This window comes from Streptomyces sp. NPDC090442 (assembly GCF_044769405.1).
GTDB lineage: Bacteria > Actinomycetota > Actinomycetes > Streptomycetales > Streptomycetaceae > Streptomyces.
The window spans coordinates 1-45166 of the sequence record NZ_JBIVXW010000078.1; the positions used below are offsets into that span (position 1 = coordinate 1).

General features: G+C 72.8%; 44 protein-coding genes, 1 tRNA gene, 1 pseudogene and 1 riboswitch. Of the genes and pseudogenes, 22 read left to right on the top strand and 24 right to left on the bottom strand.

Going from position 1 to position 45166, the window contains the following annotated elements; genetic code table 11:
* Positions 1-117: 117 nt before the first annotated feature.
* From ACIQU6_RS36725 to ACIQU6_RS36735, 3 genes are all read right to left on the bottom strand, one after another.
* Positions 118-855 carry an NDP-sugar synthase gene (locus ACIQU6_RS36725; RefSeq protein WP_403486075.1) on the bottom strand — a complete coding sequence of 246 codons (738 nt, stop codon included), beginning with the start codon at positions 853-855 and terminating at the stop codon, positions 118-120.
* Positions 856-885: 30 nt separating this feature from the next.
* Positions 886-1302, bottom strand: a complete 417-nt coding sequence (locus tag ACIQU6_RS36730) for a hypothetical protein (RefSeq protein WP_403486076.1) — start codon at positions 1300-1302, stop codon at positions 886-888.
* Positions 1303-1629: 327 nt separating this feature from the next.
* Positions 1630-2760, bottom strand: coding sequence for an ABC transporter ATP-binding protein (locus ACIQU6_RS36735; protein WP_403486077.1), 1131 nt, complete (start codon positions 2758-2760; stop codon positions 1630-1632).
* Between the two features lie 268 nt (positions 2761-3028).
* Here ACIQU6_RS36735 and ACIQU6_RS36740 point away from each other — a divergent pair.
* From ACIQU6_RS36740 to ACIQU6_RS36750, 3 genes are all read left to right on the top strand, one after another.
* A tRNA-Thr gene (locus ACIQU6_RS36740) sits at positions 3029-3102 on the top strand.
* Positions 3103-3356: 254 nt separating this feature from the next.
* On the top strand, positions 3357-3560 hold the full coding sequence (locus ACIQU6_RS36745) for a hypothetical protein (RefSeq protein WP_403486078.1): 204 nt from the start codon (positions 3357-3359) through the stop codon (positions 3558-3560).
* 125 nt (positions 3561-3685) lie between these two features.
* Positions 3686-4807 carry an aminopeptidase P family protein gene (locus tag ACIQU6_RS36750; RefSeq protein ID WP_403486079.1) on the top strand — a complete coding sequence of 374 codons (1122 nt, stop codon included), beginning with the start codon at positions 3686-3688 and terminating at the stop codon, positions 4805-4807.
* Between the two features lie 388 nt (positions 4808-5195).
* On the opposite strand, the gene ACIQU6_RS36755 is transcribed toward ACIQU6_RS36750, so the two are convergent.
* Entirely contained in the window at positions 5196-6194 is a 999-nt protein-coding gene (locus tag ACIQU6_RS36755) for a zinc-binding dehydrogenase (protein WP_403486080.1), read from the bottom strand.
* Positions 6195-6390: 196 nt separating this feature from the next.
* On the bottom strand, positions 6391-7569 hold the full coding sequence (locus ACIQU6_RS36760; protein WP_403486081.1) for an FAD-dependent oxidoreductase: 1179 nt from the start codon (positions 7567-7569) through the stop codon (positions 6391-6393).
* Between the two features lie 316 nt (positions 7570-7885).
* Here ACIQU6_RS36760 and ACIQU6_RS36765 point away from each other — a divergent pair, with 316 nt between their 5' ends.
* Positions 7886-8530: a pentapeptide repeat-containing protein gene (locus tag ACIQU6_RS36765; RefSeq protein WP_403486113.1), complete on the top strand. Its 645-nt coding sequence runs from the start codon at positions 7886-7888 to the stop codon at positions 8528-8530.
* Between the two features lie 9 nt (positions 8531-8539).
* Here ACIQU6_RS36765 and ACIQU6_RS36770 read toward each other — a convergent pair whose 3' ends face one another.
* The gene (locus ACIQU6_RS36770) at positions 8540-9037 is read right to left on the bottom strand and encodes a hypothetical protein (RefSeq protein ID WP_403486082.1); all 498 of its coding nucleotides are present in this window, start codon (positions 9035-9037) and stop codon (positions 8540-8542) included.
* Between the two features lie 124 nt (positions 9038-9161).
* Between ACIQU6_RS36770 and ACIQU6_RS36775 the strand changes: the two genes are divergently transcribed.
* Entirely contained in the window at positions 9162-10484 is a 1323-nt protein-coding gene (locus ACIQU6_RS36775; protein ID WP_403486083.1) for an SGNH/GDSL hydrolase family protein, read from the top strand.
* Between the two features lie 113 nt (positions 10485-10597).
* On the opposite strand, the gene map is transcribed toward ACIQU6_RS36775, so the two are convergent.
* Positions 10598-11365 (bottom strand): type I methionyl aminopeptidase, encoded by a 768-nt coding sequence (gene map / locus ACIQU6_RS36780; RefSeq protein WP_403486084.1) that lies wholly within the window; start codon positions 11363-11365, stop codon positions 10598-10600.
* A 106-nt stretch (positions 11366-11471) separates the two neighbouring features.
* Here map and ACIQU6_RS36785 point away from each other — a divergent pair, with 106 nt between their 5' ends.
* Positions 11472-11759, top strand: a complete 288-nt coding sequence (locus ACIQU6_RS36785; RefSeq protein WP_403486085.1) for a helix-turn-helix domain-containing protein — start codon at positions 11472-11474, stop codon at positions 11757-11759.
* A gap of 175 nt (positions 11760-11934) precedes the next feature.
* Here ACIQU6_RS36785 and ACIQU6_RS36790 read toward each other — a convergent pair whose 3' ends face one another.
* A complete protein-coding gene (locus ACIQU6_RS36790; RefSeq protein WP_274913990.1) occupies positions 11935-12510 on the bottom strand; it encodes a TerD family protein in 576 nt (191 codons plus the stop codon).
* A gap of 278 nt (positions 12511-12788) precedes the next feature.
* Here ACIQU6_RS36790 and arfB point away from each other — a divergent pair, with 278 nt between their 5' ends.
* Positions 12789-13217 carry an alternative ribosome rescue aminoacyl-tRNA hydrolase ArfB gene (arfB, locus tag ACIQU6_RS36795; RefSeq protein ID WP_274919063.1) on the top strand — a complete coding sequence of 143 codons (429 nt, stop codon included), beginning with the start codon at positions 12789-12791 and terminating at the stop codon, positions 13215-13217.
* Positions 13218-13275: 58 nt separating this feature from the next.
* Here the strand turns inward: arfB and ACIQU6_RS36800 are convergent, their stop codons facing one another.
* Positions 13276-13884 (bottom strand): flavin reductase family protein, encoded by a 609-nt coding sequence (locus ACIQU6_RS36800; protein WP_403486086.1) that lies wholly within the window; start codon positions 13882-13884, stop codon positions 13276-13278.
* Positions 13885-14242: 358 nt separating this feature from the next.
* Between ACIQU6_RS36800 and cdgB the strand changes: the two genes are divergently transcribed.
* Entirely contained in the window at positions 14243-15931 is a 1689-nt protein-coding gene (gene cdgB, locus ACIQU6_RS36805; RefSeq protein ID WP_403486087.1) for a diguanylate cyclase CdgB, read from the top strand.
* 252 nt (positions 15932-16183) lie between these two features.
* Complete coding sequence (locus tag ACIQU6_RS36810) at positions 16184-17095, top strand: carbohydrate-binding protein (protein ID WP_403486088.1); 912 nt, start codon at positions 16184-16186, stop codon at positions 17093-17095.
* Positions 17096-17124: 29 nt separating this feature from the next.
* Here ACIQU6_RS36810 and ACIQU6_RS36815 read toward each other — a convergent pair whose 3' ends face one another.
* The 3 genes from ACIQU6_RS36815 to ACIQU6_RS36825 form a co-directional block, all read right to left on the bottom strand.
* Positions 17125-18054: a 1-phosphofructokinase family hexose kinase gene (locus tag ACIQU6_RS36815; RefSeq protein ID WP_403486089.1), complete on the bottom strand. Its 930-nt coding sequence runs from the start codon at positions 18052-18054 to the stop codon at positions 17125-17127.
* A gap of 207 nt (positions 18055-18261) precedes the next feature.
* Positions 18262-19506 (bottom strand): N-acetylglucosamine-6-phosphate deacetylase, encoded by a 1245-nt coding sequence (gene nagA, locus ACIQU6_RS36820; RefSeq protein ID WP_403486090.1) that lies wholly within the window; start codon positions 19504-19506, stop codon positions 18262-18264.
* Positions 19506-20438: an ROK family protein gene (locus ACIQU6_RS36825; protein ID WP_403486091.1), complete on the bottom strand. Its 933-nt coding sequence runs from the start codon at positions 20436-20438 to the stop codon at positions 19506-19508. The genes nagA and ACIQU6_RS36825 overlap by 1 nt, the downstream gene beginning before the upstream one ends.
* A gap of 307 nt (positions 20439-20745) precedes the next feature.
* On the opposite strand from ACIQU6_RS36825, the gene ACIQU6_RS36830 reads away from it, so the two are divergent.
* From ACIQU6_RS36830 to otsB, 3 genes are all read left to right on the top strand, one after another.
* The gene (locus ACIQU6_RS36830) at positions 20746-22014 is read left to right on the top strand and encodes an extracellular solute-binding protein (protein WP_403486092.1); all 1269 of its coding nucleotides are present in this window, start codon (positions 20746-20748) and stop codon (positions 22012-22014) included.
* Positions 22015-22121: 107 nt separating this feature from the next.
* Positions 22122-22376: a DUF3263 domain-containing protein gene (locus ACIQU6_RS36835; RefSeq protein WP_403486093.1), complete on the top strand. Its 255-nt coding sequence runs from the start codon at positions 22122-22124 to the stop codon at positions 22374-22376.
* A gap of 99 nt (positions 22377-22475) precedes the next feature.
* Entirely contained in the window at positions 22476-23444 is a 969-nt protein-coding gene (gene otsB, locus ACIQU6_RS36840) for a trehalose-phosphatase (RefSeq protein WP_403486094.1), read from the top strand.
* Here otsB and ACIQU6_RS36845 read toward each other — a convergent pair.
* The 4 genes from ACIQU6_RS36845 to ACIQU6_RS36860 form a co-directional block, all read right to left on the bottom strand.
* A complete protein-coding gene (locus ACIQU6_RS36845; protein ID WP_403486095.1) occupies positions 23434-24114 on the bottom strand; it encodes a hypothetical protein in 681 nt (226 codons plus the stop codon). The genes otsB and ACIQU6_RS36845 overlap by 11 nt on opposite strands.
* An 84-nt stretch (positions 24115-24198) precedes the next feature.
* Positions 24199-25197, bottom strand: coding sequence for a cytochrome c oxidase assembly protein (locus ACIQU6_RS36850; protein WP_403486114.1), 999 nt, complete (start codon positions 25195-25197; stop codon positions 24199-24201).
* Between the two features lie 151 nt (positions 25198-25348).
* The gene (locus tag ACIQU6_RS36855; protein WP_403486096.1) at positions 25349-26854 is read right to left on the bottom strand and encodes a trehalose-6-phosphate synthase; all 1506 of its coding nucleotides are present in this window, start codon (positions 26852-26854) and stop codon (positions 25349-25351) included.
* Positions 26855-26903: 49 nt separating this feature from the next.
* Entirely contained in the window at positions 26904-27863 is a 960-nt protein-coding gene (locus ACIQU6_RS36860; RefSeq protein ID WP_403486097.1) for a glucosyl-3-phosphoglycerate synthase, read from the bottom strand.
* 175 nt (positions 27864-28038) lie between these two features.
* Positions 28039-28194, top strand: a riboswitch (SAM riboswitch).
* A 17-nt stretch (positions 28195-28211) separates the two neighbouring features.
* On the opposite strand from ACIQU6_RS36860, the gene thrC reads away from it, so the two are divergent.
* The 5 genes from thrC (at position 28212) to ACIQU6_RS36885 (ending at position 34077) form a co-directional block, all read left to right on the top strand.
* Positions 28212-29489, top strand: coding sequence for a threonine synthase (gene thrC / locus ACIQU6_RS36865; protein WP_403486098.1), 1278 nt, complete (start codon positions 28212-28214; stop codon positions 29487-29489).
* A 53-nt stretch (positions 29490-29542) separates the two neighbouring features.
* Positions 29543-29821, top strand: coding sequence for a MoaD/ThiS family protein (locus ACIQU6_RS36870; RefSeq protein ID WP_403486099.1), 279 nt, complete (start codon positions 29543-29545; stop codon positions 29819-29821).
* A 463-nt stretch (positions 29822-30284) separates the two neighbouring features.
* Positions 30285-30488: a cold-shock protein gene (locus tag ACIQU6_RS36875; protein WP_004986573.1), complete on the top strand. Its 204-nt coding sequence runs from the start codon at positions 30285-30287 to the stop codon at positions 30486-30488.
* A 456-nt stretch (positions 30489-30944) separates the two neighbouring features.
* A complete protein-coding gene (groL, locus tag ACIQU6_RS36880) occupies positions 30945-32570 on the top strand; it encodes a chaperonin GroEL (protein WP_274913949.1) in 1626 nt (541 codons plus the stop codon).
* A 331-nt stretch (positions 32571-32901) separates the two neighbouring features.
* On the top strand, positions 32902-34077 hold the full coding sequence (locus ACIQU6_RS36885; protein ID WP_403486100.1) for a DUF998 domain-containing protein: 1176 nt from the start codon (positions 32902-32904) through the stop codon (positions 34075-34077).
* Positions 34078-34217: 140 nt separating this feature from the next.
* On the opposite strand, the gene ACIQU6_RS36890 is transcribed toward ACIQU6_RS36885, so the two are convergent.
* The 3 genes from ACIQU6_RS36890 to ACIQU6_RS36900 form a co-directional block, all read right to left on the bottom strand.
* Positions 34218-35819 (bottom strand): PTS transporter subunit EIIC, encoded by a 1602-nt coding sequence (locus ACIQU6_RS36890; RefSeq protein ID WP_403486101.1) that lies wholly within the window; start codon positions 35817-35819, stop codon positions 34218-34220.
* A gap of 67 nt (positions 35820-35886) precedes the next feature.
* Entirely contained in the window at positions 35887-36852 is a 966-nt protein-coding gene (gene murQ, locus ACIQU6_RS36895; protein WP_403486102.1) for an N-acetylmuramic acid 6-phosphate etherase, read from the bottom strand.
* A 45-nt stretch (positions 36853-36897) separates the two neighbouring features.
* A complete protein-coding gene (locus ACIQU6_RS36900; RefSeq protein WP_403486103.1) occupies positions 36898-37851 on the bottom strand; it encodes a MurR/RpiR family transcriptional regulator in 954 nt (317 codons plus the stop codon).
* Between the two features lie 132 nt (positions 37852-37983).
* On the opposite strand from ACIQU6_RS36900, the gene ACIQU6_RS36905 reads away from it, so the two are divergent.
* From ACIQU6_RS36905 to ACIQU6_RS36915, 3 genes are all read left to right on the top strand, one after another.
* Positions 37984-38346: a hypothetical protein gene (locus ACIQU6_RS36905; protein ID WP_403486104.1), complete on the top strand. Its 363-nt coding sequence runs from the start codon at positions 37984-37986 to the stop codon at positions 38344-38346.
* 1 nt (position 38347) lies between these two features.
* Positions 38348-38617, top strand: coding sequence for a DUF4031 domain-containing protein (locus ACIQU6_RS36910; protein ID WP_403486105.1), 270 nt, complete (start codon positions 38348-38350; stop codon positions 38615-38617).
* 233 nt (positions 38618-38850) lie between these two features.
* Positions 38851-39141 (top strand): hypothetical protein, encoded by a 291-nt coding sequence (locus tag ACIQU6_RS36915; protein ID WP_403486106.1) that lies wholly within the window; start codon positions 38851-38853, stop codon positions 39139-39141.
* A 51-nt stretch (positions 39142-39192) separates the two neighbouring features.
* Here the strand turns inward: ACIQU6_RS36915 and ACIQU6_RS36920 are convergent, their stop codons facing one another.
* The 5 genes from ACIQU6_RS36920 to ACIQU6_RS36940 all read right to left on the bottom strand — a co-directional run bounded on the left by ACIQU6_RS36920 (position 39193) and on the right by ACIQU6_RS36940 (position 43433).
* Positions 39193-40548: a Cmx/CmrA family chloramphenicol efflux MFS transporter gene (locus ACIQU6_RS36920; protein WP_403486107.1), complete on the bottom strand. Its 1356-nt coding sequence runs from the start codon at positions 40546-40548 to the stop codon at positions 39193-39195.
* A gap of 88 nt (positions 40549-40636) precedes the next feature.
* Positions 40637-41317 carry a hypothetical protein gene (locus ACIQU6_RS36925; protein WP_403486108.1) on the bottom strand — a complete coding sequence of 227 codons (681 nt, stop codon included), beginning with the start codon at positions 41315-41317 and terminating at the stop codon, positions 40637-40639.
* An 18-nt stretch (positions 41318-41335) separates the two neighbouring features.
* On the bottom strand, positions 41336-42196 hold the full coding sequence (locus ACIQU6_RS36930) for a transporter substrate-binding domain-containing protein (RefSeq protein ID WP_403486109.1): 861 nt from the start codon (positions 42194-42196) through the stop codon (positions 41336-41338).
* Positions 42197-42225: 29 nt separating this feature from the next.
* Complete coding sequence (locus ACIQU6_RS36935) at positions 42226-42969, bottom strand: hypothetical protein (protein WP_403486110.1); 744 nt, start codon at positions 42967-42969, stop codon at positions 42226-42228.
* Complete coding sequence (locus ACIQU6_RS36940; protein ID WP_403486111.1) at positions 42966-43433, bottom strand: hypothetical protein; 468 nt, start codon at positions 43431-43433, stop codon at positions 42966-42968. The genes ACIQU6_RS36935 and ACIQU6_RS36940 overlap by 4 nt, the downstream gene beginning before the upstream one ends.
* A 302-nt stretch (positions 43434-43735) precedes the next feature.
* Between ACIQU6_RS36940 and ACIQU6_RS36945 the strand changes: the two genes are divergently transcribed.
* Both ACIQU6_RS36945 and ACIQU6_RS36950 read left to right on the top strand, forming a co-directional pair.
* The gene (locus tag ACIQU6_RS36945) at positions 43736-44458 is read left to right on the top strand and encodes a copper homeostasis protein CutC (protein ID WP_403486112.1); all 723 of its coding nucleotides are present in this window, start codon (positions 43736-43738) and stop codon (positions 44456-44458) included.
* A gap of 259 nt (positions 44459-44717) precedes the next feature.
* Positions 44718-45166: pseudogene (locus tag ACIQU6_RS36950) on the top strand (hypothetical protein); the annotation flags it as partial.

Here is a 45166-nt window from a genome sequence, read left to right on the forward strand (position 1 = left end):
CATAGCTCCGCTATGAAGACATCCCGGCGCCTTGCGATCGCACGCACCAGACGCCGCTCCTTCCTCCACGGAGATCCGTCAGAAGCGCCCTAGGCGCGAGGGAGTGGGCGGGCCCGCTCAACGGCCCTGCGACGGCAGCTCGTTCAGCTCCCTGGCGGCCTCGGCCAGGTCCTTGGTGGTGTCGATGGCGCGCCAGTAGGCCCCTTGGGGGAGCGGATAGCCGGCCAGTCGGCGTTCCCGGGCGAGGCGTGGGAAGGTGGTGCGCTCGTGGTCGCCCCGGGCGGGCAGCAGCGCGGCGAAGGCCGCGGAGAAGACGTAGACGCCCGCGTTGATCAGGTGCGGGGAGGGCGGCGCCTCGATGAAGTCCAGGACGTGCCCGAAGGCGTCCGTCTCGACGGCGCCCCAGGGGATGCGCGGGCGGGCCAGCGCCAGAGTGGCCACGGCGTCCCGCTCGTGGTGGAAGGCGGCCATCTCGCGGAGCGCGAAGCGGGTCCAGACGTCGCCGTTGGTGGCGTACCAGGGCTCGTCCGGGCGGGGCAGGGAGCCGGCGGCGAACTTCAGGCCGCCGCCGCGACCCAGCGGCTCGGTCTCGACGACGGTCGTGACGCGCAGGGGGAGTTGGGCCCGCGCCAGCCACTCCTGGAGGACCTCGGCGAGGTGCCCACAGGAGACGACGGCGTCGGTGACGCCCTCCGTGGCGAGCCAGTTGAGCTGATGGCCGATGATCGGGGTCCCGGTACCGGGAATCTCGACCATCGGCTTGGGTCGGTCATCGGTGTACGGGCGGAGACGCGAGCCCTGGCCGCCGGCCAGGACCACGGCCTGCGTGGGGTACGGATGCGGTGCTCCGGTCATGGTTCGCACCTTATGGGGTGCGAGCGACGGTCACTGGGCGGCGGCCACGCCGGAGGCGAAGGAGGTGTCGCAGACCGGGCGGGAGAACGCCTGGGCGCGGTGTGCGGCACCGTACTTGGCGACCGCGGCGCGGCCGAGGGCGCGGGCGATGGAGGCGCAGTGCTTGGCCAGCGAGGGCCGGGCGTTGGTGGCCTCCTGGAGGTGCGTCAGGGCGACGCCGGGGTCCTCCTCCTGGAGTTCGACGAGGAGGCGGTCCCGGAGGACGTCCTGGGCGGCGCGGGGGCCGGCCTTGGTGGAGACCTTCCCGGAGGACGCGGCGAGTACCTGCGACTCGGAGGTCTTCGAGGCCCAGGGGACGCGGGTGACCGCGAGGGTCCCGGAGAGCACGAGGACGACGGGCAGGACGAGGGCGAGAGTTCGGCCGATACGGCGGGCTGCGGAGTTCACGTCGTGATGGTAGCGAGGAGTGATGATTTGGCGACATTTGGTCATCACATCGGGGGATGGATTGGGTTGTCGGTGCGGTCGTCGGGTTGACGCATTGATACGAAAACCCGTTTGGATGGCGGGAGATGAGGGCGGATCCGGGGGTGCGTTCGCCGCCCTGCGGGGCCCTGGGCACGGGCCCGTTGCCGTCCCGGACGCGCCGCGGCGGCGGAGCGGGGAACCGCAATACCCCACCCCGCCGCCGCGGTAAACCCTTCCGGGCGGGCGCAACGGCCCCCGCCCACCCGGTGTTTGAGGCCGATCGGCCCTTCCACCGGGGGCAACCCCTCAGTCGGTCAGCCGCTTGCCCGTCGAGGTGGAGAAGACGTGCGTCTCGCCCGGCTGCGGGACGACGTGCAGCTGGGTGCCCTTGGCCGGCACCTGGCGGCCGTTGACCCGTACGACGAGGTCCTTGACCGCCCCGCCGACCTCGGCCGTCCCGTAGACGTAGCCGTCCGCGCCCAACTCCTCGACGACGTTGACCGTTACCGCCAGGCCGGCCGGGGCGTCCGCGGCCTCCTTGGACAGCGAGGCTGCGGCCGCGGCGTTCTGCTCGACGATCTCGAAGTGCTCGGGCCGGATGCCGACCGTCACCGTCGTGTCGCCCTCGGCGCCGGCCAGTGCCTCCCGGCTGACCGGCACCACGCTGTTGCCGAACTTCACGCCGCCGTCGGTGATCGGCACCTCGACGAGGTTCATCGCCGGCGAGCCGATGAAGCCCGCGACGAAGAGGTTGGCCGGCCGGTCGTACATCTTCCGCGGCGAGTCGACCTGTTGGAGCAGCCCGTCCTTGAGGACCGCGACCCGGTCGCCCATGGTCATCGCCTCGACCTGGTCGTGGGTGACGTAGACCGTGGTGATCCCGAGGCGGCGCTGGAGGCCCGCGATCTGCGTACGGGTCTGCACCCGCAGCTTGGCGTCCAGGTTGGACAGCGGCTCGTCCATCAGGAACACCTGCGGCTCCCGTACGATCGCCCGCCCCATCGCGACCCGCTGCCGCTGCCCGCCCGACAGCGCCTTCGGCTTGCGCCCCAGGAACTCCGTCAGGTCCAGGATCCTCGCCGCGTCCTCGACCTTCTGCCGGATCTCGGCCTTCGGCACCCCGGCGATCTTGAGCGCGAAGCCCATGTTGTCGGCGACCGTCATGTGCGGGTAGAGCGCGTAGTTCTGGAACACCATGGCGATGTCCCGGTCCTTGGGCGGGAGGTGGGTGACGTCCCGGTCCCCGATGCGGATGGCGCCCTCGTTGACGTCCTCCAGCCCCGCGAGCATCCGCAACGAGGTGGACTTGCCGCATCCGGAGGGGCCGACGAGGACGAGGAACTCGCCGTCCTCGATGGTGATGTCGAGCTTGTCGACGGCGGGCTTGTCGGAACCCGGGTAGATCCGGGTCGCCTGGTCGTAGGTGACCGTAGCCATGGTGTGTCCCTTCACCGGCAGGAACGTGCCGGACGATCCGAGTAAAGGAGTGCCGGCCCACCGCCCCGGAGGCCCACCACCCGAAGTGGTGTAGTCCACAGCGACGAACCGTCCGCGACGCTACCCGGACCGGCGGCCGGTGTCAGTAGGCGGACGAGGACGAATTGGGGCGGTGGGCCGCGCACGGGCGCGCTGCGGGCGGGCGGCGGAGCAATGGGTGAAGAGGGCAACCGGCACCGGGCGCGCCTAGGTACACTTCTTCCGGTACGCCTCCTTAGCTCAGCTGGTCAGAGCACCGCTCTTGTAAAGCGAAGGTCGTCGGTTCGAATCCGACAGGGGGCTCTGGGAAGTCCAGGTCAGTTAGTCCCTGACCTGGGCTTTTTCTTTGTTTGGAGGGGGTGAGGGGGAGGTGGGTGATCCGTTGGTCGGATGGCGTGTCCGTTGCGTGCGCGGTTGTGGGGGTGTGGGGGCGGGGTGCGTTCGGGCGGTGTGGTGGGGGGTGACGTTTCTCGGGGTGGGGTGGGTCGTTGGGGGAGGTGAGGTGCGTCGAGGCATTTGGGCCTTGGCGGGAGGAAGGGAAGGTAACTGTGCGTCGAGTGAGTGTCGTTCTGGCCGTGGCTGCTGCGATGGGTGGGGTGATGGTGGGGGCGGTCGGCGCCCATGCCGCGGACAAGCCGCCGTACCGGTACGCCGACTGTGTGAAGACGGCGGAGAAGCAGAACCACGAAACGTCGCACCACGCGCGGTGGCACTGCAACGTCCTGGTGCAGAAGGGGTGGGTCAAGAAGCCGGGGGCCTGAGGGACGGGGCGCGTGTGGTGGGGTGCTGGTGTTGGCGCCCCACGTGCGTGTCGGTAGGGGTGAAGTGGGGTGTGGGGGAAGGGTTTTGAGGGGTGGTGGGGGCGTGTGCGGCGTAGATTCGCGGCATGGTGAATTCGGGGTCTGTGACGCGGGACGGGTATGAGCGGCGGATGGCGCGGGCGGGGCGGGCCGCGGTGGACGCCGGGCTGGCGGGGCTGATCGTCACGCCGGGGCCGGACCTGGTGTGGCTGTGCGGGTACCAACCGACGGCCGTCACCGAGCGGTTGACGGCGTTGGTGATCGAGCCGGGGCGGGCGGGGCGGCTGCTGGTGCCCGTTTTGGAGCGGCCGGACGCGGAGCGGGCCGCGGGGGCCGGGGCGCTGGAGGTGGTGGGGTGGACCGACGGGGCGGACCCCTACGCCGAACTGGGCAAGTGGCTTGTCCCGCAGGGGCGTTACGGGGTGTCGGACGGGATGTGGGCGCTGCACCTGCTCGGGTTGCAGCGGTCGGCGCCGGCGGGTGGTTACGCGGCGCTGACGGAGGCGCTGCCGATGCTGCGGGCGGTGAAGGACGCGTACGAGGTGGAGCGGCTGGCGGCGGCGGGGGCGGCCGCGGACGCGACGTACCAGGACATCCTGGGGGTGCAGTTCGCCGGGCGGCGGGAGTGCGACATCGCGGCGGATCTGGCGCGGCTGTTGACCGAGCACGGGCACAGTCAGGTGGACTTCACGGTCGTCGGGTCCGGGCCCAACGGGGCCAATCCGCACCATGAGGCGGGCGAGCGGGTCATCCAGGACGGCGACATGGTGGTGCTCGACTTCGGCGGGCTGAAGGACGGGTACGGGTCGGACACCACGCGGACCGTGCACGTCGGGCAGCCGGGCGCGGAGGAGCGGACGGTGCACGAGATCGTGCGGGAGGCGCAGCAGGCGGCGTTCGAGGCGGTGCGGCCGGGCGTCGCGTGCCAGGAGATCGACCGGGTGGCGCGGCGGGTGATCAAGGCTGCGGGGTACGGCGAGTACTTCATCCACCGGACGGGGCACGGGATCGGGGTCACCACGCACGAGCCGCCGTACATGGTGGAGGGCGAGCATCTGCCGCTGGTGCCGGGGATGTGTTTCTCGATCGAGCCGGGGATCTATCTGCCGGGGCGGTTCGGGGTGCGGATCGAGGACATCGTGGTGTGCACGGAGGCCGGGGCGCGGCGACTGAACGTGACGGGGCGGGAGTTGGCGGTGGTGGGGTAGGGCCCGGTCTTCTGGGCTGTCCTCCGCGCTGTCCTCCACACGGTCCTCGGCGTGCTGGGGGCTTCGTCCTGGAAGGGGCCTTGGTCCTGGTAAGGACCTTCGTCCTGGGTGGGGCGGGACGTTGGTCGGGGACGGGAGGAGGGGAGGGCCGTTCTTTTTGCCGGGGCGGGGTGGGGGGATTGTGGCCGTTGGGGTGATGTGGGCGGGTGGGGTGGTTCGTAGCGTGGGGGTGTCGCGGGGGTGGAGGGGCAGGGGGAGAGGTGGGGAGGGGCGGGTGAGGCCCGTGGCGGACGCCGGGGGTGAGGCCCGCCCCTGGGCGAGGGGGCCCGCCCCTGGGGCGCGTGTGTCCGCCACCGGGGCGGGCCAAGTCGCCCAGGAGCGCGGCGGGTTACGGCTCCAGGACGACCTTGCCCATGGTGCCGCGGGACTCCAGGGCGCGGTGGGCGGCCGCGGCCTCGGCGAGGGGGAAGCGGTGGACGGTGGGGAGGAGGCGGCCGGCGGCGGCCTCGGCGAGGGCGGCGGTCTCCAGGGTGCGGAGCGGGTTGATGCCGCCCACCCGGGCCAGCATCGGCGGGCCGAGGACGGTCTCCGAGGTGAGGCCGCGCTCGGCGAGTTCGGCGTCCGGGAGCGTCAGTGGGGCGCCGGAGGACCAGCCGAAGACCAGGTGGCGGCCGCCGCGGGCGAGGAGGTCCACGGCCGCGCGGGCCGGGGCGCCGCCGACCGAGTCGAAGACGACGGTGGCCCCGGGGGCGCCGCGCTCGTCGAGGAAACTGCGGGCGAGGATCGGCCAGTTGGCGTCGGTGTAGTCGAGGGCGAGGTCGGCGCCGAGCCCGCGGGCGTGCGCGACCTTGGCCGGGCCGCCGGCCAGTCCGACGACCGTGGCGCCGACGTGCCGGGCGTACTGGACGAGCAGCGAGCCGATGCCGCCGGCGGCCGCCGGGACGATCGCGATGTCGTCGGCGGTGAGGGCGGCGCAGAGCAGGACGCCCATGGTGGTGCGGCCGGTGCCGATCATGGCGACGGCCTGGGCCGGGTCCAGGCCGTCGGGAAGGGGGTGCAGCCGGTCGGCGTCGGTGACGGCCAGTTCGGCGTAGCCGCCGGGGACCATGCCGAGGTGGGCGACGACGGGCCGGCCGAGCCAACCGGGGTCGGTGCCCGCGCCGAGGGCGTCGACGGTGCCGGCGACCTCCCGGCCCGGCACGGTCGGCAGTTCGGGCAGTGGCGCGGGGCCGCCCTCCTGGCCCGCGCGCAGGGCGGTGTCCAGGAGGTGGACGCCCGCGGCGGCCACGGCGATCCGGACCTCGCCCGGGCCCGGCTCGGGGTCGTCGAGGGTCTCGTGGACGAGGTTTTCCGCGGGGCCGAAGGCGTGCAGCTGTATGGCGCGCATGGTGGCGTCGTCTCCTGTGGGGAGGCGGGGCGGTCGCCTATGGGGGCGACCGGCCCGCCCGGTGGCGGTGGTCAACTGAGCTGCCGCCACTGTGGTACCTCAAGTCGAGTTGAGGTCAAGGCGATGAGGGTGGCGTTGGGGGTGGGGCGGCTCCTGTGGTGTGTGGGGGTGATGGGGTGGGTGCGGCTTATACGGGTCAACGGGTGTGGCCCAGGGGTGCGTTGGGGGTGTGGTGGGTGCCGGTGTTGAGGGCGAGGGAGACGGCCTCCAGGGCGCTGGTGAAGGAGACCTCGGCCAGTACGCCGGGGGCCGCCACCTGGTCGCCGGCGAGGTAGACGCCGTTGCCGCGGGCGATGGCCGGGCGGTCGCGCCAGGACGTCCCGGGGAGGTCGAGCGCGCCCGAACGGCCGGTGGCCACGGAGGCGCGGCGCCAGGTGACGCGGTCGCGCCAGTGTGGGAAGCCGGCGTCGAGGAGGCGTTCGGCGCGGGCCTCGCCGTCGGCTCGGGTCTCGTCCGGGGCGATGCCGATCTGCCCCTGGAGGAGCTGCTCGCCGGGCGGGGCGAGGCCCGGGTCCGGGCCGGTGAACCGCTCGATCCAGCCGGGGAAGTCGAGCCCGGAGAGCGCGAAGGGATCGCCGCGCCGGGTCCGGAGGGCGAGGTCCAACAGGACCGTACGGGCGCCGGTCCAGTGGAGCCGGTCGTCGCCCAGGAGGGTGCGGGCGGATTCCAGGTGGGTGGCGACGATCACCGGGGTGTTCTCCGGGAGGGCGTCGACGCGGGCCCCGGTCTCGACGCGGACGCCCAGGTCGCGGGCGCGGTTCGCCATCCGGTCGATGAGCCGGCCCCAGCCGCCGGCGACGTAGTGGGCCTCCGGCGGCAGGTTGGTGGTGCGGCGCAGCCGTTCGTGGACGAAGGCGGCGGAGAGGGCGCCGGGGTCGTGGTGGAAGGTGGCGACGCCGACGTAGTGGGCCGCGGCGCGGACGGTGGCCTCGTCGGCACGGGTGCGCCCCCAGGTGAGGAAGTCCTGCTCGACGGGGGCGTCGCGGTGCCTGCGCAGCCCCAACATGCCGAGCGGGGGCACCCGGTGCAGGGTGCCGCGGTGGAGGAAGCGCAGCCGGGCGGCGTCCTGGAGGGGCAGTCGGGCGAGCGGCTTGAGCAGGCCGCGCTGCCGGAGCCAGGACCACTGCGGGCCGCGGTCGTAGAGGGCGTGCGGGCCGTCGTTGGTGCGGTAGGGGCCGTCGGCGGTGCGGGCGCGGCCGCCGAGTGTGCGGTGGGCTTCGTAGAGGGTGACGGCGGCGCCGGCCTCGGCGGCGGAGAGGGCCGCGGTGAGGCCGGCGAAGCCGCCTCCGATGACGGTGAGCGGGCGGCGGGTCATGGAGCTCCTTCGTCGTGGACGGGCTGCGGGTGGGGCGTCGGCTGGTCGTCGGCGGTGGCGTCCGTCGGTGGGCGGGCGCTCGTGAACGGGGACGGATGGCGGCGTCGGAGATGTGACATGCGGGCGTGGCGAAGGGTGTTTTCGCAGGTCAGCGGCGATTGTCAGTGGGATGCCCCAGCATGGGATGTGGGCGTGGGACCGGCCGCGCGGTGCGGGGTCGGGTCCGGTCCGCGGCAAGGCAGGGGTACGGACGCGCCCGGGCAGGTCCGGGAGCGGAGGGAGGCGGCGAGTCGTGGCAGGGCGTGGGCAGGAGACGGTGCGGGCGGTGCGGCGGCCGGAGGTGCGGCTGCCGGAGCTGCGGGCCTATGACGGTGGGGAGTTGGAGACCGAGGGGGACTACGACGGGCTGGAGTTCACCGAGGTGGACTGCGCGGGGCAGTCGGCGCGCGGGGCCCGGTTCCTGGACTGCGCGCTGCGGCGGTGCGCGCTGGACGAGACGGTGCTGAGCCGGGCGCGGATCTTCGACAGCGTGCTGAGCGGGGTGCGCGGGGTCGGCACGGACCTGTCGCAGGCGACGCTGCGCGACGTGGAGGTGACGGACGCCCGGCTCGGCGGGATACAGCTCCACGGCGCGGTGTTGGAGCGGGTGGTGGTGCGCGGCGGGAAGATCGACTTCGCCAATCTGCGCAAGGCCAGACTGCGGGACGTCGCGTTCGAGGGGTGCGTGCTGGTCGAGGCGGACTTCGCGGGCGCGGAGCTGGAGCGGGTGTCGTTCGACGACTGCACGCTGGCGCGGGTGGACTTCTCCGCGGTCCGGATGAAGGACGTCGATCTGCGCGGGGCGGCCGGGCTGGACATCGCGCGCGGGGTGGACTGCCTGGGCGGCGCGGTGATCAGTTCGGTCCAACTGATGGATCTGGCACCGGCGTTCGCGGCCCAGGTGGGCGTGCGGGTGGAGTGAGGGGGCGGGTCAGATGCGGGGGAAGCGGGCCTGGAGTGCCCAGAGGGTGGCGTTGTCGGCGAGACCGTCGTGCATATCGGTGAGGTCCGCGATCAGGTCGTGCAGGAAGTCGCGGGCCTCGCGGCGCAGCGCGGCGTGGTTGAAGGTGAGGGGGGCCTCCTCGACCGGCACCCAGTCGGCCGTGACGTCGACCCAGCCGAAGCGCCGCTCGAAGAGCATCCGGTCGGCGGATTCGGTGAAGTCCAGCTCGGCGTGGATCGGGCGGGCGGAGCGGCTGCCGCGGGGGTCGGTGTCGAGCCGCTCGACGATGTCGCAGAGCGCCCAGGCGAAGTCGAGCACCGGCACCCAGCCCCAGGCGGTGGACAGTTCGCGATCGGTCTCGGTGTCCGCGAGGTAGACGTCGCCGCAGAAGAGGTCGTGGCGCAGCGCGTGCACGTCCGCGGTCCGGTAGTCGGTCTGCGGGGGGTCCGGGAAGCGCCGGGAGAGGGAATAGCCGAGGTCGATCACCTCTTGATGGTGTCACGCCCGGAGCGACACCGGTGCGGCGGAGGGGCCGAGCGAGACGGTCCCGCTGTCCGACGGTGGTGCGCCGGGCGGTCAGGAACGACACGGACGGGCAGAGGGCGGGGTAATGATCATGTCTGGTTCCTCGGTGAGACGTGCGGGGGTCGCGCTGGTGGCGGCGGGCGCGTTGGTGGCGCTGCCGACCCTGCTGCCCCCGCCGGCCGGCGCGGGCGCGGCGTACGCGGCCGGCCGGACGGGCGGTGCGGGGCCCGCCGGCGCCGCGCAGGGCCGGGAGCAGTGGCGCGGCGGCTGGGCCGCGGCGCCGCAACCGGCGACGGATGTGTTCGGGAAGAACTGGTCCGGCAGCGGGTTCGCGCGGCAGACGGTCCGCCAGGTGGTCCGGGTCAGCACGGGCGGCTCCCGGGCGCGGATCACGCTGTCGAACCGCTACGGCGCCGCGCCGCTCAGGATCGCCGGCGCCACCGTCGGGCTGACCGACAAGGGGGCCGCGGTGCGCCCCGGCTCGGTGCGTCAACTGACCTTCGGGCACCGGAAGTCGGCGACGATACCGGCCGGCGGGGAGCTGTCCAGCGACGGCGTGGGGCTGTCGGTGCGGCCGCTCGCGGCGCTCACGGTCACGCTGTACTTCGACGGGCCGACCGGCCCGGTCACCTTCCACGGGAAGGCGATGGCCACCAGCTACCGCGCGGCCGGCGACCACCGTGCCGACGTCGGCGCGGCGGCGTTCGCCGAGACCTCCTCGTCCTGGTACGTCCTCTCGGGCGTCGAGGTCGCCGGCGGCGGGCCCGTCCGGCGGGACGGCATCGTCGCCTTCGGGGACTCCATAACGGACGGGTACGGCTCCACGGTCGACGCCAACCACCGCTATCCGGACGTCCTGGCCGAGCGGTTGGCCGCCGCCGGCCGGCCGCGCAGCGTGCTCGACGAGGGCATCAGCGGCAATCAACTGACCCACACCACACCCGGGTTCGGGGAGAAGGCGCTGGCCCGCTTCCCGAAGGATGCGCTGAACGCGCCGAACGTCCGCACCGTCGTCCTGCTGGAGGGCATCAACGACATCGGGATGAGCGAGGTGTCGGGCCAGCCGGGCGAGCCCACGCCGGAGGTGTCGGCCCGGCAACTGATAGCCGCACAACGGGAGTTGATACGTCAGGCGCACCGCAGGGGCATCCGGGTGATCGGGGCGACGCTGACGCCGTTCAAGGGCGCGGCGTACTACACCGAGCGCGGCGAGCTCAAGCGCGAGGTGCTCAACGGATGGATACGCGGCTCCGGTGCGTTCGACGGGGTGGTCGATCTGGACCGGGTGGTGGCCGATCCCACCGACCGGCAGCGGATCGCCGCCGGTTACGACTCCGGCGACCATCTGCACCCGAACGACGCCGGATACCGTGCGATGGCCGGAGCGATCGACCTCGACGCGCTCTGAGGCGGGCCCTCGCGGTGCGCCCGGTGCGCCGGTGCGTCTGGTGCGCGGGTGCGCCTGGCGTGCTGGGGCACCCGCCGCGCCCCGTCGTCCGTCATGGCACGCCCCGTCGCCAACTACGGCAGGGTGAGGACGCGCGGCCCCTCTTCCGTCACCGCGACGGTGTGCTCGAAGTGGGCCGCGCGGCTGCCGTCGAGGGTGCGCAGGGTCCAGCCGTCCGCGGCCGTGGTGTAGTCGCTGCCGCCGCCGGCCAGGAACATCGGCTCGATCGCGATGACCAGGCCGGGACGGAGCACATAACCGCGGCCCGGCCGGCCGTCGTTGGGGACCGGCGGGTCCTCGTGCATCGCCCGGCCGATGCCGTGCCCGCCGAAGTCCTCGGGGATGCCGTAGCCGGCCGCCCGGCCGATGCTGCCGATGGCGTGCGAGACGTCGCCCATCCGCGCGCCGGCCACGGCGGCCGCGATGCCGGCCTCCAGGGCGCGTTGGGTGGTCTCCATGAGCCGGCGGTCCTCGGGGCGCTGGGTGCCGACGGTGAAGCTGGTGGCCGCGTCCCCGGCCCAGCCGTCGACGACCGCGCCGCAGTCGATGCTCACCAGGTCGCCGTCGCGCAGCCGGTAGTCGTCCGGGACGCCGTGCACGATCGCGTCGTTGACGGAGACGCAGAGCACCGCGGGGAAGGGGGTGGGCGCGAACGAGGGGCGGTAGCCGAGGAACGGCGAGCTGGCGCCGGCGTCGCGCAGCACGGTGCGGGCCGCCTCGTCCAGTTCGGTCAGGCGCGTCCCGGGGGCGGCCGCGGCGCGGGCCGCGGCCAGTGCGTCCGCGACCACCCGGCCGGCCACCCGCATCGCGTCCAGCGAGGCGTCGGTCTTGAGCTCCACCATCGGTCGGTCTCTCCTCTCGGCCGCCCGGGCGCAGGGCCGCGTGCCCCGCGGCCGCCGAGCGGTATTTATTTACCGGTATTTGTTTACCGGTATTAGTATCACGACCATGGTGCGGACTCCATTGACCCCTTGGGAACGCGAGCGCGGTGAGCGGCTGGGCGCGCTGCTGCGGGCGGCGCGCGGCGAGCGGAGCATGGTCGAGGTCGCCGCGGTGGCCGGGCTGTCCGCGGAGACGCTGCGGAAGATCGAGACCGGGCGGGCGCCGACGCCGGCGTTCTTCACGGTCGCCGCGCTCGCCGGGACGCTCGGACTGTCGCTGGACGAGGTGGCCGTGCTGGCCGCGCCCCCGGCGGCGGCGCCCGGCGCCGGCGGGTCGGGCAGCGCGGCGGCTTAGGGCGCTGCTGACGGATCTCCGCGGCGTCGCAGCGTCTGGCATGCACGCTCGCGGCGGTGCCGAAACGTCCCCCTAGCTCCTGCGTTCTGGCGCGAAAAGGCCGAGGGCCGGCCCCCGTTGCGGGAGCCGGCCCTCGGCGCCGGACCGGGTCCGGTTGCGCCCTGGGGCGTCGTCGTCAGACGCTGACGCCGAAGTCCTGCGCGATGCCGCGCAGGCCGGAGGCGTAACCCTGGCCCACGGCGCGGAACTTCCACTCCGCGCCGTTGCGGTAGAGCTCGCCGAAGACCATGGCGGTCTCGGTGGCGGCGTCCTCGCTCAGGTCGTAGCGCGCGATCTCGGCGCCGCCGGCCTGGTTGACGATGCGGATGAAGGCGTTCCGCACCTGGCCGAAGTTCTGGCCGCGGTTCTCGGCGTCGTAGATGGAGACCGGGAAGACGATCTTGTCGATCTCGGCCGGCAGTGCGGCGAGGTTGACGTTGATCGACTCGTCGTCGCCCTCGCCCTGGCCGGTGGTGTTGTCGCCGGTGTGGACGATGGACTGGTCCGGCGTCGCGGTGTTGTTGAAGAAGATGAAGTGCTGGTCGGAGTGGACCTTGCCGGTCGCGTTGACCGCTATGGCGCTGGCGTCGAGGTCGAAGTCCGTGCCGGTGGTCGTGCGGACGTCCCAACCGAGGCCGACCGTCACGGCGGTCAGGCCCGGTGCCTCCTTGGTGAGCGAGACGTTGCCGCCCTTGGACAGGCTTACAGCCATGGGATGTCCCTTTCCTCTTCGAGTCGCGCCGACCTGGGGTCGGTGGGGTCGCTGCTGCGGGTGGTGTCGGTGATGCTCACGGCGGACCCGCCCGAAGCCGAGCCGCCGTCACCCACCTCAACGTCGCGGGGACGCCGGCTGGTTCCAGCTTTCTTTACCTTCTTTGCCCGATCCTGATGCGGCCGGTGGGGGCGCTCCACCGCCCCGCCGCGGGGTCCGTCGGCGGTGGCCGAGAAACCGAGGTGACGGGCGGCCGCGGGCGCGGGATCATGGGGGGCATGTCCGGGCCCCATGTCATCCGAGGTTCGGTCGTCCTCCCGGAGGCCGAACTGGTCTGGCGGTTCTCGCGCTCCTCCGGCCCGGGCGGCCAGCACGTCAACACCAGCGACAGCCAGGTCGAGTTGCGCTTCGACCTGGCGCGGACGAAGGCGCTGCCCCCGGTGTGGCGGGAGCGGGCGCTGGAGCGGCTGGCCGGCCGGCTGGTCGACGGGGTGCTGACGGTGCGCGCCTCCGACCACCGCTCCCAGTGGCGCAACCGCGAGACCGCGGCGGTGCGGCTGGCGGCGCTGCTCGCCGAGGCCACCGCGCCGCCGCCCAGGCCGCGCCGCAAGACCCGCATCCCGAGGGGCATCAACGAGCGCCGGCTGCGGGAGAAGAAGCAGCGCGGCGACACCAAGCGGGGCCGCTCCGGCCGCGATTGGGGCTGAGCGGGCCGGTCGGTCGACGGTGGCCCGACGGCCGGGCCCGGACCCGCGGCCCCCCCGCTCACGTCAACTGCCGGTACTTCCCCCGGAAGTACGCCAGCGGCCCGTCGTCCTCGTCGGACACGGTCGTCGCCAGGACGCGTCCGATGACGAGGGTGTGGTCCCCGGCCACCACCCGCTGCTCGGTCCGGCACTCCAGCGTCGCCAGCGCGCCCCCGATGAGCGGAGCGCCGGAAGCTTCGCCTCGTTCGGACGGAATGTCCTGGAAGAGCAGTCGGTCGCTGATGCGGCCCTTCATCGCGAAACGTGCCGCTACCTGTCGTTGGTGGCCGGACAGCACCGAGACGGCCCACAGCGGCTGCAGCGCCAGCAGGTCGTCCATCCGTGAGTCGTTGCGAACGCTCACCATCACCAGCGGCGGATCGAGGGATACGGAGAGGAACGCCGTGGCGGTCATGCCGACGTCCTCGCCCCGCGGCCCGGCATCCGGATCGTGGGCGGTGATCAGCACCACGCCGGCGGCGAGGCGGGACAAGGCGGCGCGGAACTCGTCGTCACTCACCCCCACAGCATGCGCGATCGGCCCGCCGCCCGGCACGGAGGCGAGGGCGACGGTGGGTGCGGCGGCCGAGCCGGCGGCCGGGGCGGTGGCAGGGGTCTTCGTGAACACGCCATGAACGCTAACGTCGCCCGGCACGGGTGCGCATCGGGCCCCGGGACCACCCGCGTCCTAGGTCCCGCGGCGGAGGCGGGTGGTCCCGGGGCGGGTGGTGTGGGCGTTCGGTCAGGTGGCTGGAATTTGCGTTCAGGAATCTTTCAGGAGGTGTCCGGGCGGCGTTCGCGTGCTCGGACGAGGCGCTGGTCGGCGGCCCGTAACGACCCGTCACTCCCTGTGACTTGAGTCACATGAGCCGCTAATTGTTGACCCTGTGTACCGAGTGAACAGCTCACTGTGATTCAGTGAGCGAGGAATCGGACGACGAAGAAACCCGGTGGAGTTGCTGTCGAGGTCTCAGGGAGAGCGAGCGATGGAGACCGAGTCGGAGCCCTATGTCCGTCTTGCGACCCTGCGGCAGCTACACCAAGTGGTCGCCGAACTGAACACCGCCCGCAGCCTTGCGGACACCTTGCAGTCCGTCGCCGACGGGGCGATCGCCGGGCTCGGCTACGAGCTCGCCGCGGTCAACCTCGTGCGGCAGGACGGCGACCTCGTGGTCGCCGCCGTGGCCGGCAGCGCGGGCGCGGAGGCGCTGATGGCCGGGCGGGTGGGCTCGCGCGCCTCCTGGGAGCGCCGGTTGGCCATGGGGGAGCGCTGGGGCGAGTTGTGCTTCATCCCGTACACCGAGGGCTGGGTCCTGGATGACGACGACGTGCCGCAGTGGCACACCGCCGGGCCGGCACCGCGGTTCCCCGACGAGTGGCACCCGATGGACCGCCTCTTCGCGCCCATGTACACCGCCGCCGGCGGCAAGGGCGAACTGCTCGGCGTGATCTCCGTGGACCGGCCGCGCAACGGGCGGCGCCCCGGCCCCTGGGGCCAGGAGGCGCTCCAGATGTACGCGTTCCAGTCCGCCATCGCGATCAGCAACGCCCGGCTGCGGGCCAACATGCAGCGCGCGCTGGTCCGCCTGGAGCGCGAGCAACAGGCCCTGCGGGCAAGCGAGGAGAGCTTCCGGCAGGCGTTCGAGTACGCGCCGAGCGGGATGGCCGTCGCCGAGATGGGCGGCGACCAGCACGGCCGGTTGCTGCGCACCAACGACGCGCTGTGCCGGCTGCTGGGCCGCCCGGCCTCCGGGATGCGCCGGCTGTCGTTCTCCGACATCTGCCACCCCGAGGACATCGGCACGCTGCTGCGCACCTCGGCCGAGGGCGGCCGCGCCGAGCTGCGGCTGCAGCGCCGGGACGGCAGCTACGTCTGGGTCTCGCTGCGCAACTCGGTGGTCGCCGACACCGCCGACGGCCCCCGCTTCCTGCTCACCCACGTCGAGGACATCGAGGAGCGCAAGCGGCACGAGCTCCAACTCGCGCACCGGGCCAGTCACGACTCGCTGACCGGCCTGCCCAACAGCGCCGAGCTGCGGACCCGGTTGTCGGGCCGGCTGTGCGCCCACCCGCCGAGCGCGCTCGCCGACGCCTACGCCTCCTCCGGCGCGGGCGGCGATCCGCGGGCCCCGCTGGGCTTCGGGGTGGACGGGGAGCCGTTCGACGGGCTCGACGGCTTCGAGGGCGAGAAGCCCCGGCCGACGCCGCGCGGTGCGCTCCCCTTCGACCACCACGTCCACCTCTCCGCGCCCGCCGACGGCGTCGAGGACGACGGCGCCAAGGGGCTCGCGGTGCTCTTCTGCGACCTGGACGGCTTCAAGTCGATCAACGACCGCTTCGGGCACAACACCGGCGACGCGGTGCTGATCGAGGTCGCCCGCCGGCTGACCAGCGGCGTCCGGGACGGCGACACCGTCGCCCGGCTCGGCGGCGACGAATTCGTGGTGCTGGCCGACGGGTTGGGCACCGCCGACGCCCAGGACCTCGCCGTCCGGCTGCGGAACGCGATCATCCCGCCGATCCGCGTCGAGGGCCGGGCCGTCCGGGTCGGCGCCAGCTTCGGCATCGGGTGGGCGAGCTGCGGGATGACGGCCGAGGAGGTGCTGGAGTCGGCCGACCAGCGGATGTACGTGGAGAAACGGCGGTCCAAGAGCAACCGCCGGGCGGCGGGCTGAGCGCCCGGTCCGCCCGCCGGCCCGGTGCCGCGCATCTCACACCGCCCGCGTCCCGCCTGGGCACCGCCCGTTCGCCGGGCCTTGGCGATCTTGTGCGTGGACGGGGACGGCGTGGCCCCGCTCCGACGGGGTAGGCTGCGCCGATGCGGCGCGGCGGCGCCAGGGTGGCCCAAAGGGGCCGGGCGCGTGCAAGGCCCGCGAACGCGTACGGACGCGCACAGGCGCGTAGAGACCGCTTGGGAGTGACACGGAATGACGGCCGGCAACAACGGCGCGGACACGCCGGAGAACGACGACCCCTTCGCCCACCTGTACCGCTCGGAGGGCGGCGAGGGCGGCTCGGGGTCGGGCGTCGGTGCCGCGCGGCAGCCAGGCGTCCCGCGGACCTCCTACAACCAGGTGCGCGCGGTCGGCGAGCGACAGTACGGCAACCAGCAGGGCCCGCCGGCGTACAACCGGCCGAACCCGACCTACGCGGCCCCGGAGACGCTGCCCGGCAACGGTGGCGGCGACCGCACCCGGCCGGCCCCCGCGTACGGCCAGGAGCCGCGCAAGGGGCGCAACGGTCTGTTGATCGGCGCGGTCGCGGTGGTCGCGGTGGTCTGCATAGGCATCGGCGTGGCGATGCTGACCAACTCCAAGGACTCCACCAGCGACACCGCGAACAAGTCGGGCCCGACGGCCGGCGACTCGGTCAAGCCCAGCGACAGCCCCTCCACCAAGCCGACCCCGGGTCAGCTCCCCAAGGACGACGCGGGCGCACTGCGCCTGGAGGGCGGCGCGACGACCGCCAAGGACGTTCCCGGCGCCCGGACCGCCAGCGGCTCGTACGTCACCAACATGAACAACCCCGGCGCGTCGGCGACTTGGACGCTGGACGTGCCCAAGTCCGGGGACTACACCGTCTTCATCGGCTACGGGGTGCCGGGCAAGGCGGCGGACTCCACGCTCACGGTCAACGGGAACGCCAGCCCGCGGCCGATAAACATGGGCAACTTCGCGAACGCGGCCGACGGTGACTGGGCGAAGGGCTGGACCCGGACCTTCTCCTGGATACAGCTCAACAAGGGCGCGAACACCGTCAAGATCTCCTGCGAGCAGAACAACAAGTGCGACTTCAACCTCGACCAGGTCTGGTTGAAGGCCGGGCACGTGAAGGGCTGACGGGTCCCGTCGGCGTCGGCGCGGGCCCCTCACGCACCGCCGGGACGTTCCGTCACCGCCACGTGCGGCAGGAGTTCCTCGTAGGTCGTGGTGTCGAACTCGCCGGCGGCGGGGGCCCGTACGGTGGCGGCGGAGAGCGCCACCGCGCGGCTCAGCCGGTCCGGCCAGGGCAACTCCTCGACCAGGCCCGAGAGTAGGCCGGCCACGGCGGAGTCGCCGGCGCCGGTGGGGTTCCCGGCGATCCGGCGGGGCGGGACGGCCTGCCAGGCGCCGTCGGCGGTCACCGCGAGCATCCCGTCCGCACCGAGCGAGGCCGCCACCGCATGGGCCCCGCGGCGGCGGGCGTCGCGGGCGGCGCGCAGCGGTTCGGTGCTGCCGGTGAGGGCGGCCAACTCGTCGGCGTTGGGCTTGGCGAGGTCGGGGCGGGCGGCCAGGCCGCGGCGGAGCGGTTCGCCGCTGGTGTCCAGCAGGACGGGGACGCCGGCGGTGCGGGCGGCGCGGACGAGCCGGGCGTAGACGTCCACCGGGACGCCGGGCGGCAGGCTGCCGCAGAGGGCCACCGCCCGTGCCTCGCCCAGGAGTTCGCGGTAGGTGCCGAGGAACGCGGCCCACTCGGCGGGGGAGACGGTGGGGCCGGGCTCGTTGAGCTGGGTGGTGTCGCCGGTGCTCGCGTCCACCACGGCGACGGTGCGGCGGGTGGCGCCGCCGACCGGGACCAGCGCGTCGGTGACGGCGGTCTCCTGGGCGAGCAGGTTGCGCAGCGCCGCACCCGTGCCGCCGCCCGCGAAGCCGGTGGCGACCGTGCGGTGGCCGAGCGCGGCCAGCACCCGGGCGACGTTCAGGCCCTTGCCGCCCGGGCGTTCGGTGGTCTCGGTGACGCGGTGGGTGGTGTGCGGGCGGAGCCGGGGGACGCGGTAGGTGATGTCCAGGGCGGCGTTCAGCGTGACCGTGAGGATCATGGTCTCCCCTCCGGGAGGAGGCCGGCCGGACGGCCGTGGGTGAGGGCACCGCGCTCCGCGGTGGCATACGGACAAGTGCGCGAGCGATCATGCCATCGCGAACGGTCGTTGGCCCAGACCCGGGTCGGCCACCCTGTGGCGCCCGGCCGCCGGAGTGGCGGCCGGGCCGGGGGAGATCGGGGGTGCCCCCGTGGTGGCCGGGGAGGCTCAGACGCCCGGCGGGCGGACCACCCAGGAGCCCCGCCGCAGCACGCCCACTACGTCGTGGGCGGCGTCCAACACCACCAGGTCGGCGTCCTTGCCGGCCTCCAGGGAGCCGGTCCGGCCGGCGATGCCCAACAGGCGGGCGGGGTTCGCCGACAGCATCCGGACGGCCTGGTCGACGGTGAGGCCGTCGACGGTGACGGCCCGTTTGAAGGCCCGGTCCAGGGTGAGCGTGGAGCCCGCGATGGAGCCGGCGGTGGGGCCCTGGCTGATCCGGGCGACGCCGTCGGAGACCTCGACCGGCATCGGGCCGAGGTAGTACGTGCCGTCGTTCATCCCGGCCGCGCCCATCGCGTCGGTGATGAGGGCGACCCGGTCGGCGCCGGCGTCGCGGACCGCCATCTGCACGATCGCCGGGTGCAGATGGGTGCCGTCGTTGATCAGCTCGACGGTGATCCGGTCGTCCTCCAGCAGCGCGGCGACCGGGCCGGGCGCGCGGTGGCCGAGCGCGGGCATCGCGTTGAAGAGGTGGGTGGCGACGGTGGCGCCGGCGTCGACGGCCTGGCGGGTGGCCTCGTAGGAGGAGTCGGTGTGGCCGATCGCGGCGATCACGCCGGCGTCGGCGAGCAGCCGCACGGAGTCCAGGCCGCCGGGGAGTTCGGGGGCGACGGTCATCATCACCGCGGTGCCGCGGGCGGCGTCGAGCAGCCGGCGCACGGCGGCGGGGTCCGGGTCGCGCAGCAGCTCCGGCTGGTGGGCGCCGCAGCGGTGCGGGGAGATGAACGGGCCCTCGAAGTGGGTGCCCACCAGGTCGCCCTGCTGCGCCAACTCGGCCAGCACGGCGGCCTGTCGGGACAGGTCGTCCAGGTCGCCGGTGACGGTGGAGCCCACCATCGACGTGGTGCCGTGCCGGCGGTGGGTGTCGATGACCCGCAGGCACTCCTCGGGGTCGGCGGACGAGAAGGAGCCGCCGCCCCCGCCGTGCAGGTGCATGTCGACGAAGCCCGGGACGACGAGGTGGCCCGTCAGGTCGACGACGGTGGCCGGTGCCGGCCGTTCGTCCCCCTCGGGCGCGGCGTCCGGCGGCAGGTCGAGGTCGTCGCCCCGGCTGTGGACCGCGGTGATCCGGGTGCCCTCGATGGTGATCCGGCCGTCGTCGGTGAGGCCGGAGGGCCGGGCGATCCGGGCGCCGGTCAGGACGGTGCGCCCGGCGTCCGAGGGGCGGCCCGCGGACTGTTGCTGTGCCATCAGGCGGTTACCTCCGTTGCGAGAAGATCCCAGGCGAGCAGTCCTGCGCCCAGGCAGCCGGCGGCGTCCCCGAGGGCCGCCGGGACGATCGAGGGGAGGTGCTGGAAGGTCACGCGCGCCCGGACCGCCTCCCGCAGCGGTGCGAACAGCGTCTCGCCGGCCTCCGCGAGCCCGCCGCCGATGATGATCGTGCGCGGGTCGAGCAGGGTGAGTGCGGTGGTCAGGCCGTCGGCGAGCGCGTCCACGGCGCCCTGCCAGACCTCCTGGGCGCGCGCGTCGCCGGACTCCACGGCCTTGGCGCAGTCGACGGCGCCGGCCTGCGGATCGCCGCAGACCTCGGCCCAGTCGCGGCCCACCGCCGCGGCCGAGGCCACCGCCTCCAGGCAGCCGAGTTGGCCGCAGCCGCACCGGCGCCCGCCGGGCCGGACGACGATGTGGCCGATCTCGCCGGCGCTCCCGTGGGCGCCGGCCTCGATGCGGCCGCCGGTCCCGATGGCGCCGGCGATCCCGGTGCCCAGGGGGACGAAGAGGAAGCGGTCGGCGTCCCGGCCGGCGCCGATCCGGCCCTCGGCCAGGCCGCCGGTGCGGACGTCGTGGCCGAGCGCGACCGGCACCCCGCCGAGCCGTTCGGAGAGCAGGGTCCGCAGCGGGAGGTCGCGCCAGCCGAGGTTGGCGGAGTAGGCGGCGATGCCGGTGGTCTCGTCGACGATGCCGGGTACGGCGACGCCGGCGGCCAGCGCGGTGCTGCCGAACCGCTCCCGGCCTGCGTCGCGCAGGTCGGCGGCGAAGCCGAGGATCGTCTCGACGACCGCCTCGGTGCCGCGCTCGCGCCCGGTCGGTCGCCGCGCCTCGTACAGGAGGGTGCCGTCCGCCCCGGCGAGGGCGGCCTTCATTCCGGTGCCGCCCACATCAAGGGCGATGACGTGTTTCACGGGGGACAGTGTCGCGCGACCCCCCGATAAAGGTCTAGTCCACTCACCGTGCTGATCGCCACGTCACGGGCGCCGCCGAACGCCGCTGCCCGCTCCCGGGCACGCCCCACGTCAAGCCCGCCCTCTTCGAAGGGGCCTGACCCGCACAACGAACGGGGCCGATAAGGGAAGTGGCGGGTGGGTGGTGTAGACCTTGTGGGGGGACAGTGGAGGGACCTGCTGTTCCGCGTCGTTCGAGGGCGATCCCCGAGGCGGCGGAGGGAACACCCGCAAACGCGGAATTCGGCACAAAGGGGCGGTAACAGCGGTGCGACGGCGGTACGTGAGCCTGGCGGCGGCGGGACTCACCGCAGCCCTGACCCTGACCCTCACCGGCTGCGGCAGCGGCTCCGGCGGCAACGGCGTGACCCTCACGCTGGTCGCCGCGGACTACGGGGACAGCGAGGCCAACAGCTCCCGGCACTACTGGGACGACCTCGTGCACGCCTTCGAGGAGCAGAACCCCGGCATCAAGGTCGACGTGCAGGTCTACAACTGGACCCAGGTCGACAAGAAGGTCGAGGACCTGGTCCACGCCGGCAAGGCCCCCGACATGGCACAGATCGGCGCCTACGCCGACTACGCCGCCCACGGCAAGCTCTACACCGCCGACGAACTGCTCTCCATACCCGTCCAGGCCGACTTCATGCCGTCCCTCGCGGGGGCCGGCGAGTACCAGCGGAAGCAGTACGGCATGCCCTTCGGGGCCAGCACCCGGCGCCTCTTCTACAACAAGAAGCTGTTCGCCGAGGCCGGCATCACCTCCCCGCCGCAGACCTGGAACGACATCGTCAGCGACGCCAAGGCGCTCAAGGCGCACGGCGTGAAGATGCCCTTCGCGCTGCCGTTCGGCCCGGAGGAGACCCAGGCCGAGACGCTCCAGTGGATGCTCGCCGGCGGCGGCGACTACACCGACAACATCGATAAATACAGCATCAATTCGGCCGAGAACGTCAAGACCTTCGAGTGGCTCCAGAAGGAGCTCGTCGGCAAGGACCTCACCGGCGGCGACCCCGCCAAGGTCAACCGCGAGGACGCCTTCGCCGCCTTCGCCGACGGCAACGTCGGCATGCTCAACGGCCACCCCACCCTGATGAAGCAGGCCGAGGCCAAGGGCATCGACTACGGCACCGTCGAACTCCCCGGCCCCAACGGCAAGGCCAAGGCCACCATGGGCGTGGCCGACTGGATGATGGCCTTCAAGCAGAACGGCCACCACCAGCAGGTCGGCAAGTTCCTGAACTTCGTCTACAGCAAGAAGAACGTGCTGAAGTTCTCCGCCGACTACAACCTGCTGCCGGTCACCACCTCCGCCTCCCAGGCGATGCTGGCCGACGACAAGTTCAGCAAGCTGCACGGCTTCCTCAACCAGTTGCCCACCGCGCACTTCTACCCGTCCGACAAGACCTCGTGGCCGCTGGTCTCCAAGACCATCAAGGCCCGGATGGGCATCGCGGTCGGCCCGCAGGGCAACCCCTCCGCCACCCTCACCGACATCCAGAACACCGCGGACACGGCGGACAACAGCGCGCAGTAGCGCCTGCCTTGCCCGGAACGGGCCCGGGCCCAGTGGTCGGGCCCGGCCCGCCGGGCGCCGCGCCGGTGGGCTTATCGTGGAAGCGTGACCAGGGACGGCGGGACGGGATGACGGACGGCAGCGACGAGGGCACCGCACGCGGGCTCTCCGCCCGCGACGAGGCGATCCTCGCCGTCGAGCGCCGCTCCTGGCCCGGCCCCGGCGCCAAGGAACGCGCCGTCCGCGAACAGCTCGGCATCTCCCCGACCCGCTACTACCAGCTCCTCAACGCGCTGCTCGACGACCCCCGCGCCCTGGAGCACGACCCGGTGACCGTCAACCGGCTGCGCCGCGTACGGGACGCGCGACGGGCGCGACGCTGACCCGACCTCCGCCCCCGGATGACGACACCGCGCGCTGATGCCGGTGGTGTGCGCCCGTACACCCGGCGTGCGCCCGCGTTCCGCCGGTAGGGTCGGGTCATGGGCACCCCGAACGCCGCGCCACCCAACGATCCGGTACCGGACCCCACCCCGGCGCCGCCCGCCGTCCCGCTCCCGGACACCGCAGTCGGCCGCGAGGGCCTCACCGCCCTGCTGGCCCACCCCGAACGCGCCGTCGTCGCCCTCGACTTCGACGGCACGCTCGCCGACATCGTCCCCGACCCGGCCAAGGCCCGCGCCCACCCCGGTGCGGCCCGCGCCCTCGCCCGGCTCGCCCCGCACCTGCGCGCGGTCGCGGTGATCACCGGCCGCCCGGCCGCGGTCGCGGTCCGCCTCGGCGGCTTCGACGGGGTGCCGGGCCTGGCCCACCTCTCCGTCCTCGGCCACTACGGCGCCGAGCGTTGGGACGCCGCGACCGGCGCCCTGCACGCCCCCGCCCCGCACCCGGGCATCGCCGCCGTGCAGGCCGAACTCCCCGGCGTACTGGACCGTTCCGGGGTCTGGCACGGCACCTGGGTCGAGACCGCGGTGGAGCGCAAGGGCGGCCGGGCCGTCGCCGTGCACACCCGCCGCGCCGCCGATCCGCAGCGCGCCTTCGAGCTGCTCCGCCAGCCGCTGGCCGAGCTCGCCGAACGGCACGGCCTGATCGTCGAACCGGGCCGGCTGGTACTGGAGTTGCGCCCGCCCGGCATGGACAAGGGCGTCGCGCTCGCCGGCTGGGTCGAGGAGACCGGGGCCGCCGCCGTGCTCTACGCCGGCGACGACCTCGGTGATCTGGCCGCCTTCGGCGCCGTCGAGAAGCTCCGTTCCGAGGGAACCGGCGGCGTCCTGGTGTGCAGCGGCAGCAGCGAGGTCACCGAACTCGCCGACCGCGCCGACCTGGTCGTCGACGGCCCCGGGGGTGTGGTGGCCCTGCTCGACGCCCTCGCCGACCGGATCGAGAACCCGGCGGAGGGGCCGGGGGAGCCGGCGGGGGCGGAGCGGCCCGAGGGGCCCGCTACTCCTTGAGTCCCAGGGAGGACAGCGCCGTCGTCCAGTCGTGCGCGATGGCCTGCTGGGCCTTGGCCAGCTCGACCTTGTTGCCGCAGATGGCCGCCTTGAGCTTGTTCTCCACGCCGTCCTTGGGGTTGTTGGGCCCGGCGCCCGGCTTGTGCCCCGGGGACGGCGGCTCGACCCAGAGGTTGCGCGGGTCGTTGGGGTCGCCGCCCAACTGGAGGCTGACGAGGTGGTCGTACTCGGCGTCGTGCAACGAGCCGGTGTAGCCGTACGACTTGGCGTTGGCGGTCTTCTCCCGGTTGGTGATGCTCACCGGCGGCCGGATGCCCTTGGTGTAACCGCTCTTGCAGATCGTTGACTTCAGCGTCTGCGGGGTCACCTTCGGACTGGTCGCCCCGGGCGTGCACTTGGGGTCGGGCAGCGGCTGCTTGTCGGCCGTGTAGTGGACGTGGCAGCTACCGGGCGCCGGCTGCTGCTGCACCGTGTACGCGGACTGCGGCCCGGGGCCGACCGGTATCGCCCCGGACGGCGCGGACGCGGAGGACGAGGCGGAGGCGGAACTGCCGCCCTTGGAGTCGGTGCTGCTCTTCCCGGACGAACACCCGGCGACCGTGGTCGCCAGGAGGGTGGCCGCCGCAACTGCGGCCCACCGGGCGGAACATGACCGTGCGCTGAGAGCCATGGACAAGGACTACCCCGCTTCCGCCCGTTCCAGCCTCGGCACGGGCGCGTGCGGGAGCACCCGCGGGGCGGACGCGCCCGCCGGCTAGCGCTCCCCGCGGAACCGCGCCCCGACCTCGCCCTGATCGGTCTCCCACCACGGCCGGGTCAACTCCGGCTGCGGAGCCTCCGCTTCCGGTACCGCGGCCGCCGTCGCCGGGGCCGTCGCCGCCGGTCCGGCCACCGCCAGCTCCCGGTCCAGCCGGGCGTCCAACGCCGTCGTCCTGCGCCGCTCGTCGCGCACCCACTCCGCGAACACCGCGATCATGAACGGCAGTCCGACCAGCTCCGCGATGGTCAGCATCAGCCCACCGCCGATCATCTGGTCCTGCTGGAGGCTCGGGTCCCACGGCCGGTGCTGGCTGGCGTACCAGCCCCCCGCGACCAGCGTCCCGCTGGTCATCACCACGATCCCCGGCACCGCGTCCACCAGTCCGTCCACCAACACCAGCAGCGCCCGCACCGGGTGGCTGCACCACGACGGCAGCAGCTCCTCCCGGGTGAGCATCGGCAGCACGAAGAGGCTGCCGACCACCAGCAGTTGGAGGTACATCAGCTCGTGCACCGGGCCGTGCCGCAGCGCCGTGGGGAAGTACGGGGTGAAGTAGATCGCCAGCTCGGAGGAGAGCACCAGCACCGTGCTGACCAGTGGGAAGGTCAGGAAGCGGAGCAGGCGGCCGGAGACCGTCGCGCGCAGCCAACGGGCCGCGCGCCGCTCCGGCGGCAGCGCCTTGAGCGCCAGGGACAACGGGTCGCCCAGCGCCAGGCCGAGCGGCGCGATCAGGTCCAGCACGATGTTCTGCACCGCGGCCGGCCAGAACAGCTCGTGGTCGTAGACCGCCAGCCCCGACATGGTGGCCACCGCGATCGCGCCCAGCCCCAGCCCGGCGAACGCCACCACCCGGGCCACCGGCCAGCGCTCCCCGCGCCGGGCCAGCCGCGCCACGCCCCAGGCGTACAGACCACCCAGGACGACGATCAGGACCAGGGCGTACGGATCGGGCTGCCAGGTGCCGAGCAGCCGCCCGGCGGTGAGCTCCGGCAGCCCGGCCGCGAGGCTCTGCGCGGGCGGGCCCGCGGCCGGGACGAGCGTCGTGGTCGCGGCCGCCGCAAGGGGGGAAACTGTCACGGCCCACCACGCTAGCCCCGCCCGCTGACGATCTACCGGCGGGGCACCCCTCCCGGGCGGCCGGCGGTCACTCGCCCAGTGCCCGCAGCTGGTCCAGGAACCACCGCGCGGGCGGCAGCGCCGTCGCCGCGGCGACCAACCGGGCGCAGCGCGCGGCCCGCTCCTCGGCCGGCATCGTCAGCCCCGTGTGCAGCGCCCGCGCGGTCTGCGCCACGTCGTAGGGATTGACCGTGAGCGCGTCCGCGCCCAGCTCCTCCCAGGCGCCGGCCTCCCGGGAGAGGACCAGGGCGCACCCCGCGTCGGAGACCACCGGCACCTCCTTGGCGACCAGGTTCATCCCGTCCCGGATCGGGTTGACCAGTGCCACGTCCGCCAGCCGGTACGCCGCCAGCGACCGCGCGAAGTCGTCCTTGACGTGCAGCACCACCGGCCGCCAGGTGGCCGTCCCGTATTCCGCGTTGATCTCCTCGGCGAGTGCGCCGACCCGCGCGGTGTAGTCGCGGTAGACGGCCAGGTCCTGCCGCGAGGGGTAGGCGAACGCCAGGTGCACCACCCGCTCCCGCCACTCCGGCCGGTCGGCCAGCAGCCGCCGGAAGGCCAGCAGCCCGCGCACGATGTTCTTGGACAACTCCGTCCGGTCCACCCGGACGATCGTCTTCCGGTCGGTCCCGCCGATCTGCTCGCGCAGCGCCGCCATCCGCTCCTCGACGTCCGGCCGCCGGGACCGCTCCCGCAGGAACTCCGCGTCCGCGCCCAGCCCGTGGACCCCGATCCGGGTCCGGCGTGCCTCGCCCTCCGACGGCACCGCGACCACGCTCGGCGTCTCGTGCCGCGGCCAGTGCGCGGTGCAGTCCGGCCCCAGTGCCCGCTCGCAGCAGGCGGCGAACGCCCGCGCCCAGCGCTCGGTCAGGAAGTTGGCGCGGTCGGCGCCCAAGATGCCGAGCAGCAGCCGCTGTTGGACGTCGTCGGGCAGTATCGCGAAGTACTCCGGCGGCGCCCACGGGGTGTGCGAGAAGTGCGCGATCCGCACGTCCGGCCGGGCCTCGCGCAGCATCCCCGGCACCAGCGCCAGGTGGTAGTCCTGCACCAGCACCGCGGCCCCGGGCCCCGCGCAGTCCGCGAGCGCGCCGGCGAACGCCGCGTTGTACGCCTCGTACGCCGCCCACTGGTCGCGGAAGTCCGCGTCGAACGCCGGCTCCAGCGGCGTCTGGTACAGCATGTGGTGGACGAACCACAGCACGGAGTTGGCGACGCCGTTGTAGGCCGCGGCGTGCACCTCCGCCGGGATGTCGAGCATCCGCACGCGCTGCCCGCCGGTGTCCGCGGCGTCCAGCAGCCCGCCGGTCCGCCGCACCGCCTCCCGGTCGCCGTCCCCGAGCGCGGCACAGACCCACACCGCGTCCGTCTCCGGCCCGATGGCCGAGAGCCCGGACACCAACCCCCCGCCGCCCCGTTTGGCGGTCAGTTCACCGCCCGCTCCCAGGGCGTACGACACGGGTCCGCGGTTGGACGCGACGAGGACCTCGGCACCTGGCTGGACCGGACTGCGCTCGGAGACCGTCTCGGAGACCATGTCGCGACATTAACCCGTCGGGGAACCGCGCAAACGTACGGACCGCCCCTCAGGCGGCCCGCCGTTCCGCGTATTCGGGTATCTCCGCCATCGGCGGCCGCTCCTCGGTGTCCACCGCGGTCGTCCGCGGCACGAAACCGTTCTCCCCGCGGTCGAACTGGGTCAGCCGGGGGCGGATCAAGTGACCGCGGGCCAGCCGGAGTTGGGCGGTGCGGTAGATGGCGGCGGCCATCCGGCCGAGCGCCTGGCCGCCCTGGTGGCGGTGCTTGCGGACCCCGACGTCCACCTGGGCCAGGGCGTCCAGCCCGACGGTGTGCAGGGCGTCCACCAGCAGGCCCAGCTCCACGCCGTAGCCGACCGGGAACGGCAGCCGCTCCAGCAGCGAGCGCCGGGCCGCGTACTCCCCGCCCAGCGGCTGCACGAAGCCGGCCAGTTGGGGCCAGTGGAGGTTGAGCAGTGGCCGGGCGACCAGCTCGGTGACCCGCCCGCCCTGGCCCGGCGCCGGGCCCTGCCCGGTCTCCAACGGCCGGTCGTACATCGCCTTGACGAACTGGACGTCCGGGTCGGTCAGCAGCGGCCCGACGATCCCCGAGACGAAGATGGCGGAGAACTCCCGCAGGTCGGCGTCGACGAAGCAGACGATGTCGCCGCCGGTCACCATCAGAGAGCGCCAGAGCACCTCACCCTTGCCGGGCAGCGCGGGAATCCGGGGCAGCACGCTGTCCCGGTGGACGACCCGGGCGCCGGCCGCCGCGGCGACCTCGGCGGTGCGGTCGGTGGAGCCCGAGTCCAGCACCACCAGCTCGTCGACCAGCGGCACCTCCCCGGTCATCAGGTCGGCGCGGATCGCGGCGACGATCGCGCCGACCGTCGCCTCCTCGTCGAGCGCGGGCAGGACCACGCTGACCGTCTGGCCCGTCTGGCGCTTGGCCTCCAGCAGCCGCTCCAACGGGCGGTCCGCGGCGGACCAGGAGCGGCCGGCCAGCCAGCGCTCCACTTCTTCCAGCACGTCTACGACTCTCCTCGGTGGGCCCCGAACGGGAGCCCGTTATGTGATCCATCTCGCGGACCGGACGACTATCTCAACGGTCAGTGGCTTCGGTTACAGTCTTGAACAACGCGGACGCGCCCCGCATGTCGGGGTCGCCGCGCGACAAACGCCTGGGCTCCGCCCAGCGCCATAGCGCTCATCCAGAGGGGCAGAGGGATACGGCCCGTTGAAGCCCCGGCAACCCTCCAGCCGGTCTCCGCCGCACGCCAGCAGTGCGCGCGCGAGGCTCCCGGCTAGGGAAGGTGCCAAATCCGTCTCGCGGCGAAATGCGCCGTGAGGAAGATGAGGAGAAAGGGCCTCGCCTCCATGGCTGTGCAAGCAACCGAACCCACCCCCGCCGTTGCCCTGGGCCCCGCCGTCGCGCTCTCCTGCCGCGAGTGCGCACAGCGCTTCCCGCTCGGCCCGATCTTCGCGTGCCAGGAGTGTTTCGGCCCGCTGGAGATCGCCTACGACCTGCCGACCGGCGACCCCGAGGGCCTGAGGAAGCGGATCGAGTCCGGTCCCGCCAACATCTGGCGTTACGCCCCCCTGCTGCCCGTCCCCACCGACGTGGCCGACAAGCCCAACCTCAACCCCGGTTTCACCAAGCTGGTCAAGGCCGACCGGCTCGCCGCCGAACTGGGCGTCACCGGCGGCCTGTACGTCAAGGACGACTCCGGCAACCCGACCCACTCCTTCAAGGACCGGGTCGTCGCGATCGCCGTCGAGGCCGCCCGCGCCTTCGGCTTCACCACCCTGTCCTGCTCCTCGACCGGCAATCTGGCCGGCGCGGTCGGCGCCGCCGCGCGCCGCGCGGGCCTGAAGTCCTGTGTCTTCATCCCGCACGACCTGGAGCCCGGGAAGGTCGTGATGGCCGCGGTCTACGGCGGTGACCTGGTCGCCATCGAGGGCAACTACGACGACGTCAACCGCTTCTGCTCCGAGCTCATCGGCGACCCGCTGGGCGAGGGCTGGGGCTTCGTCAACGTCAACCTCCGCCCGTACTACGGCGAGGGCTCCAAGACCCTGGCGTACGAGATCTGCGAGCAGTTGGGCTGGCGGCTGCCGGACCAACTGGTCATCCCGATCGCCTCCGGCTCCCAGCTCACCAAGATCGACAAGGGGCTGAAGGAGCTGATCGCCCTCGGCTTGGTCGAGGACAAGCCGTACAAGATCTTCGGCGCGCAGGCCGAGGGCTGCTCGCCGGTGTCCGCCGCCTTCAAGGCCGGGCACGAGGTCGTCAGGCCGCAGAAGCCGAACACCATCGCCAAGTCGCTGGCGATCGGCAACCCGGCCGACGGCCCGTACGTGCTGGACATCGCGCGCCGCACCGGCGGCGCCGTCGAGGACGTCACCGACCCCCAGATCGTGGACGCCATCAAGCTGCTGGCCCGTACGGAGGGGATCTTCGCGGAGACCGCGGGCGGCGTGACCGTCGGCGTGACCAGGAAGCTGATCGAGAACGGCGTGCTGGACCCGTCGTTGACCACGGTGGTGCTGAACACCGGCGACGGGCTGAAGACCCTCGACGCCGTCGCCGCCGGGCCCACCGCCACCATCCGCCCGGACCTGGACGCGTTCCGCGCGGCCGGCCTGGCGGACTGAGCCGGCCCCGCCCCTCCCGCACCCACTCTCCCCGCAGCCCTGGAGGCAGCAACATGAGCGTCACCGTCCGCATCCCCACCATCCTGCGCACGTACACCGGCGGCCAGGCCGAGGTCCCGGCCGAGGGCGCGACCCTCTCCGAGGTGATCGCCGACCTGGAGAAGAACCACACCGGCATCGCGGCCCGGGTGCTCGACGACGCCGGCAAGCTCCGCCGCTTCGTGAACGTCTACGTCAACGACGACGACGTCCGCTTCGAACAGGGCCTGCAGACCCCGACCCCGGAAGGCGCGGGCGTCTCGATCATTCCCGCGGTGGCCGGCGGCTGCTGAGGCCCCTCGACCGCCCCGTGCGGAGCGCGCAGATCGGATTTGCGCCAACTCTGTTCCGGCGGTGTCCGGAAATTGCCCCGTCCGTGCTAAACGGACGGGGCAATTCCGTGTGGTGAAAGGGGATACCATTGGGGCGATCCCCCTCCGTTTATCTCCGCGTGCATGCCGAACGCATATGAGATCGCGGTGACTTGTGCGCAAGTTGTGTGCGCGATTTGTCGCCTGTGTGGCTTATTCCTGGCCCGACTTGCTCTGGAATAACGGCATTTGAGCGCATACGGCCGTTTCTCCGACTCCGGAATTCTCGTCCGATTGACCTGTTGCGCTGGGCATCGGTCCAGATACATTCAGCGGCGGTCGACGCGTTCCGGCGCACACCCCACGGACCATTCCCAGGGGTGAGGTCTGACCCGGGTCCGCGGAGTGCGGTCCTGCGCAAGGGCCAGTAATAGGGGAGTTAGGCATGGCTCAGGGCACCGTCAAGTGGTTCAACGCGGAGAAGGGGTACGGCTTCATCGCGGTCGACGGTGGTGCGGATGTTTTCGTCCACTACAGCGCGATCCAGATGGACGGGTACCGCACCCTTGAGGAGGGTCAGCGAGTCGAGTTCGAGATCTCGCAGGGCCAGAAGGGGCCACAGGCGGACATGGTCCGGGTCACCGCCTGAGGCGGCGGCCGACTGCATCGTTGGGAGGAAGGCCCGCATCCCCGCGCACGGGGTTGCGGGCCTTCTGCTGTTCCCGGGCCCGGAGTTCGGACCCGTCCCGCCGTGTTACGCGGGCGCGCGGGGCGCGCGCACGGTGGCAGAGGTGGCCCCGCGAGCCGGGTGGCCACCGGTCGGGCGCCCGCGTCCACCCGTCGCCCGACCCTCATCCCCGGGGGAGACATCTCGGATGCCGCTTGCACTCGATGGGTGCGAGTGCTAATCATTGCGTTAGCACTCTCCTCGTGAGAGTGCTGAATGTGGACCGGGTCGGTGAGGCCCGCACGCCGGGTGGGGCAAGGAACCGCACGGCATGCAGGCCGTCCGTCGCGGGCGCCAGCACGGTCCGGAGCTTCCTCCCCCAAGCTCGGCTTGGTTCGAGTCGGGGGTACCCCCATCAGTCCGGAGGGACCACTTCACATGGCCAAGATCATCGCGTTCGACGAGGAGGCGCGGCGCGGCCTTGAGCGCGGTATGAACCAGCTCGCCGACGCCGTCAAGGTCACCCTCGGCCCCAAGGGCCGCAACGTCGTCCTTGAGAAGAAGTGGGGCGCCCCCACGATCACCAACGATGGTGTGTCCATCGCCAAGGAGATCGAGCTGGAGGACCCGTACGAGAAGATCGGCGCCGAGCTGGTCAAGGAGGTCGCGAAGAAGACGGACGACGTCGCCGGTGACGGCACGACGACCGCGACCGTCCTGGCCCAGGCGCTGGTCCGCGAGGGCCTGCGCAACGTCGCCGCCGGTGCCAACCCGATGGCCCTGAAGCGCGGCATCGAGAAGGCCGTCGAGGCCGTCTCCGGTGCGCTGCTCGACCAGGCCAAGGAGATCGAGACCAAGGAGCAGATCGCCTCCACCGCGTCCATCTCCGCCGCCGACCCGCAGATCGGCGAGCTGATCGCCGAGGCCATGGACAAGGTCGGCAAGGAAGGCGTCATCACCGTCGAGGAGTCCCAGACCTTCGGTCTGGAGCTGGAGCTCACCGAGGGTATGCGCTTCGACAAGGGCTACATCTCGGCGTACTTCGCGACCGACATGGAGCGCATGGAGGCGGCGCTTGAGGACCCGTACATCCTCATCGTCAACTCCAAGATCGGCAACGTGAAGGACCTGCTGCCTCTCCTGGAGAAGGTCATGCAGTCCGGCAAGCCGCTGCTGATCATCGCCGAGGACGTCGAGGGCGAGGCCCTGTCGACCCTGGTCGTCAACAAGATCCGCGGCACCTTCAAGTCCGTCGCGGTCAAGGCGCCCGGCTTCGGTGACCGCCGCAAGGCCATGCTCGGCGACATCGCCATCCTCACCGGTGGCACCGTCATCTCCGAGGAGGTCGGCCTCAAGCTGGAGAACGCCGGTCTCGACCTGCTCGGCCGCGCCCGCAAGGTCGTCATCACCAAGGACGAGACCACCATCGTCGACGGTGCCGGCGACAGCGAGCAGGTCCAGGGCCGGGTCAACCAGATCCGCGCCGAGATCGAGAACAGCGACTCGGACTACGACCGCGAGAAGCTCCAGGAGCGCCTCGCGAAGCTGGCCGGCGGCGTGGCCGTCATCAAGGCCGGCGCCGCGACCGAGGTCGAGCTGAAGGAGCGCAAGCACCGCATCGAGGACGCCGTTCGCAACGCGAAGGCGGCCGTCGAGGAGGGCATCGTCGCCGGTGGTGGCGTGGCCCTGCTGCAGGCTTCCTCGGTCTTCGAGAAGCTGGAGCTGGACGGCGACGAGGCCACCGGTGCCGCCGCCGTGAAGCTGGCCCTGGAGGCCCCGCTCAAGCAGATCTCCGTGAACGCCGGCCTTGAGGGTGGCGTCATCGTGGAGAAGGTGCGCAACCTGACCCCGGGTCACGGCCTGAACGCCGCGACCGGCGACTACGTCGACATGATCGCCGAGGGCATCATCGACCCGGCCAAGGTGACGCGCTCCGCGCTGCAGAACGCCGCCTCCATCGCGGCGCTGTTCCTCACCACCGAGGCCGTCATCGCCGACAAGCCGGAGAAGGCCGCCGCTGCCGGCGCGCCGGGCGGCATGCCGGGCGGTGACATGGACTTCTGATCGACCTCTGGTTGATCTCGTCCGTTCCGTTCGCCGGGGCGGCACCTCCTTCCAAGGGGGTGCCGCCCCGGCGGCGTTGTATCCGACGCCCGCGCCCAACGGCCCCCTCGGGCCGTACGGCTGACGGCCCTTACGGCAGCCGCGCTCCGCCGGTGCGCTGGCGAGGCGTCAAACATGTGGACGGACACGGTCGGATACCGCGTTCAGGGGATCGGTTCGGCCTGACGGGTGGCGGCTCGGCGCGCCTCCACCCGGCGCTCCTACGTGGAGGGCCATGCCGGGGAGAACCTTCGCACTAGGCCCCCGCCCCCCACCCGGAACAGGACCGCCCGTGCCGAACGTCCCGAACCCCACGCGGACCGGTGACCGCACCGCCTACGAGCCCGTGGTCGCGCCCACCACCCACTACGCCGGCCGGGAGGCGACGGCAGCCGTCCTCTTCGGCGCCGCCGCCCTGCTCTACAACTGGTGGCTGCTGGAGTTCCGGCTCCCCACCGGCCTCGACCCCCGCCACTCCTACGTCAGCGAGCTCTACGCCGCCGACCAGCGGTTCCGGGTCCTCTTCGGCGCCCTGGAGAGCGGTTGCGCGCTCCTCGTCATCGCGGGAGCCCTGCTCGCCCGCAGCACGCCCGCCGGGCACGGCCGTTGGGCCCGCGCGGGCTGGCTCGCGCTGGCCGGCCTCGGCCTCTCCTCGCTGGCCGACGTGCTGCTCCCGATGACCTGCGCCCCCTCGCTAGAGCCCGGCTGCGAGCCCGTCCATCCCTGGCACACCGCCACCAGCGCCTTCGCCCACTTCTTCCTCTTCGCCTCGATGGCGTGCCTGAGCCGCGCGGCCGCGGTGCAGCGGCCACCGATGCCGTTGGTCCGCCGCTGGGGGCCGCGCGTCCTGGCCGTGGCCATGCCCGCCGCGATCCTCACCGTCGGTCCGCTCCTGGGCCACCCCGGTTGGCACGGCGTACCGCAGCGCGTCCATCTGATGCTGGTGGGCGTGTGGTTCGCCCTGCTGGCCGCGGAGTTGGGGCGCTCGGCGCGCCGGCGTCGGCGCTGGGCCGGTCACTGGGACGGCCGCTGGGAGCGGTACGTGGAAGGACTCCGGCGCGCCTGCCGGAGCGAACCCCTGGGGCGGGTGAGCGAGCTTGGTGAAGAGGGCGGCGCGCTTCCCGGGCCGGAGAGCGGTCGCCTTGGCGGGGAGGGGGTGCTTGCTGGACGGGAGGGCGGTTCTCTCGGCGGGGAAGGCGCGCTTCCTGAGCGGGAGAGCGGTTCTCATGGGCGCGGGGGTGAACTCCCTGGGGGAAAAGGGGGACTTGACGGGGGGCTTCTCGGGCGGGGGAGCGCACCGCTTGGGCGCGGGGGCGCGTCTCTCGGGTCGGAGGGTGAACTCCCTGGCGGCGAGCGTGGACCTGCTGGGCGCGGGCGTGGACCTGGTGGGGAGGGATCCGGTCCGACGGAAGCAGGGTCGGAGGCGTCTGGACCGGAGGGGGCAGGGCGAGAGGGGACCGGCGCGTAGGAGTCGGGTCCGAGGAGCGCGGCCGGGAGGCGTCGGGATGGCAGGGGCCGGGCGTGGGAGGTCGGTACCGAAGGGGTTGGCTCTGGGAGGGCCGGCTTTTCGGGTGCTGGTTCGGAGTGCGGGGGTGAGGGGTTGGGCGGTTATCCGGTGCCCTTGAGCGCCGTGGTTCGGGCTTCGGGGGCGGTGGGCCGCATGGCGCCGTGGGCGCTTGCGTCGGTGTCCTGGGGTGCGGCCGGTTCGCTGGTGGGGGTGTTGAGGCCGTTGAACACGTCGAGGTCGCTGGGGGCGTTGAGGTGGGTGCGCTGTTGTTTGCTGAGGCCGAAGAAGTAGGTGGCGGCGAAGCCGACGGCGTAGCCGATGAGGAGGCCGAGGGCGTAGACGGCGATCGTGGTGGTGAGCGGGTGGTTGCCCTTGACCAGCGGGAAGAGCGCCCAGCCGGAGGGGCCGATGGCGGTGGCGCCGACGGCGTCGCCGAGTTGGTTGAACAGGCCGATGAAGCCGCCGCCGAACGCGCCGCCGAGGCAGGCGGTGATGAAGGGGCGGCCGAGGGGGAGCGAGACGCCGTAGATCAGGGGCTCGCCGACGCCGAGGAAGCCGGCGGGGAGGGCGGAGCGGATCGTGGTGCGCAGCGAGTGGTTGCGGCGGAGGCGGACGTAGAGGGCGAGGGCGGCGCCCACTTGGCCGGCGCCGGCCATGGCGAGGATCGGGAGCAGGGTCGTGTAGCCCTGCTGCTGGATCAGGGTGGTGTGGATGGGGATGAGGGCCTGGTGGAGGCCCAGCATCACCAGGGGGAGGAAGAGGCCGCCGAGGAGGAAGCCGGCGATGGCGCCGCCGTGGGCGAGCAGCCAGGTGGCGGAGGTGCCGATGGCGGTGGAGACCTCACCTGCGGCCCACATCAGGCCGAAGACGGTGACCAGGCCGGTGAGGAGGACGGTGAGGGTGGGGGTGAGGAGGACGTCCAGGGCCTCCGGGATGCGTCTGCGGAAGTGCTTCTCCAACAGGGTGGCGAGCAGGGCGGCGGCCAGGGCGCCGAGGACGCCCCCTTGGCCGGGGGCCAACTGCTGGCCGAACGCGGTGACATGGGCGATGCCGGGGAAGACCGTGACGGCGGCGACGGCGCCGCCGAGGACGGGCGTGCCGCCGAACTCCTTCGCGGTGTGGTAGCCGACGAAGACCGCGATCAGGGACATGAAGCCGGAGGCGATGGCCGTCAGGGCTGGGACCAGGGCGGGCAGCCAACCGGCGTTGGTGAGCAGGCCGTTGAGGCCGGCGATGATGCCGCAGCCGATGAGGGCGGGGATGAGCGGCACGAAGATGTTGGCGATGCGGCGGAGGAACAGCTTCACCGGGGTGGCGTTGCGGGCCTTCTGTCGGGCCTTGAGGGCGGCGCCCCGGGAGGCTAGGTCGGTGGCGGCGGATCCGTTGGTTGCTTGGGGTACGGATGTGGTTGGAGGGGTGGGCGTGGTTGTGGAGGCTTGGGCCGGGGGCTCGTTGAGGAGGCGGTCGAGCTCGGGGGTGACTCGGGCGACCGTGCCGGGGCCGAGCACGATCTGGTAGGTGTCGTCCTCCACGACGCCGAGGACGGCGGGGAGCGCCTTGAGGGCGTCGTCCTGGACCAGGGAGCGGTCCCTGATGCCCAGGCGGAGGCGGGTCATGCAGTGGGCGACGGAGGTGACGTTGCCGGCGCCGCCTACGAGGGGGAGGAGCGCGGCAGCGGTGGCGCGGTGCTTTTCTTCGGTCATGGGCGGTGCCTTGCTGTGTGGTCAACGGGAGGAGAGGGGTGGTGGGTTGGCGGATGGGGGCTGGGCGTCAGTTGTGGTGAGGGTGGCCGGGGGCGGGGGTGCGCGAGGATTGGAGGGCGGTACGGAGGTGGCCTCTGGAGGTGTCGAGGAGGCGGCCGGCCTCGTGGCCGTCGACGCCGCCGAGCAGGACGAGGATGGCGTTCTTCACCTCGCCGCCGGTCTCGGTGAGGGCGGCCTCGATCTCCAGGTCGGAGGCCCCGGTGGCGAGCGCGACGATGCGGCGGGAGCGGGCCCGCAGCTTGTCGTTGGAGGCACGGACGTCGACCATCAGGTTTCCGAAGGTCTTGCCCAGGCGGATCATGGTGATCGTCGAGATCATGTTGAGCACCAGCTTCTGGGCCGTGCCCGCCTTGAGGCGGGTGGAGCCGGTGATCAGCTCGGGGCCGACGACGATCTCGATGCCGTGCTCGGCGGCCGCGGCGAGGGGGGAGTCGGCGTTGCAGGACAGGCCGATGGTCAGGGCGCCGATGGCGCGGGCGTGCTCGACGGCGCCGACGGCGTAGGGGGTGCGGCCGGAGGCGGAGATGCCGACGACGACGTCGCGGTCGGCGACGGCCAGGGCGGTCAGGTCGCCGGCGGCCAACTCCTTGCTGTCCTCGGCGCCTTCGACGGCGGTGACCATGGCGGTGGGGCCGCCCGCGATCAGGCCGAGGACCTCGGAGGGGGCGGTGTTGAAGGTGGGCGGGCATTCGCTGGCGTCCAGGACGCCGAGGCGGCCGGCCGTACCGGCACCGGCGTAGATCAGGCGGCCGCCGCGGGCCATACGGGCGGCGGTGGCGTCGATGGCGGCGGCGATCTCCGGGAGGCGTTCGGCGACGGCGGCGGGGACGGTGGCGTCCTCGTCGTTCATCAGGCGGGCGATGTCGAGGGTCGGGCGGCGGTCGATGTCGGAGAGTTCGGGGCGGAACGCCTCGGTGGTGAGGGACTCCAACTGGGTGCGGAGGGCTGTGTAGTTGGGGTCGGTGGGTGGCATGGGGGCTCCTTGGAGGCGGGGTGGGACGGGGCGGGGTCGGCCCGGTCAGTGGCGGGGGTTGTGGCGGTGGGCCAGGGCCTCGTATGACGCGGAGAGGGCGGGGGCGGCCGTTTCGTAGGTGCGCTGGGCGACGCCTATGAAGAGGCAGTCGACGACGAGGAGTTGACTGGTGCGGGAGGACATGGCCGCGGGGCGCAGCTCGCTCTCGCGGGCTGTGGACGTCGTCAGGATGTGGTCGGCGCAGGCGGCGATCTCACCGTCCGGGCGGCCGGTGATGGCGATCGTCGTCGCGCCGTGCTCGAAGGCGACCCGCAGCGGCTCTATGACGTCCGTCGTGCGGCCGGAGTGGGTGATCGCGATGGCCACGTCGCGCGCCCGCATCTGCACGGCGTTGGTGACGGCGAGGTGCGGGTCGGAGTGGGCGTGCGCGATCAGGCCGATGCGCAGCAGCTTTTGGACCAGGTCCTGGGCGACGAGGTTGGAGGCTCCTATTCCGTAGACGTCGATCCGGCGGGCGGAGGCGAGGGCGGCGACGGCCGCCTCCAACTGCGTCACGTCCAGTGCGGTAGCAGTGTCGGCGAGGCACTGCCGCTCCTCCTGCGCCAACTTGGCGACGACGTCGATCAGGGAATCGTCGACCGCTATGTCGGCCGTCACGGCGGGAGCGCTACCGGCCGCCTGCTGCGCGGCGAGGGCGGCCAGGGCCAGGCGGAGGTCGCGGTAGCCCGGGTAGCCGAGGAGGCGGGAGGCGCGCACGACGGTGGCCTCGCTGGTGCCGGTGCGCTCGGCGAGGCCCGTGACGGTGAGGGCGGCGCAGCCGGCCGGGTCGCCCACGACCGTCTCCGCCACTCGCTGCATGGAGCGCGTCATCGTCGGCGCGAGCGTACGGACCTTGGCGGCTAGCGCCGCGGGGGCGGGTGGGGCCGGCGCGGCTGCCGGCGGGGGCGGTGTCGAAGTCGGCCTGCGGTCGTTGAAAGTTTCCTTCACTGCACTGTTCATGGCTGAAAGCTATTTTCAGCGCTGGCGGTGCGTCAATACCCTCCGTGACGCCTGTGGACGGACCGTGGCGGCGTTGGCGACCGGCCTGTGGATAACTTCGGCCCGGTCGGCTGCTCGCGCGAGAATGAGGTCATGGAGCTGGAACAGGCATTGCACGCCGCGCGGGCGCTGGTGCTCGCCGACCTGGTGGCAGACGACGTCGCGGACGCAGAGATCGTCTCGCTCGTCGAGGATGCGGTGACGCATCGCCGATGGTGGGTGGAGCAGTGGCCTGAGGGCGCCTCGTTCGTCGCGGGGTTGATAGCGCAGGACGTACAGGACGCGCTGCTGGAGCGCTACGGGCGATGGCCGCTGTGCCCGGTGTGTACGGAGAGCGGCGATCCGCACGCGCTCGACGTGGAGCCGGAGTTGGGCCCGGACCCGCACTGGGTGTGTCCGAAGACGGCGGTGTCCGTCGCCCCGGTGGGGCGGTTGCGGGCGCCGGCGGGGGACTGAGGTGACGCTCTACATCGACCCGCCGATCTGGCCGGGGCACGGTCGTATGTGGTCGCACCTGGTGAGTGACCGGTCGTTCGACGAGCTGCACCGCTTCGCGGCGTCGATAGGCGCGCCGCGGCGCGCCTTCGAGCGCGACCACTACGACCTGCCGGCCGAGCGGTACGCCGATGCCGTGCGGGCGGGGGCGTTGGAGATCGGCTCCAAGGAGCTGGTCCGTCGGCTCACGGATGCGGGCCTGCGTCGCCCGAAGGGGCGGCGCGTTGGGTGATGGCGCGTGCATGTGACGGGCCGGGCTTGGGAGCGTCCGTGGGGTGCCTGTGGAGCAGGGCGCGTGGTGGGGCGGTGGAGTGGTTGCTCGGCGAGTGCTTGTGGGGATTGGGGGAGGGGGCGGCCGTGGCGTTCGCGGGGTCGTTCCGTGCCGTCGCGGTCGCGGGCAAGGAGAGGCCGGCCGCAGGGCTGGGGCGGTAACCGGGCGAGCAGTCGGAGAGAGGGGGAGGCGTCGTGGGAGACGCACAGAACGGTCCTGGTGCGGGGCGTGGCGGCGGGAAGGGCCGCTGGAGAGACGACGAGAGGTTGGTCAACGGTGTGAAGTCGGCGTTGATCGACTTCGTCAGACCCTCGGGGAACCGTCCGTTGGTGCTGGGGGTCGGGTTCGCGATCGCCGGAATCGTGGGATGCCTGCGTGCGATAGCGACGGGCGCCGGGAGCGTCGTTGTTGTGGGCGCCTTGGCGGCGTCCGTCATCGGCGCCTGCGTCGTGGTGCTGAGCGTGCGGAAGTACCTGAAGAAGTGAGCCGGTCCGGCCGCCGCGCGTAGCGGCCGGACCGGGGAGGCAGCGGGACCGTCAGCGGTTGTCCGCTGCCTCAGCGGTGGTGGAGGTGGGGGAGGGGGCCCCGCTGCCGGAGGGGGAGGGGGCCCTGCGGCGAGCGGTGGCGGCCGTGCCCGACGCCCCACCCCCCGCCCCCGAAGCCCCAACGCCCCCCGCGGACGACGCCACGACCCGCGAGCGCCCCGTGGCCCGGTGGAGGCGGTAGGCGACGGCGGTGGTCAGGACGGCGACGGCGGCGAGGGCGGCGCCGGTCCAGGCGACGGACGGGTAGCCCCAGCCGGCGCTGATCGCCAGGCCGCCCAGCCAGGGGCCGAGGGTGTTGCCGATGTTGAACGCGGCGGTGGTGGTGGCGCCGGCGAGGGTCGGGGCCGCGTTCGCCACGTTGAACATCCGGGCGTTGAGCGCCGGGGCCGTGGTGAACGCCGTGACGCCGAGCATCAGGGCGAGGGCCACCGCGGCGGCCGGGCTGTGCGCGGTCAGCGCCAGGACGGCGAGGACGAGGGTGGAGGCCGAGATGCCGGTGAAGAGCGTGCCGAAGAGGTGCGCGTCGGCGATCCGGCCGCCGATGAACGTACCGATCAGCGCGCCGACGCCGAACAGGGCGAGCACCGTCGGGACCCAGCTCTCGGCGAGGCCGGCGGTCTCGGTCAGCAGCGGGGAGAGGTACGAGAAGAGGGCGAAGACCGCGGCGCCGTTCATGGCGGTGGCGATCAGCGCCAGCCAGACCTGCTTGTCCTTGTAGATGGTCAGCTCGCGGCGGAGCTGCGGGCGGTCCTCGCCGGTCGGCACCTCCGTGCGCGGCACCAGGGCGATGACGCCGACGAGGCCGATCACGGAGAGCGCGGCCACCGCCCAGAAGGCGGAGCGCCAGCCGGCGTGCTGGCCGAGCAGGGCGCCGGCCGGCACGCCGGCGATGTTGGCGATGCTCAGGCCGCCGACCATGACGGCCATGGCGCGGGCCCGGGCGGTGACCGGGACGAGCGAGACGGCCACGGCCGCGCCCACCGCCCAGAAACCGGCGCAGGCCAGCGCGCTGACCACACGGGAGGCGAAGAGCACGCCGTAGGAGGGTGCCAGCGCGCCCGCTGCCTGGCCGAGGCCGAAGACGGCGAGCAGGGATATCAGGGTGGTGCGGCGCGGCAGGCGGAGCGTCGCGGCGGCCAGCACGGGGGCGCCGACCACCATCCCGATGGCGAACGCGGAGACCAGCAGTCCGGCCTGCGGGATGGAGACCCGCAGGTCACGGGCGAGCGGCTGGAGGATGCCGGAGAGCATGAACTCGCTGGTACCCAGGGCGAATACGGACAGGCCGAGGACGTATACGGCGATGGGGAGGCGGGTGCGGGGAGGGGGGACGGATGGTGCTGGCATGACAGGTGACAACGGTGCCGGCGCGGGGCGGCATTCCCGTTCGCGGGGTGGCGTTCGCCACGTGGTGGAGAGTGCCCTCCCGCCCCGGTCAGCCGCCGTCGCCGGTAACAGGGGCGCCGCCGCTCTTCAGGAGGGCGAGTTCGGTCGCCAGGTTGTGGCGGGCCGGTCCCTCCCACTGGTCGTGCGCCTGCGGGGTGCGGAACAGGCGGGGGAGCGCGAGGAGTTGGCGGAGCACGGCGGCGCGGCCGGCCCGGAAGTCCGGGTCGGGGACGAAGCCGTACTCGGCGCGGACAGCGGCGGCATAGGCGGCGTACGCGTCGGGGCCGCCGGCCAGGACGGCCAGGTCGGCGTCGCACAGCACCGCGCCGTTGCGGTCCTCGGGCGCCGGGTCGTGGGTGACGGTGAGGCGGACGAGGCGGGCCACCTCGGCGGTGCGGGCCGCGTCGACGCCCAGTTCGGGGAGGGCGCGTTCGGCGAGGGCGGCACTGCGTTCCTCGTTCTCGGAGCGGTCGGGCCGGTAGACGGCGTCGTGGAACCAGGCCGCCAACTGGACGGTGGGCAAGTCCTCGGCGTGCGCGGCGAGTTCGTCGATCCGGTCGAGGACGGCGACGAGGTGGTCGGTGGTGTGGTACCGGCGCTGTGGCTCGGCCCAGCGGCGCAGCAGGTTGTCCGCGTACGGGGCGGGGTCGGGGCCTTCCTGGGCGGCGTCGCGGGCCTGCGCGACGGTGGCCGCCCAACGGGCGGCCAGGGCGGGGCGGGGGTCGGTCATGGGCGTCATTGTGCCCGGTCAGAAGGCGGGTTTGGCGCGGCAGGAGAGGGCGTCGATGTTGGCCGTGCGGGGCTTGTAGTGGCCCTCCCAATCGGGGTCGGCGTTCGGAATGGACGGGAGGGTGGTGGAGAAGTCCTGGCTCCAACTGCTGCCCGAGACGTAATCCTTCAGCGCGTCACGGATTTTGATGCAGTCGGCGTGGTGGCCCTTGTCCATCGCGATGCCGTATTGGTTGAAGGGCCCGTAGGTGATGTTGGGGATGACCTTGAGGTCGTGGTGTTCCTGGGTGAATCCGTAGAGGATCATCTGGTCGGTGGAGACGGCGTCGGCGGTCTTGTTCAGCAGGTCGGTGATGCAGCCCTGGGCGGTCTGCGACTGGTAGACCTTCATGCCCGCGCCCTCCGGGCCGTTGAGGGTGTTGTACGAGGTGGTGCCGGGCCAGGCGCAGACGCGTTTGCCGATGACGTCGGAGGGTTTGGTGATGCGGTGGTCGTTCCTGCGGACCATGATTCCCTGCCGGGTATTGGCGTAGGGGCCCGCGAAGTCGAGTTGTTTCATGCGGTCGGGGGTGATGGAGAAGGTCGCGATGATCAGGTCCTTCTTCTTCCCCGTGAGCACGGTGAGCCGGTCCTCGGAGGGGACGGCGCTGAAATCCGGTTCCGCGTCGACGGTCTTGAGTATGTGCCGGGCGAGGGTGATGTCGAATCCGGACGGGTTGTAGCCGTCCGGGAAGTATCCGGTGCCGGGCTGATCGCTTTTCACGCCCACCAGGACCTTTCCGGAGGCGAAGAGCGAAGCGGGCTCGCTGGAACTGCACGCGGTGGCGGTGAGCGCGGTGAGCGCGAGCGCGGCCGCGATGCTGGTGGTGCGGAAGTGCATGGGTCCCCGTTTCTCGTGCGTGCGGTGGTTCACCGGTCGTGGAGCGTGACCTGCGTGGGTCGGACGTTCATCCGGCAACCGGGGCCGGTGGTCAGCGTGACCTCGATCCTTACGGCGTCGGCCTGCGCGCCCAGGTCGAAGTCGGCGGTGCCGCCGGGGGTGACGCTCTGCTGCTGGGAGGGCACGCCGGAGCTGATCAGTGAGGCGGTGGCGGAGGAGTCCGGGACGCAGGTCGGGCCGGCGGAGTCCTGGTCCTCGATGGCGAGGGTGAGGCGGAGGGCGTTGCGGCTCCCCTTGAGGGCGGCGGGTTCCAGGCGCAGGGTGATGGCGCGGTGGGCGGTGTCGTCCAGGGGTTGTCGGCCCTGGAGTGTGATCTTGCCCGTCACGTCGAGCTCGCCATGGGTGGCCACGTTCCGGAAGGCCAGCCAGCCGCCGACGGTGGCCAGGACGGAGACGAGGGAGAGGGCGGCCACGATCCGGGCGTCGCGGGGGCGTTGGACGAGGACGCGGGCGGCGGCGGTGGCCAGGGAGAGGGCGACCAGGACGCCCCACAGGACGTACTGGGTGGCCGGGCCGTCCGGCCAGGTGGTGCCGGCGAGGAGCAGGGCGGCGCAGGCCAGCAGCAGGGGCAGCCAACGGGCGCTGGGGTGTTGCAGGGCCCAACGGATGACGACGTTGCGGATGTTGCCGGCGGCGATGGAGTGATCACCGTGGCTGGTGGCGTTGTTGTGGGTGGACCCCTGGGGCGGGCGGGGCGGTCGCCGGGTACTCATGCGTCGTCCCGGGTCTGGGGGCCGCCTCCCATGTTGATGGTGCCGTGGATCTCGCCGGCGGCGATGGAGCCCTGGCCGGTCGCGGTGGGGTTGTTGTAGGTGATCCGCGGTCCGTCGGCGGTGAGTTGGGCGACGTGCCGGCGGAAGCCGTCGGCGTCGCGCTCGGGGGAGTCGAGCCAGGCGGTCAGGGCGGTGGCGAGCAGCCGGCGGTCGGCGTCGTCGAGGGTGGCCAGCAGGCGGTCGAGGGCGTCGGCGCGGTCGGTGTCGAGGAGCGGCCGCGCGGGGTCGTCGCCGAGGGCGGCGTCGCGGCGGTGTAGCAGGCGGCGGAAAAAGCCCTCGCCGGCGGCCACGGTGCGTTCGGCGATCCGGTCCTGGGCGGCGGTGAGGACGGAGGTGCCCAGACTGTTGGCCGCTATGACGAGATATGGGGCTATTTCGGTGGAAACAGTTGCAAGGTCGGGCATTCGGCCTCTCCGTCCTCGGGGCGCGGGCGGGCGGCGGATGGGTGCAACGCCCTTACAGGAAAGGCGTGTTACCCAAGTGGGTGCTGATTCACACTCCCTTCATTGAGTGGTTTCGGGAGGGCGGGAGGGGAGGGGAAGGGTGGTTTTTCGTCGCGTTGCGGGGTGCGTGGCGGTGCGGCGAGGGGTGAGCGCTTAGGCTGGGTATTGGACTAGACCTGTTGTGGGGTGTGGGGCGGGCGCCGCCCCGGGCCCGCGCCCCGCGCGCTCTTGCCACGTCGTTCGTCATCGGAAGGTTGGGTCGTATGAATCAGCGCGCGCTCCTGGAGGTGATCGCGCTCGGTCCCGAGGACGCGGTCGCCGCGCAGGCCGGCGGTGCCGACCGCCTGGAACTGGTCGCGGACATGGCCGCGGACGGGCTGACGCCGTCGCGCACCACGTTCGCCGCGATCCGGGCGGCCGTCGACATCCCGCTGCGGGTGATGCTGCGCGCCGCCGACGGCTTCGCCGCGGGCGACGTGGACGCGCTGTGCGCGCAGGCGATGGCGCTGCGGGCCGAGGGCGCCGAGGAGTTCGTCCTGGGCTTCCTGACGCCGGACGGGCGGCCGGACCTGGCCGCGGTGCGGGCGCTGGCCGGGGCGATCGACGGGTGTCGGTGGACCTTCCACCGGGCCGTCGACCGGGCCGCCGACCGTGACGCGCTCCGCCGCGAACTGGCGGGCCTCGCCGGCCCGTCCGGGCTGGACACCTATCTGACCGCGGGCGCCGCGGAGGGCGTCGGCGCGGGGCTGGCGACGCTGATCGCCGAGCAGGCGCGCACCGCGGCCGACGACCCCGGGTACGCGCCGCGGATCTTGGTGGGCGGCGGGCTCCGGTTGGGGCACCTGTCGGAGCTGCGGGCGGCCGGGCTGGACGCCTTCCACATCGGGGGCGCGGCCCGCCCCGGCGGCTGGAGTGGCCCGGTGGACGCCGGCGCCGTCCGGGAGTGGCGGGCGGCCCTGGACGCGCCGGTGGCCTCGCCGGTCTGAGGGGCGGCGAACGGGCGGGCCGGTCCGGGGAGTTCATCGGGCCGACCCGCGGTCGCCCGTAGTGCCGCGGGACGCACGCGTGCGGGCCCGTAGGGGCGAGACATCCCAGCTCCAGGGGTGAAAAAAGGGAAAGCGCCCGCGAACTACCCATTGGTAGGATTTACGCGAATCGGCATGGGGGAGCGAATTCCATCGGCTTGGGGGATTCGTGTCCTTCCGGCCGCCCTCCGGCCCGCACCACGCTTTGCCAGGAGGGCAGATGCCCCAGTCCGCCATACCTCGTCGGCCCCGCACTCCGGGGTCGGCCGGCCGTTCGCGCCAACTCGTGACCGGGGCCGTCGCGTTGGCCCTGGCGGTCACCGCCGGCCCTCTCGTCGCGCCAGCCGTCGCCGCCACCCCCGCCGCCTCCGCGACCACCGCCCCCGACCCGGCGCTGAAGATCGCCGCCGGTTCCGAGATCGTCAGCGCGGGCCGCACCGGCTTCCTCTCCGTCGACGCCCAGAACACCGTGCGGTGGACCCGGTACGCGGACGGCGTGACGACGAAGCTGGCCCAGGACTCCCGCCAGTTCGTGCTCTCGCCGGTGCACGGAACCGCGTCCGATGTCGTGGCCCTAGGTGTATTGCCCTGTGAGGTTGGGGACGCGGCTGGCGGGTGGTTGTCCCTTGAGCGCGGTGTGTCCGCGGTGGTGATTGTAGGTGTGCAGCC

Bases quoted from the DNA above. Each gene is read 5' to 3' on its own strand.
- groL (WP_274913949.1), top strand. From the start codon at position 30,945: ATGGCCAAGATCATCGCGTTCGACGAGGAGGCGCGGCGCGGCCTTGAG.
- cdgB (WP_403486087.1), top strand. From the start codon at position 14,243: ATGGAGACCGAGTCGGAGCCCTATGTCCGTCTTGCGACCCTGCGGCAG.
- thrC (WP_403486098.1), top strand. From the start codon at position 28,212: ATGGCTGTGCAAGCAACCGAACCCACCCCCGCCGTTGCCCTGGGCCCC.
- ACIQU6_RS36870 (WP_403486099.1), top strand. From the start codon at position 29,543: ATGAGCGTCACCGTCCGCATCCCCACCATCCTGCGCACGTACACCGGC.
- ACIQU6_RS36900 (WP_403486103.1), bottom strand. From the start codon at position 37,851: ATGAACAGTGCAGTGAAGGAAACTTTCAACGACCGCAGGCCGACTTCG.
- ACIQU6_RS36945 (WP_403486112.1), top strand. From the start codon at position 43,736: ATGAATCAGCGCGCGCTCCTGGAGGTGATCGCGCTCGGTCCCGAGGAC.
- ACIQU6_RS36875 (WP_004986573.1), top strand. From the start codon at position 30,285: ATGGCTCAGGGCACCGTCAAGTGGTTCAACGCGGAGAAGGGGTACGGC.
- map (WP_403486084.1), bottom strand. From the start codon at position 11,365: ATGGTGGAGCTCAAGACCGACGCCTCGCTGGACGCGATGCGGGTGGCC.
- ACIQU6_RS36930 (WP_403486109.1), bottom strand. From the start codon at position 42,196: ATGCACTTCCGCACCACCAGCATCGCGGCCGCGCTCGCGCTCACCGCG.
- otsB (WP_403486094.1), top strand. From the start codon at position 22,476: ATGGGCACCCCGAACGCCGCGCCACCCAACGATCCGGTACCGGACCCC.
- ACIQU6_RS36905 (WP_403486104.1), top strand. From the start codon at position 37,984: ATGGAGCTGGAACAGGCATTGCACGCCGCGCGGGCGCTGGTGCTCGCC.
- ACIQU6_RS36725 (WP_403486075.1), bottom strand. From the start codon at position 855: ATGACCGGAGCACCGCATCCGTACCCCACGCAGGCCGTGGTCCTGGCC.
- arfB (WP_274919063.1), top strand. From the start codon at position 12,789: ATGTCCGGGCCCCATGTCATCCGAGGTTCGGTCGTCCTCCCGGAGGCC.
- ACIQU6_RS36810 (WP_403486088.1), top strand. From the start codon at position 16,184: ATGACGGCCGGCAACAACGGCGCGGACACGCCGGAGAACGACGACCCC.
- ACIQU6_RS36835 (WP_403486093.1), top strand. From the start codon at position 22,122: ATGACGGACGGCAGCGACGAGGGCACCGCACGCGGGCTCTCCGCCCGC.
- ACIQU6_RS36735 (WP_403486077.1), bottom strand. From the start codon at position 2,760: ATGGCTACGGTCACCTACGACCAGGCGACCCGGATCTACCCGGGTTCC.
- ACIQU6_RS36760 (WP_403486081.1), bottom strand. From the start codon at position 7,569: ATGACCCGCCGCCCGCTCACCGTCATCGGAGGCGGCTTCGCCGGCCTC.
- ACIQU6_RS36785 (WP_403486085.1), top strand. From the start codon at position 11,472: ATGGTGCGGACTCCATTGACCCCTTGGGAACGCGAGCGCGGTGAGCGG.
- ACIQU6_RS36790 (WP_274913990.1), bottom strand. From the start codon at position 12,510: ATGGCTGTAAGCCTGTCCAAGGGCGGCAACGTCTCGCTCACCAAGGAG.
- ACIQU6_RS36750 (WP_403486079.1), top strand. From the start codon at position 3,686: ATGGTGAATTCGGGGTCTGTGACGCGGGACGGGTATGAGCGGCGGATG.
- ACIQU6_RS36940 (WP_403486111.1), bottom strand. From the start codon at position 43,433: ATGCCCGACCTTGCAACTGTTTCCACCGAAATAGCCCCATATCTCGTC.
- ACIQU6_RS36925 (WP_403486108.1), bottom strand. From the start codon at position 41,317: ATGACCGACCCCCGCCCCGCCCTGGCCGCCCGTTGGGCGGCCACCGTC.
- murQ (WP_403486102.1), bottom strand. From the start codon at position 36,852: ATGCCACCCACCGACCCCAACTACACAGCCCTCCGCACCCAGTTGGAG.
- ACIQU6_RS36890 (WP_403486101.1), bottom strand. From the start codon at position 35,819: ATGACCGAAGAAAAGCACCGCGCCACCGCTGCCGCGCTCCTCCCCCTC.
- ACIQU6_RS36775 (WP_403486083.1), top strand. From the start codon at position 9,162: ATGATCATGTCTGGTTCCTCGGTGAGACGTGCGGGGGTCGCGCTGGTG.
- nagA (WP_403486090.1), bottom strand. From the start codon at position 19,506: ATGGCACAGCAACAGTCCGCGGGCCGCCCCTCGGACGCCGGGCGCACC.
- ACIQU6_RS36935 (WP_403486110.1), bottom strand. From the start codon at position 42,969: ATGAGTACCCGGCGACCGCCCCGCCCGCCCCAGGGGTCCACCCACAAC.
- ACIQU6_RS36855 (WP_403486096.1), bottom strand. From the start codon at position 26,854: ATGGTCTCCGAGACGGTCTCCGAGCGCAGTCCGGTCCAGCCAGGTGCC.
- ACIQU6_RS36845 (WP_403486095.1), bottom strand. From the start codon at position 24,114: ATGGCTCTCAGCGCACGGTCATGTTCCGCCCGGTGGGCCGCAGTTGCG.
- ACIQU6_RS36755 (WP_403486080.1), bottom strand. From the start codon at position 6,194: ATGCGCGCCATACAGCTGCACGCCTTCGGCCCCGCGGAAAACCTCGTC.
- ACIQU6_RS36815 (WP_403486089.1), bottom strand. From the start codon at position 18,054: ATGATCCTCACGGTCACGCTGAACGCCGCCCTGGACATCACCTACCGC.
- ACIQU6_RS36920 (WP_403486107.1), bottom strand. From the start codon at position 40,548: ATGCCAGCACCATCCGTCCCCCCTCCCCGCACCCGCCTCCCCATCGCC.